The sequence below is a fragment of the Roseovarius sp. W115 genome (assembly GCF_032842945.2).
Lineage (GTDB): Bacteria > Pseudomonadota > Alphaproteobacteria > Rhodobacterales > Rhodobacteraceae > Roseovarius > Roseovarius rhodophyticola.
Genome location: NZ_CP146606.1, coordinates 1,920,148 through 1,976,541 on the forward strand (window position 1 = coordinate 1,920,148; position 56,394 = coordinate 1,976,541).

Annotated in this window: 57 protein-coding genes (2 of these 57 cut by a window edge); 28 read left to right on the plus strand and 29 right to left on the minus strand. The window is 56.2% G+C overall.

Annotated elements, in window-relative coordinates; translation table 11 throughout:
• Positions 1-595 carry the 3' portion of an aspartate-semialdehyde dehydrogenase gene (locus RZS32_RS09685; protein WP_317056778.1) on the plus strand. The gene continues 428 nt to the left of window position 1, outside the view, so 595 of the gene's 1,023 nt are visible here — the last part of the coding sequence; the start codon falls outside the window, past its left edge; its stop codon occupies positions 593-595.
• A 158-nt stretch (positions 596-753) separates the two neighbouring features.
• Positions 754-2,376: a DUF4139 domain-containing protein gene (locus tag RZS32_RS09690; protein WP_317056779.1), complete on the plus strand. Its 1,623-nt coding sequence runs from the start codon at positions 754-756 to the stop codon at positions 2,374-2,376.
• 19 nt (positions 2,377-2,395) lie between these two features.
• Here RZS32_RS09690 and RZS32_RS09695 read toward each other — a convergent pair whose 3' ends face one another.
• The 3 genes from RZS32_RS09695 to RZS32_RS09705 all read right to left on the minus strand — a co-directional run bounded on the left by RZS32_RS09695 (position 2,396) and on the right by RZS32_RS09705 (position 4,407).
• The gene (locus RZS32_RS09695) at positions 2,396-2,707 is read right to left on the minus strand and encodes a P-II family nitrogen regulator (RefSeq protein ID WP_317056780.1); all 312 of its coding nucleotides are present in this window, start codon (positions 2,705-2,707) and stop codon (positions 2,396-2,398) included.
• A 1-nt stretch (position 2,708) separates the two neighbouring features.
• Entirely contained in the window at positions 2,709-3,686 is a 978-nt protein-coding gene (locus RZS32_RS09700) for a sodium-dependent bicarbonate transport family permease (protein ID WP_317056781.1), read from the minus strand.
• A 70-nt stretch (positions 3,687-3,756) separates the two neighbouring features.
• Positions 3,757-4,407 carry a carbonic anhydrase gene (locus RZS32_RS09705; RefSeq protein WP_317056782.1) on the minus strand — a complete coding sequence of 217 codons (651 nt, stop codon included), beginning with the start codon at positions 4,405-4,407 and terminating at the stop codon, positions 3,757-3,759.
• A gap of 125 nt (positions 4,408-4,532) precedes the next feature.
• On the opposite strand from RZS32_RS09705, the gene RZS32_RS09710 reads away from it, so the two are divergent.
• The 6 genes from RZS32_RS09710 to RZS32_RS09735 all read left to right on the plus strand — a co-directional run bounded on the left by RZS32_RS09710 (position 4,533) and on the right by RZS32_RS09735 (position 9,064).
• Positions 4,533-4,940 carry a hypothetical protein gene (locus RZS32_RS09710; RefSeq protein ID WP_317056783.1) on the plus strand — a complete coding sequence of 136 codons (408 nt, stop codon included), beginning with the start codon at positions 4,533-4,535 and terminating at the stop codon, positions 4,938-4,940.
• Between the two features lie 66 nt (positions 4,941-5,006).
• Positions 5,007-6,386 (plus strand): leucyl aminopeptidase family protein, encoded by a 1,380-nt coding sequence (locus RZS32_RS09715; protein ID WP_317056784.1) that lies wholly within the window; start codon positions 5,007-5,009, stop codon positions 6,384-6,386.
• Complete coding sequence (locus RZS32_RS09720) at positions 6,383-7,081, plus strand: hypothetical protein (protein ID WP_317056785.1); 699 nt, start codon at positions 6,383-6,385, stop codon at positions 7,079-7,081. Before RZS32_RS09715 ends, RZS32_RS09720 begins: the two co-directional genes overlap by 4 nt.
• Positions 6,967-7,251 (plus strand): hypothetical protein, encoded by a 285-nt coding sequence (locus RZS32_RS09725; RefSeq protein ID WP_317057887.1) that lies wholly within the window; start codon positions 6,967-6,969, stop codon positions 7,249-7,251. The genes RZS32_RS09720 and RZS32_RS09725 overlap by 115 nt, the downstream gene beginning before the upstream one ends.
• Positions 7,248-8,210 (plus strand): agmatinase, encoded by a 963-nt coding sequence (speB, locus tag RZS32_RS09730; protein WP_317056786.1) that lies wholly within the window; start codon positions 7,248-7,250, stop codon positions 8,208-8,210. The genes RZS32_RS09725 and speB overlap by 4 nt, the downstream gene beginning before the upstream one ends.
• Entirely contained in the window at positions 8,207-9,064 is an 858-nt protein-coding gene (locus RZS32_RS09735; protein ID WP_317056787.1) for a class I SAM-dependent methyltransferase, read from the plus strand. The genes speB and RZS32_RS09735 overlap by 4 nt, the downstream gene beginning before the upstream one ends.
• Here the strand turns inward: RZS32_RS09735 and RZS32_RS09740 are convergent.
• The 5 genes from RZS32_RS09740 to dapE form a co-directional block, all read right to left on the minus strand.
• Positions 9,042-10,397, minus strand: coding sequence for a lytic murein transglycosylase (locus RZS32_RS09740; RefSeq protein ID WP_317056788.1), 1,356 nt, complete (start codon positions 10,395-10,397; stop codon positions 9,042-9,044). The two genes, RZS32_RS09735 and RZS32_RS09740, sit on opposite strands and share 23 nt — an antisense overlap.
• Before the next feature lie 86 nt (positions 10,398-10,483).
• Positions 10,484-11,188: a helix-turn-helix transcriptional regulator gene (locus RZS32_RS09745; protein WP_317056789.1), complete on the minus strand. Its 705-nt coding sequence runs from the start codon at positions 11,186-11,188 to the stop codon at positions 10,484-10,486.
• Between the two features lie 78 nt (positions 11,189-11,266).
• On the minus strand, positions 11,267-13,534 hold the full coding sequence (rnr, locus tag RZS32_RS09750; RefSeq protein WP_317056790.1) for a ribonuclease R: 2,268 nt from the start codon (positions 13,532-13,534) through the stop codon (positions 11,267-11,269).
• Between the two features lie 33 nt (positions 13,535-13,567).
• Entirely contained in the window at positions 13,568-14,167 is a 600-nt protein-coding gene (locus RZS32_RS09755; RefSeq protein ID WP_317057888.1) for a TIGR04282 family arsenosugar biosynthesis glycosyltransferase, read from the minus strand.
• Positions 14,168-14,174: 7 nt separating this feature from the next.
• A complete protein-coding gene (gene dapE / locus RZS32_RS09760) occupies positions 14,175-15,335 on the minus strand; it encodes a succinyl-diaminopimelate desuccinylase (RefSeq protein WP_317056791.1) in 1,161 nt (386 codons plus the stop codon).
• Between the two features lie 291 nt (positions 15,336-15,626).
• Between dapE and RZS32_RS09765 the strand changes: the two genes are divergently transcribed.
• A complete protein-coding gene (locus RZS32_RS09765; protein WP_317056792.1) occupies positions 15,627-17,201 on the plus strand; it encodes a Hint domain-containing protein in 1,575 nt (524 codons plus the stop codon).
• A gap of 1 nt (position 17,202) precedes the next feature.
• A complete protein-coding gene (locus tag RZS32_RS09770; protein WP_317056793.1) occupies positions 17,203-18,294 on the plus strand; it encodes a Hint domain-containing protein in 1,092 nt (363 codons plus the stop codon).
• 5 nt (positions 18,295-18,299) lie between these two features.
• Here the strand turns inward: RZS32_RS09770 and RZS32_RS09775 are convergent, their stop codons facing one another.
• The 5 genes from RZS32_RS09775 to RZS32_RS09795 form a co-directional block, all read right to left on the minus strand.
• Positions 18,300-18,626: a hypothetical protein gene (locus tag RZS32_RS09775; RefSeq protein ID WP_317056794.1), complete on the minus strand. Its 327-nt coding sequence runs from the start codon at positions 18,624-18,626 to the stop codon at positions 18,300-18,302.
• Entirely contained in the window at positions 18,619-19,134 is a 516-nt protein-coding gene (locus RZS32_RS09780) for a hypothetical protein (RefSeq protein ID WP_317056795.1), read from the minus strand. Before RZS32_RS09780 ends, RZS32_RS09775 begins: the two co-directional genes overlap by 8 nt.
• Positions 19,127-19,954, minus strand: a complete 828-nt coding sequence (gene dapD, locus RZS32_RS09785; RefSeq protein ID WP_317056796.1) for a 2,3,4,5-tetrahydropyridine-2,6-dicarboxylate N-succinyltransferase — start codon at positions 19,952-19,954, stop codon at positions 19,127-19,129. Before dapD ends, RZS32_RS09780 begins: the two co-directional genes overlap by 8 nt.
• Before the next feature lie 47 nt (positions 19,955-20,001).
• Complete coding sequence (locus RZS32_RS09790; RefSeq protein WP_317056797.1) at positions 20,002-20,247, minus strand: hypothetical protein; 246 nt, start codon at positions 20,245-20,247, stop codon at positions 20,002-20,004.
• 187 nt (positions 20,248-20,434) lie between these two features.
• Positions 20,435-21,361 (minus strand): threonine/serine dehydratase, encoded by a 927-nt coding sequence (locus tag RZS32_RS09795; protein ID WP_317056798.1) that lies wholly within the window; start codon positions 21,359-21,361, stop codon positions 20,435-20,437.
• A 92-nt stretch (positions 21,362-21,453) separates the two neighbouring features.
• Between RZS32_RS09795 and RZS32_RS09800 the strand changes: the two genes are divergently transcribed.
• Positions 21,454-22,275 (plus strand): LOG family protein, encoded by an 822-nt coding sequence (locus tag RZS32_RS09800; RefSeq protein ID WP_317056799.1) that lies wholly within the window; start codon positions 21,454-21,456, stop codon positions 22,273-22,275.
• 238 nt (positions 22,276-22,513) lie between these two features.
• Positions 22,514-23,374 carry an OsmC family protein gene (locus tag RZS32_RS09805; RefSeq protein WP_317057889.1) on the plus strand — a complete coding sequence of 287 codons (861 nt, stop codon included), beginning with the start codon at positions 22,514-22,516 and terminating at the stop codon, positions 23,372-23,374.
• 15 nt (positions 23,375-23,389) lie between these two features.
• Here the strand turns inward: RZS32_RS09805 and RZS32_RS09810 are convergent, their stop codons facing one another.
• Positions 23,390-23,929 carry an adenine phosphoribosyltransferase gene (locus RZS32_RS09810; RefSeq protein WP_317056800.1) on the minus strand — a complete coding sequence of 180 codons (540 nt, stop codon included), beginning with the start codon at positions 23,927-23,929 and terminating at the stop codon, positions 23,390-23,392.
• A 180-nt stretch (positions 23,930-24,109) separates the two neighbouring features.
• Between RZS32_RS09810 and RZS32_RS09815 the strand changes: the two genes are divergently transcribed.
• Positions 24,110-24,289, plus strand: coding sequence for a hypothetical protein (locus tag RZS32_RS09815; RefSeq protein WP_317056801.1), 180 nt, complete (start codon positions 24,110-24,112; stop codon positions 24,287-24,289).
• A 5-nt stretch (positions 24,290-24,294) separates the two neighbouring features.
• On the opposite strand, the gene RZS32_RS09820 is transcribed toward RZS32_RS09815, so the two are convergent.
• The 6 genes from RZS32_RS09820 to RZS32_RS09845 form a co-directional block, all read right to left on the minus strand.
• Entirely contained in the window at positions 24,295-24,768 is a 474-nt protein-coding gene (locus RZS32_RS09820; protein WP_317056802.1) for a DUF2269 family protein, read from the minus strand.
• A gap of 2 nt (positions 24,769-24,770) precedes the next feature.
• Positions 24,771-26,051 (minus strand): DoxX-like family protein, encoded by a 1,281-nt coding sequence (locus RZS32_RS09825; protein WP_317056803.1) that lies wholly within the window; start codon positions 26,049-26,051, stop codon positions 24,771-24,773.
• Complete coding sequence (locus tag RZS32_RS09830; RefSeq protein ID WP_317056804.1) at positions 26,048-26,674, minus strand: LysE family translocator; 627 nt, start codon at positions 26,672-26,674, stop codon at positions 26,048-26,050. The genes RZS32_RS09825 and RZS32_RS09830 overlap by 4 nt, the downstream gene beginning before the upstream one ends.
• The gene (locus tag RZS32_RS09835; RefSeq protein ID WP_317056805.1) at positions 26,675-27,565 is read right to left on the minus strand and encodes an S-methyl-5'-thioadenosine phosphorylase; all 891 of its coding nucleotides are present in this window, start codon (positions 27,563-27,565) and stop codon (positions 26,675-26,677) included. It abuts the gene before it with no gap.
• Between the two features lie 76 nt (positions 27,566-27,641).
• Positions 27,642-27,827: a hypothetical protein gene (locus RZS32_RS09840; RefSeq protein ID WP_317056806.1), complete on the minus strand. Its 186-nt coding sequence runs from the start codon at positions 27,825-27,827 to the stop codon at positions 27,642-27,644.
• Positions 27,828-28,310: 483 nt separating this feature from the next.
• Positions 28,311-29,243, minus strand: coding sequence for a LysR family transcriptional regulator (locus RZS32_RS09845; protein ID WP_317056807.1), 933 nt, complete (start codon positions 29,241-29,243; stop codon positions 28,311-28,313).
• Positions 29,244-29,607: 364 nt separating this feature from the next.
• Between RZS32_RS09845 and RZS32_RS09850 the strand changes: the two genes are divergently transcribed.
• Genes RZS32_RS09850 through RZS32_RS09860 form a run of 3 tightly spaced genes read left to right on the plus strand, consistent with a single transcriptional unit; the run spans position 29,608 to position 37,699 of the window.
• Positions 29,608-34,509 (plus strand): beta strand repeat-containing protein, encoded by a 4,902-nt coding sequence (locus RZS32_RS09850; RefSeq protein WP_317056808.1) that lies wholly within the window; start codon positions 29,608-29,610, stop codon positions 34,507-34,509.
• 56 nt (positions 34,510-34,565) lie between these two features.
• Positions 34,566-36,332: a type I secretion system permease/ATPase gene (locus tag RZS32_RS09855; RefSeq protein WP_317056809.1), complete on the plus strand. Its 1,767-nt coding sequence runs from the start codon at positions 34,566-34,568 to the stop codon at positions 36,330-36,332.
• Complete coding sequence (locus RZS32_RS09860) at positions 36,329-37,699, plus strand: HlyD family type I secretion periplasmic adaptor subunit (RefSeq protein WP_317056810.1); 1,371 nt, start codon at positions 36,329-36,331, stop codon at positions 37,697-37,699. Before RZS32_RS09855 ends, RZS32_RS09860 begins: the two co-directional genes overlap by 4 nt.
• Before the next feature lie 194 nt (positions 37,700-37,893).
• Here RZS32_RS09860 and rlmN read toward each other — a convergent pair whose 3' ends face one another.
• On the minus strand, positions 37,894-39,075 hold the full coding sequence (gene rlmN / locus RZS32_RS09865) for a 23S rRNA (adenine(2503)-C(2))-methyltransferase RlmN (RefSeq protein WP_339106605.1): 1,182 nt from the start codon (positions 39,073-39,075) through the stop codon (positions 37,894-37,896).
• Positions 39,076-39,342: 267 nt separating this feature from the next.
• Between rlmN and RZS32_RS09870 the strand changes: the two genes are divergently transcribed.
• Positions 39,343-40,113, plus strand: coding sequence for a lysophospholipid acyltransferase family protein (locus tag RZS32_RS09870; protein WP_317056811.1), 771 nt, complete (start codon positions 39,343-39,345; stop codon positions 40,111-40,113).
• Between the two features lie 86 nt (positions 40,114-40,199).
• Here the strand turns inward: RZS32_RS09870 and RZS32_RS09875 are convergent, their stop codons facing one another.
• The gene (locus RZS32_RS09875) at positions 40,200-40,778 is read right to left on the minus strand and encodes a DNA-3-methyladenine glycosylase I (protein WP_317056812.1); all 579 of its coding nucleotides are present in this window, start codon (positions 40,776-40,778) and stop codon (positions 40,200-40,202) included.
• A gap of 122 nt (positions 40,779-40,900) precedes the next feature.
• Here RZS32_RS09875 and RZS32_RS09880 point away from each other — a divergent pair, with 122 nt between their 5' ends.
• From RZS32_RS09880 to RZS32_RS09895, 4 genes are all read left to right on the plus strand, one after another.
• Entirely contained in the window at positions 40,901-41,737 is an 837-nt protein-coding gene (locus RZS32_RS09880; RefSeq protein WP_317056813.1) for an EAL domain-containing protein, read from the plus strand.
• Between the two features lie 137 nt (positions 41,738-41,874).
• Positions 41,875-43,050, plus strand: a complete 1,176-nt coding sequence (locus tag RZS32_RS09885; RefSeq protein ID WP_317056814.1) for an acetyl-CoA C-acetyltransferase — start codon at positions 41,875-41,877, stop codon at positions 43,048-43,050.
• Positions 43,051-43,120: 70 nt separating this feature from the next.
• The gene (gene phbB / locus RZS32_RS09890; protein ID WP_317056815.1) at positions 43,121-43,843 is read left to right on the plus strand and encodes an acetoacetyl-CoA reductase; all 723 of its coding nucleotides are present in this window, start codon (positions 43,121-43,123) and stop codon (positions 43,841-43,843) included.
• A 298-nt stretch (positions 43,844-44,141) separates the two neighbouring features.
• Positions 44,142-45,080, plus strand: a complete 939-nt coding sequence (locus RZS32_RS09895) for a transcriptional regulator GcvA (protein ID WP_317056816.1) — start codon at positions 44,142-44,144, stop codon at positions 45,078-45,080.
• 41 nt (positions 45,081-45,121) lie between these two features.
• Here the strand turns inward: RZS32_RS09895 and RZS32_RS09900 are convergent, their stop codons facing one another.
• From RZS32_RS09900 to RZS32_RS09910, 3 genes are all read right to left on the minus strand, one after another.
• A complete protein-coding gene (locus tag RZS32_RS09900) occupies positions 45,122-45,286 on the minus strand; it encodes a YdcH family protein (RefSeq protein ID WP_317056817.1) in 165 nt (54 codons plus the stop codon).
• Positions 45,287-45,402: 116 nt separating this feature from the next.
• Complete coding sequence (locus tag RZS32_RS09905) at positions 45,403-46,173, minus strand: tRNA1(Val) (adenine(37)-N6)-methyltransferase (protein WP_317056818.1); 771 nt, start codon at positions 46,171-46,173, stop codon at positions 45,403-45,405.
• The gene (locus RZS32_RS09910) at positions 46,160-46,381 is read right to left on the minus strand and encodes a DUF2007 domain-containing protein (RefSeq protein WP_317056819.1); all 222 of its coding nucleotides are present in this window, start codon (positions 46,379-46,381) and stop codon (positions 46,160-46,162) included. The genes RZS32_RS09905 and RZS32_RS09910 overlap by 14 nt, the downstream gene beginning before the upstream one ends.
• Before the next feature lie 56 nt (positions 46,382-46,437).
• On the opposite strand from RZS32_RS09910, the gene RZS32_RS09915 reads away from it, so the two are divergent.
• Complete coding sequence (locus RZS32_RS09915) at positions 46,438-47,439, plus strand: polyprenyl synthetase family protein (RefSeq protein ID WP_317056820.1); 1,002 nt, start codon at positions 46,438-46,440, stop codon at positions 47,437-47,439.
• Here RZS32_RS09915 and RZS32_RS09920 read toward each other — a convergent pair.
• The 3 genes from RZS32_RS09920 to RZS32_RS09930 form a co-directional block, all read right to left on the minus strand.
• Positions 47,432-48,268: a 4-(cytidine 5'-diphospho)-2-C-methyl-D-erythritol kinase gene (locus tag RZS32_RS09920; RefSeq protein WP_339106606.1), complete on the minus strand. Its 837-nt coding sequence runs from the start codon at positions 48,266-48,268 to the stop codon at positions 47,432-47,434. The genes RZS32_RS09915 and RZS32_RS09920 overlap by 8 nt on opposite strands.
• The gene (locus RZS32_RS09925; RefSeq protein WP_317056822.1) at positions 48,246-49,952 is read right to left on the minus strand and encodes a tetratricopeptide repeat protein; all 1,707 of its coding nucleotides are present in this window, start codon (positions 49,950-49,952) and stop codon (positions 48,246-48,248) included. The genes RZS32_RS09920 and RZS32_RS09925 overlap by 23 nt, the downstream gene beginning before the upstream one ends.
• Before the next feature lie 119 nt (positions 49,953-50,071).
• Positions 50,072-51,721, minus strand: a complete 1,650-nt coding sequence (locus RZS32_RS09930) for an electron transfer flavoprotein-ubiquinone oxidoreductase (protein ID WP_317056823.1) — start codon at positions 51,719-51,721, stop codon at positions 50,072-50,074.
• A gap of 290 nt (positions 51,722-52,011) precedes the next feature.
• Between RZS32_RS09930 and greA the strand changes: the two genes are divergently transcribed.
• From greA to RZS32_RS09960, 6 genes are all read left to right on the plus strand, one after another.
• Entirely contained in the window at positions 52,012-52,482 is a 471-nt protein-coding gene (gene greA / locus RZS32_RS09935; protein ID WP_317056825.1) for a transcription elongation factor GreA, read from the plus strand.
• A gap of 12 nt (positions 52,483-52,494) precedes the next feature.
• A complete protein-coding gene (locus tag RZS32_RS09940; RefSeq protein WP_317056826.1) occupies positions 52,495-53,508 on the plus strand; it encodes a hypothetical protein in 1,014 nt (337 codons plus the stop codon).
• A gap of 91 nt (positions 53,509-53,599) precedes the next feature.
• Positions 53,600-54,055, plus strand: coding sequence for a universal stress protein (locus RZS32_RS09945; RefSeq protein ID WP_317056827.1), 456 nt, complete (start codon positions 53,600-53,602; stop codon positions 54,053-54,055).
• 86 nt (positions 54,056-54,141) lie between these two features.
• Entirely contained in the window at positions 54,142-54,702 is a 561-nt protein-coding gene (locus tag RZS32_RS09950; protein ID WP_317056828.1) for a NifU family protein, read from the plus strand.
• A gap of 5 nt (positions 54,703-54,707) precedes the next feature.
• A complete protein-coding gene (gene tsaB / locus RZS32_RS09955; protein ID WP_317056829.1) occupies positions 54,708-55,373 on the plus strand; it encodes a tRNA (adenosine(37)-N6)-threonylcarbamoyltransferase complex dimerization subunit type 1 TsaB in 666 nt (221 codons plus the stop codon).
• Positions 55,363-55,776 carry a GNAT family N-acetyltransferase gene (locus RZS32_RS09960; protein WP_317056830.1) on the plus strand — a complete coding sequence of 138 codons (414 nt, stop codon included), beginning with the start codon at positions 55,363-55,365 and terminating at the stop codon, positions 55,774-55,776. The genes tsaB and RZS32_RS09960 overlap by 11 nt, the downstream gene beginning before the upstream one ends.
• A 5-nt stretch (positions 55,777-55,781) precedes the next feature.
• On the opposite strand, the gene hemN is transcribed toward RZS32_RS09960, so the two are convergent.
• Positions 55,782-56,394, minus strand: the 3' portion of a protein-coding gene (hemN, locus tag RZS32_RS09965) for an oxygen-independent coproporphyrinogen III oxidase (protein ID WP_317056831.1). It continues 743 nt past the right edge of the window; 613 of the gene's 1,356 nt are visible here — the last part of the coding sequence; the start codon falls outside the window, past its right edge; it ends in the stop codon at positions 55,782-55,784.

Genomic DNA, 56,394 nt, shown 5'->3' on the forward strand with positions numbered 1-56,394 from the left:
CGAGCGCGCGCGCATCAAACGGGTTGTGGTCAGCACCTATCAGTCTGTTTCGGGCTCTGGCAAAGACGCGATTGATGAGCTCTGGGACCAGACCAAGGCTCAGTACAATCCAACTGCCGATTATGAGCGCAAGGTCTACACCAAGGATATCGCCTTCAACGTCATTCCGCATATCGACAAATTCATGGAAGACGGCTCCACCAAGGAAGAATGGAAGATGGTTGTCGAGACCAAGAAGATCGTCGATCCCTCGATCAAGGTCACAGCCACCTGTGTGCGTGTGCCAGTGTTTGTGGGCCACTCTGAGGCGGTGAACATCGAATTCGAAGAGTTTCTCGATGAGGACGAGGCCCGCGATATTCTGCGCGAAGCGCCGGGTGTCATGGTGATCGATAAGCGCGAGGATGGCGGTTACGTCACGCCCCGCGAATGTGTGGGGGACTACGCCACCTTCATCAGCCGTATCCGGCAGGATAGCACAATCGACAATGGCCTGAACCTGTGGTGCGTGTCCGACAACCTGCGCAAGGGCGCGGCTCTCAATGCAGTGCAGATCGCCGAAACGCTCGGCAATCGGGTGTTGAAAAAGGGCTGAGCGGCCTTCTCAAATTCTAGATGAAATATGTGCCGTCCACATCTTGGGCGGCGCATTTTTTTATTTCTGAAAAATTTGCATAAACTCCCAAGAAACCGGGCGCGGCAGGCGTCATAAGGTCAGATGATCCTTGGATCGACGTTTCAGGAGAGTACCCCATGCGTGCAATTCCCCTCTTTTTGGCCGCGTTGCCAATTCCCGCCTTTGCTGACGATTTCGCCCTGTCCAGTGATGTGAGCGCAGTGACACTTTATCCTCAGGGTGCCACCATCACCCGCGAAGTGCCCTATACCATTCCAGGGGGTCAGCATCAGTTGATCCTATCGGATTTACCGCGCTCTACGCCTTTGGCTTCCGTGCGGGTCCAGGTCACCGGTGCGCAGATGGGCAGTGTGTCGGCACGCAACGATTTTGTTCCGCCGCGCAGCGAGAAAGAGACATCGGAACTTCAGGCCGCAAGAGCCGAAGTAGAGCGCCTCGAGGCTGCGTTGCGCGGAGCAGAGGGCGATATTGACGCCATCAGGCTTGAAGCAGACGCGGCGCAAGCGCGGGTCACGTTTCTGGAAAAACTGGGTGAAGGCGACGGTGTGGCAGAGCTGGATGTTACCTCCCTCAGGGATTTGTCTGCAATGATCGGAGACGAGACCCTAACCGCCCTGAAAACTGCGCATGAAGCTGAGCGCCGCGCCGAAGAGGCTACTTTGGCACTCAAAGACCTGACCAAAGACCTGGATGCGGCGCGTCAAGCTCTGGCGGCGCTGGTGCCTGAGCAGGAAGACAAAGCCATGCTTGCCGTCTCCGTGTCATCTGACGTGGAAACGCAAGGAACGCTGACCGTCACGTATAACACACACGAAGCAGGCTGGCAGCCGGTTTACGATGTGCGCCTGACGCGCGAGACTGGTGCGCTCAGCCTGGAACGCGGAGCCTATGTGGCGCAATACACCGGTGAGAATTGGGAGAACGCAGCGCTGACCCTTTCGACTGTGCGCCCAAGCGAGCAAACTGCGCCAAGCGATGTTTGGCCCTGGCTGCGTCGGATTTATGAAGCAGATGTGCAAGTGCGTGGCGCGGTTCAAAGCCTGGAAGCGTTCGCGGATCAGGCCGAAGGTCGTGTTGCCGCAGAGCCTGTTGCGGTGGAGCAAGCGGCGGCCAACTTCGATGGTCTTTCGGTCACGTATACCTATCCCGGACCTGTATCCGTGGCCTCAGGCGCGGATCGCGTGCGTCTGGCGTTGGGAGAGTTGGAAACCTCTGCCGAGCTTGTTGCTCAGGCTGTGCCGCTCAGTGATCAAACCGCCTTTCTTATGGCGAGTTTCACCAATGACATGGGCGAGCTGATCCTGCCCACGGCCGAGGCAAGCTTTTATCTGGATGATCGCTTTGTCGGCCAGCGTCCGATGCAAATGGTGGCATCCGGCGGTGAGGCTGAATTGTCCTTTGGTCCGATAGATGGCCTGCGCCTGACACGCACAGTACTTGATCGGAATGAAGGCGACAGGGGTGTCATCACAAAATCCAATCAGATCACCGAGGATGTGCGCATCGAGGTTGAGAACCTGACGGGACAAAGCTGGCCTGTGCGTCTGGTGGACCGCGTGCCCTATTCTGAGCAGGAGGATCTGGAGATCACCTGGAGCGCATCCCCCAAGCCGCAGGAAACAAGAGTAGACGACAAGCGCGGTGTTATGGCCTGGAACTTTGATCTTGCCGCAAGTGAGAGTCAGTCGGTGAAACTGTCACATACGATTGAATGGCCCGAAGGCATGTTCATTCAATAGCTGCGTGTTGCGGGCGGGGTTAAAACCGCTCCGCCCGCAGCACTTCACAATCGGTCACACAGACAACGCCTATGTGACGTTCCACCACTGAAAACGCCGCCTCCAACAGCGTATCAAGACGTTCGGGGCGAATGATGCACACGACCTGCACCATCCCATCGGCACGACCAACCTGACCGGACCGGCTCCATTCCCCTGATCGCCCGGATCCACCAAAAACAGGGAGAACGGTGTATCCCGTGACGTCGGCTTTCTGAAGGGCGTCGGTCAGGCGGCTCTGCATCACTTTTTCAATCGTGATTTCCACCCGCTTGGCTTTGTGGGTTTGCATATCAGCCTCCTGTCGCAGCACTGGCAATGGCCACATAGAGCGGAATGCCAAGCACAAGATTGAAAGGGAATGTCACGCCAAGTGAAAGCGTAAGGTAAATCGAAGGGTTGGCTTCGGGTAGGGCTACGCGCATTGCGGCGGGCACGGCAATGTAACTGGCCGAAGCCGAGAGCACCATGAGCAGCACAGTGCCACCAGTGGACAGGCCGAGCACCATGGCGGCAGCCAAGCCAGCAAGACTGCCGACGACTGGCATAATGAGACCGAAAGCCAAGCCTCCAAGACCAATCGCGCCTCGCCCTTTCTTCATACCCCGCCCTGCGACAAGCCCCATGTCGAGAAGGAAGAGGCACAGCACGCCTTTGAAGGGCGCTACTATGAAGCTGTCGATTTCTTTGAGCCCCTCGGGCCCTGTGACCCAGCCAATGAGGAATGCGCCGACCAATAGGACAATCGAACCATTGAGCAGGATCTCCCGCCATAGCCCTGCATCCATGCGCCCGCCTTTTTCGCCTCGCGAGACAAGCCAGAGCGCCGATAGGATCGCCGGTGCCTCCATCGCGGCAGCCACGGCGACCATGTAGCCCTCTGACGGGATCCCGCGGCTTTCAAGCACAGATGTGGCTGCCACAAAGGTCACAATCGAGATCGAGCCATAATGCCCGGCCACGGCAGCAGCGTTCAACCGATCCATGCGTGACACAACACGCAACAGCATGAAGGCAATGAATGGCAGGCTCGCAGACAGGACGATCCCTGCCAAGAGTGTGAGGCCGAGAGTGGCGTCGATGCCATGATCGGCGACGCTCACTCCGCCTTTGAACCCAATGGCAAAGAGCAGGTAGATTGATAAAGCCTTGGCAGCCGCTTCCGGCACCGAGAGATCGGATCTTGCCAGCGCTGCAGCGAGACCAAGAGCGAAGGACAAGACAATAGGCGAAATCAGATTGTCTGCGGCCAGCGAAAGAATTTCGGTCATAAAGTTCCTGTCCCTGTTTCTGGGGAACTAGTCGATTTGTAACGAAAAGAAAGTAGGACTTGATTTAGGCTTAAACCGGCACGAACTTGTCGTCCACCGCGCTGTAATGCTCAATCTCGCCTTCGCCAATGTCATGCCACAGGCCATGCACGGTCAGGGTGCCCTCGGCAATGCCATCACGCACGAAAGGGAAAGACATCAGGTTTTCCAGCGAGACGATGACGGCCTGCTTCTCTAACTCGGCGATACGTTTTTCCTTGTCCTCAATATCCTTGACCCGGTCATAGCCCGGGCGCAGAATATCCATCCACCGGCCCACAAAGCTTGTTTTGCCTTCCAGCTCGGGCGCTTCACCGGAACACATAGATTCACAGCCGCGCACGCCCCCGCAATTCGAATGGCCCAGCACGATTACATGCGCCACCTTCAAAGCAGTCACCGCGTATTCCACAGCTGCGGATGTACCATGCTGCGCGCCGTCCTCGGTAAAGGGGGGAACCAGGTTGGCGATGTTGCGGTGCAAGAAAAACTCACCTTGGTCAGCCCCAAACACGGCTGTGACATGCACCCGGCTGTCGCAGCAACAGATCACCATTGCGCGGGGATGCTGGCCCTCATGCGCCAGATGGCGATACCAAGCCTGATTATCTTTGTACTTTGTTGCCTTCCAGCCCTGGTAGCGCTGGACTAGATAACTTGGAAGCGGGCGGACTCTCTTCATCGCAAACGCCTCATTCTGTGTCCCATCGCTGCAGTTAATAATCCCAATTCGATAAGAATTCGAGAGAGAATTTGGCCCCCAGGCAAGGATTTGGGAACGTTGAAGGCGTAAAGGTCGCCTTGCCGATGGGGGCAAAACATGTGGGTGAAGATGTGGAACAGGTTACCCTTTTAGAACAAAAAGAGACGGTTCGGCTTGATTCCGATCGTCTGGAACAGCTGTATCATCAACTCGGCGAAGCTGGCGCGGAGAACATTGTGTGCCGCGCGCTTGAAGAGCTGGCGGCGCGGTTGTCACATACAGAGCGATGTTACCGTGCCGGTGAATTGCGAGACATGCGAAAAAACGCCCGCAGCTTGATCGCTATTTCCGAACAAATTGGTATGGAAATGCTGGCGCATGTGGCACGGGATGTCACCAAGTGCATTGACGAAGATGATCTTGTGGCACTCGCCGCGACTTTGGCTCGTTTGTTGCGTATTGGGGAAACATCGCTCTACGAAATCTGGGATCTTCAGGATTACTCGATCTGAATGCTTGCAGGCGGCGCAGTTGCGAGTAGGTTGAGGCGATACGTGCTTTGATCAGGATCGCTGCCTATGCCGCTCAAGTTTGCTGCCGAAAATGCTGATGCCATTCCTGTGCATGTGCTGGAACAAGAGGATGTTGAGGCATGGCTGGCAGATCAACAGAAGCGCACACAAACCTGGGTCAACGCCTCTGGGTTTACCGGCGCGTTGGGACAGATCACGCTCGTGCCCTCGTCGGATGGCGCGATCGAAATGGCACTGGCAGGATATGGCGCGTCTTCAAGCAGGGCGCGTGGACGCTTTCATCTGGCCTCCGTTGCGGGGCAGCTTCCGGAAGGCACCTATCGGCTTGAAGGTCTGGGATCAGACCGTGCCGAAGAAGAAGCGTTAGGCTGGCTTCTGGCCGGTTATGCGTTTGATCGCTACCGATCTCAAAAACCCGCAAATGCTCAACTTGTTGCCCCCTCAGGCGTGGATGCAAAACGACTGGAGGTGATTGCTGCTGGTGAAAGCCTCACCCGCGACCTCATCAACACGCCTGCTTGGGACATGGGTCCGGTTGAACTTGAAGCAGCCTGTGCAACGCTGGCCGATGAGTTTGGTGCGAACATCAACGTGACCCGTGGCGAGGCGCTTCTCGAACAGAATTTCCCGATGGTTCACACAGTTGGCCGTGCTGCAGAACAAGCGCCGCGTCTGATTGACATACGCTGGGGGGATGAAGGTCCAAAGCTTACGCTTGTGGGCAAGGGTGTGTGCTTTGACACAGGTGGGCTCAATCTTAAACCCGGGTCGAGCATGGGCCTCATGAAGAAAGACATGGGCGGCGCGGCAACTGGCCTGGGCTTGGCCCATATGATCATGGGGTTGAACCTGCCGCTTCAACTGCGTGTTCTGATCCCAGCGGTGGAAAACTCGGTCAGCAGCAATGCCTACAGACCGGGCGACATCCTGACGGCGCGCAATGGCATGACGGTTGAGATCAACAATACCGATGCCGAAGGGCGTCTTGTGCTGGCAGATGCGCTCAGCTTTGCCGCCGAAGATAGCCCGGATTTCATGATTTCCATGGCGACTCTGACTGGCGCGGCGCGCGTGGCCGTTGGTCCTGACCTTGCGCCGTACTTCACGGATGACCTTGCTTTTGCAAGCGCGCTGGAAACGTCGGCGGCAAAAGTTGCAGATCCGGTTTGGCGGCTGCCATTTCACACGCCCTACGAGGCGATGATCGAGCCTGGGATCGCTGACCTGGACAATGCGCCGAAGGGTGGATTTGCGGGATCGATCACAGCAGCGCTCTTTCTGAGACGTTTCGCGTGCGAAACATCTTATGCGCATTTCGACATTTACGGCTGGAACCCCACCGCCGCCCCGGCGCGTCCCAAGGGTGGCGTTGGTATGGGCGCGCGCGCCATCTTGCAAGCCCTGCCCGAGGTGCTGGGCCTATGAACGACCGGCGGCGCACACCATTTAACGGCAAGGTAGCAGCTGCGCATCTTAAGGGCCTTGTCGATGCAGATCGCTATGTTGAGGCGGAACCGAAACATGTCGCGGTTGTTACTGCCGACTTGTGCACCGAACCGGGTGGTGCCAGAGATCGCCAGCTTCTGCGTGGCGAGGCGTTCATGTGTCTAGATGTGCAAGAAGCATGGGTTTTTGGGTATGCCGAAAAAGATGGTTACGTCGGGTGGGTCGAGGCGGCCAGCCTCAATGGGCACCCTTCCGATGTTCCGACGCATCGCGTCGCGTCGGCTCGAAGCTATGGCAAGTCCACGCCAGGTCTGAAGGAGATGGGTCGCGTGACCCCCTTCCGTTTGATGCCCGCCTTGCTGTGGTCGACGAAATCGATGGATGGTCACGGATCGCATGGGGGCGCGGTACTCTGCCGCGTGACCTGTATGTTCCGTCCAAACATCTCGTGCGTCTGGATTTTGCAGCAGAAGATCCCATCGCAGTCGCCGAACTCTTTCTTGGAACGCCTTATCTTTGGGGTGGCAATTCCGCGTTTGGCATTGATTGTTCGGGTCTTATTCAAGCAGCGTGCGTTGCATGTGATGTCGCGTGTCCGGGAGACAGTGACATGCAGGCGGTCGAATTGGGTGTTGAACTGCCTGAAGACGCGCCACTCAAGCGCGGTGACTTGATATTCTGGAGCGGTCATGTGGCCTGGGTTGTCAATCCTGACAAGATTTTGCACGCCAATGCCCATCACATGGCCGTCGTACACGAGCCGCTCAAGTCCGCGATTGCGCGGATTGAGACGCAAGGCGGTGGGCCGGTGACCGCCCGCAAGCGACTGGAGATACCAACATGAGCGATCCCTTCTTTCAGCCTGTATCGGGAATGGAATTGCCGCGGTTCGCGGGTGTGCCCACCTTTATGCGCTTGCCGCATGTCTCCAAAGATCATGCCAAATATGGTGACGTTGATGTGGGGTTGATCGGCGTGCCCTGGGACAGTGGCACCACCAACCGTCCCGGCCCACGTCATGGGCCGCGACAGTTAAGGGATGCTTCGACCATGATCCGGGCGCAGCACGCGGTGAACGGCGTGCGTCCCTTTGAGGCGCTGAACTGTGCTGATTTGGGAGATGTCGGGCCGAACCCGGCGGATATCGAAGACAGCATGGCGCGGATCACCGCATTTTACGGCGATGTACTGTCCTCTGGAATAAAGCCACTGACGGCAGGGGGCGATCATCTAACGTCGCTGCCTATCCTCAGGGCCGTGGCCAAAGATGGCCCGGTTGGCATGATCCATTTCGACAGCCACACGGATCTCTTTCACAGCTACTTTGGCGGGCAGATGTACACCCACGGCACACCGTTCCGGCGCGCTGTGGAAGAGGGGCTTTTGGACCCCAAACGCGTCGTTCAAATCGGCTTGCGCGGCAGTATGTATGACGAGGAAGACCGTGATTTTGCCGCAGCTGAGGGCATTCGCCTGATCTTGATCGAAGAGTTTTTCGCACGCGGGGTCGAAGATGTGATGGCCGAGGCGCGCGAGATTGCCGGTGAGGGTGCGACTTACATCAGCTACGACATCGACTTTGTGGACCCGACATTTGCACCCGGGACTGGCACTCCCGAGGTGGGTGGCCCGAATAGTTTTCAGGCGCTTCAGGTGTGTCGTGAATTGGCCGGGGTGAACATCGTTGGGGCGGACATGGTTGAGGTCTCACCACCCTTCGACAGCTCTGGTAATACGGCTTTTCTGGGCGTGTCGATCATGTTCGAAATTCTGTGTGTCATGGCCATGCAGAGCGCCGCATGAGTGAGATTGCCAACACAGATCAGGCTGAATACTGGTCTGGGCCTTCCGGTCAGAAATGGGTTCAGAAGCAGGATATGTTTGATACCTTGATGACGCCGGTGCTCGAGGTGCTTCTGGCCAGAGCGGGCATAAAATCAGGTCAAAAGGTTCTGGATATCGGATGTGGGACGGGTGCCAGCCTGTTACAGCTTGCCGGCGTTGTGGGACCATCAGGGCATGTGACGGGTGTTGATGTTTCAACTCCAATGCTGGCAATGGCGCGCGGACGCATCGAGACTGCGGGGCTGGACAATGTGACATGTATTGAGGCCGACGCGCAGGTGTATAACCTTGGCTCAATGGCCGTGGACCAAATTGTTTCACGCTTTGGCGTCATGTTTTTCGAAGACCCCTATGCCGCCTTTGCCAACATTGCCACGGCCCTTGCACCGGGTGGAACCATAACCTTCATCACCTGGGCCGGACTGCCAGAAAACCCTTGGTTTCGCCTGCCCATCGAATTTGCCAAAGCGCGCGTCGGGTCACCGCCGTCCCCTGATCCCCGTGCACCTGGTCCGATGGCGTTCAGTGAACAGGACTATGTAAAGGACATCTTGACCCAGGCTGGGTTTCGGAACGTCACGGCAGAGACTGTGCGGCCCAATCTTACGCCTTTGGGTAGCTTACCTGACGTTGCTGACTTTGCGGGGCGCGAAGGGCCGGCCAGCAGGATTGTCAACGATATGGGCGGATCGGACGATGATGTGTTGGCCATTGTCTCTGACCTTGAAAACGCGATGCGTGATTTCGACACGAGGGACGGTGTGCGTATTCCTGCGAAACTTAATCTGTTCAGCGCGTCCGCAGCTGATTGAGCAATGTGCGTGATGGGTGCCCGTCGGCCTTGGTGCCGATGGATTGCTGGTAAGCAATAATGGATTTGCGGGTGTTCGGTCCGATCAATCCGTCAATTTTTTCAAGCGGATACCCTTTGCGTTTGAGAATACGCTGGATTTCCTTGCGCTCTTCAAAGCTGACTGGCTCATAGCCGCGGGGCCAACTGGCCTGAATTTCAGGCCGGCCTGCGATACGGTCAGCCAGATGGCCTACGCCAATCGCATAGGCATCGGCGTTGTTATAGCGCTTGATCACGTCGAAATTGGCAAAAACCATGAAGGACGCGCCTTGAGGACCTGCCGGTTGCAGGATGCGTGCCGCGCCATAGTCCCTCACCGCGCGTCCATCTATGCCCACAACGCCTCGGCTGGCCCAGTCCGATGGCATGCGTTTGGTTTTGCCGAATCGCGCCCCATTGGGTACGCGGACCTCAACACCCCAGGGCATGCCTTTGCGCCAGCCAAACCGCTTGAGATAGGCGGCGGTGGAGGCCAAAGCATCGGAAGGGTCTTTTGACCAGATGTCGCGCTTGCCATCGCCAGTGAAATCCACGGCATAGGCTTCATAGGAGGTGGGAATGAATTGGGTGTGTCCCATGGCTCCAGCCCACGAGCCCTTGAAGTTCTGGGGTGTGACATCCCCCGATTGCAGAATTTTCAACGCGGCGATGAGCTGTTTTTCGAAAAACGCCCCGCGCCGTCCATCAAAAGCCAGTGTTGAGAGCGCCTCAATGACCGGAATGTCACCGGTGCGAGAGCCGTATCGGCTTTCCAGACCCCACACGGCGGTGATCACTTCTTTCTCGACGCCATAGGCTTGTTCAATTCGTTTGAGTGCACGGTTGTGGCGGCGCAGGGCCTTGCGACCCAGATCAACACGCTCCGGCGAGGCCGCGCTGTCGAGGTAGTCCCAAATCTGGCGCTTGAACTCGGCTTGATTGCGATCTTTTGAGATCACGTCCGCATTGTAGGTCACGCCTCGGAACGCTCGGTCCAAAATGGCATTGCTGATCCCTGCGGACCGCGCCCGACTGCGAAAGCCGCGCACCCACTGGTCGAAAGCAGGGTTTGAGGCGACAACGGTGAGAGCTTCAGGTGTCTGCGCAACCGCCGATAGCCCATCAGGACGTGCCTTGGGCCGCAGGCTGCGTGCCAATGACGCTTTGATCACGGTCTCCGGCTCTGCTGTGGCAACGGCAGGTTCCGCCACGGGCCGGACCTGAGGTCGCAGCGAAGATTCCACCGGTGTAGCCGGTGCGATATTAGCAAGCGACGCGGCAAGTGCCGCGGTGACAAGGCGTTTGGTATACATGCTCGACCCCTTTTCGGGTTTTTCTTATTGTAGCTTGAAAGAGGAGTTCCTCAAAGACGTCAATTAAAGATGTCGCGAGGGTTCGCCTATGATGCCGGGCCAGCGTCGCAACTTTCGCCCATCTTCGCCAGATAGTCGCGCAGCATGGAGACACGTCTGGGACGAAATGAAGCTCCGGTTAACTCCAGACTTCGCATACGATCCAGACGGAATGCACGGAAGTCTTGGCGCAGGTGGCACCATGCCAGCAGACACAAAGAGGCCTGCATGAAAACTACGGACAAAGGATCAACCTCGCGTGAGGTTTCACGATCTTCGGCATCTGTATACTCAAAGCGGATGGTTTTTTCGTCCCAAGTGGCTTTGCGGAGCACTGCGGCGTCGATGCCAGGCTCGGGAAGAGGCCGGAAGCTGACCGCGTTGAGAACTGCATGTTCCAATCTGTGTGCTTGGCTGGCAGGCAAGCGCGCGCGCAGTTTTGCCAAGGCCGAATTGGCGGCTTGCGCCAACGTGCTGTCTCCAACCTCGCTCACTTCGCGAAGCCCAAAAACCAGCGCCTCAAGCTCATCATCATCAAAGCTAAGAGGTGGCAGAGCGGCGTCTTCGACCAGTGTGTAACCAAAACCGGACGCTCCATCGATCACCGCTCCCAGACCGCGCAGGGCGTCAATGTCCCGGTAAATCGTGCGTGGGGTGACATCCATGAGTTCGGCCAGCCGCGTCGCTGTTGCGGGCGGTGGCAAACTGCGCAAGGTTTGCATGAGTTGGAACAATCGGGTCGTGCGGCTCATGGGCGGACTATGCCTGAAGGTGCTGACAATTTGTGTCAGTACATCACCACGGGCTCGAATGGGAAAGGTTTTGCCGTCTTACCGCCGTTTGCGCGAGACCTTGCGCTTCACCTTTGCGGTTTTCTTTTTGTCCCGCGCAAGTTTGCGCTTGGGCCCAGACCCACGGCGTCCGCCCCGGGGTTTTGAAGTGTTCGGTGTGATGTTCTCACCGTCCAGCCGCACCAGATCCAGAGCGAGACCGCCGGTCACAGGGGCTGCTTCGGCCAGGCGCACAACAACCCGTTGTCCGAGACCTATGGTCAGTCCAGTGTCTTCTCCCATCAAGGTGCCCGCATCACGATCAAAACGGAAATACTCACGCCCCAAAGCGCGCATCGGGATCAGCCCGTCCGCCCCGGTCTCATCGAGTCGTACAAAGGCACCAAATTTCGCGATACCACTGATCCGCCCTGTAAATTCATCGCCAATCCGCTCTGACAGAAAGGCCGCGAGGTAGCGGTCGTTGGTATCCCGTTCAGCGGTCATCGAACGACGTTCGGTTTCCGAGATATGCTCCCCAGTGCCTTGCAGGCGCTCCTCGTCCTCACGGCTCAACCCGTCCTCTCCCCAGCCATGGGAGGAGATCAGCGCGCGATGCACGATCAGGTCGGCATAGCGGCGGATGGGCGAGGTGAAATGCGCGTATGACTGAAGTGCCAGACCAAAGTGACCAAAATTGGCAGGCGCATAATAGGCTTGGGTCATGGCGCGCAGCGTGGCGAGGTTCACGGTTTCGGCGTGATCTGTGCCAACAGCACCTTTGAGAAGCTGATTGATATGCGAGGTCTTGAGCACTTGCCCTTTGGCCAGTGTCAGACCCGCTGCATCGGCCACGTCTCGCAATGTATCAAGCTTTTCGGGCGGAGGTTCTTCATGGACCCGAAACAGCAGTGCGGATTTCTCGGCGATAAGCGTCTCAGCTGCCGCGACATTCGCCAACACCATCATATCTTCGATCAGGCGATGCGCATCGAGCCGTTCAGAAAAGTTCACTGAAACAACCTTACCTTCATCGCTCAGCACGACTTTGCGTTCGGGCAGGTCCAGATCGAGCGGTTGCCGTCGCTTGCGTGCCTCGGTGAGGGCTGCATGGGCGTCGTAAAGCGGAGTAATTACGCTATCCATCAAAGGGGTGCATTTATCGTTTGGTGCGCCGTCGCGGGCCTCCTGCACCTCTTTGTAGTTGAGCGAAGCCGCCGAGCGCATGAGGCCGCGCACAAAGTGATGGCCGATCTTGTCCCCATGTGCATTTATTTGCATCCGAACCGCGATGCAGGCACGCGGTACGCCTTCATGCAACGAACACAGATCCCCGGAGAGCCGGTCTGGCAACATCGGGACAACGCGGTCTGGGAAATAGCTGGAATTGCCGCGCTTGCGGGCCTCGGCATCAAGGGCCGAGCTGGAAGTGACGTAGTGAGCGACATCAGCAATGGCGACCCAGATGACATAGCCGCCTTCGTTTTTTGGATCATCATCCTCATGCGCCCAAACCGCATCGTCATGGTCGCGTGCATCGGCGGGATCAATTGTCACCAATGGCATATCGCGCATGTCTTCGCGACCTTTGAGGCCCGCCGGTTTCTTGGCATCTGCTTCCGCGATCACGTCGTCTGGAAAATCGTCGGGGATGCCATGTTGGTGAATGGCGATGAGGGAAACTGCCTTCGGTGCTGTCGGGTCACCGAGCCGGTCCAGGATGCGCGCGCGAGGCAGGCCCATGCGATCCTTCGGGCCGGCCTGTTCGGCCTCGACCAACTCACCGTCCTTTGCCCCGGCTGTGGCACCCGCAGCAACGACCCATTCCTTGCCGTCACCCTTGTCGATGGGCATGATCCGTCCGCCCTCAGCACGTTTGCGGAATATGCCCAGAATTTTGCGTGGGTTGGTCCCAATCCTCCGAATGAGCCTCGCTTCATATTGATGCGCTTCGCCCTTTACTTCTTGCAAGCGAGCTAAGATGCGTTCGCCCGGAGCCATCGCTGGATCGGAGGCGCGTGGGACAAGCATCACAACAGGCTCCTTACCCTCGCCGTGCCATTCCAAAGGCCGTGCTAGTAGCTCACCATCCGGGGTCTGGTCGTTGATCTGCAGGATACTCACCGGCGGCAATTTGTCGGGATCGCGATAGGTCTTCTTGCGCTTCTCCAGATGCCCTTCGGTTTCTAGCTCTTTCAGAATGCGCTTGAGGTCAATACGCGCAGCCCCCTTGATGCCAAATGCCTTGGCGATGTCGCGCTTGGATGTAAGCGTCGGGTTGTCGGCGATCCATTGCAGGATCTCGGGTTTGGTGGGCAGGGTACTCATACTGGTCGGCCTAACACGAAGCGGTGCGGGGTTCTATCGACGATTGATGGGTTGAAACTTGGCGAGGTCTTCGATGGTATCGATGTCGGGCAGCGTATCAACAAAGCCGATACGCTTGCCGGGCAGAGTGGCAAGACTGTCGTCCAGTGCGTGATTGGTTGACCAGCGTACGCCTTGGAACATTGTTGACGGTAAGGTGGCATTTGCGCCAGTGCCGACCAGCCAGAAACCGCCATCCTCTGCGGGGCCAAAAACGGCATCCTGCGCGCCGAGTGTGTTGAAGGCTTGGGAAACGTGGCGCTGTGAAATGCCCGGAATGTCGCCTCCGATGAGGCAAACAGGGTTTCGGTCAAACGTGCGCAAAAGCCGCGCCATACGCACACCTAAATCGCCCTGACCTTGCGGTATGCGCGGCAAATGGGCGGGCCATGCGCGGGAGGTAAGACCAGTGTAGTCTGGCGCGACAGCAAGGATAATGTTCCAGCGACGGGGTGCATACAGCCTGCGGAGCAGGGCACGGGATTGATGGCGGAACCACCAGGCCGCATTGGTCATTCCTATGTCGCGACCCAAACGGGTTTTCACCAGCCCCGCGCGTGGTTCTTTCAGCATGACGATCAGTATAGGTCGCAGCATGGCTCTAGCGGAAATAGTCGGTCAGGATGCGGCGATAGATCGCCTTTAGCTTATGCACGTCAGCGACATTCACGTGTTCATCAACCTGATGCATGGATTTGCCGACAAGACCAAATTCGACCACAGGGCAGTGATCTTTGACAAACCGCGCGTCTGATGTGCCGCCTGTTGTGGAAAGATCCGGCGCGATACCGGTTTCAGCTTTCACAGCGTTGGCAACCATGCTCGAAAGCGCTCCAGGAGGTGTGACAAAGCTTTCACCGGAGACTTTGATTCTAACATCACTTTGCACCCCGAACTCTGAGGAAACGTCTTCGATCTGCGACATAAGCCAAGCTGTCAGATTGTCGCTGGAATGCGCATCGTTGAACCGGATGTTCACGGTGGCGTGGCATTCGGCAGGGATAACATTGGTTGTCGGATTGCCTGTGTCGATGTTTACAACCGCGAGCGTAGACGGGTCAAAGTGATCCGTGCCGCTGTCCAAGGTGTGCGAGGCCAGTAGGTCTACCAACCGTGCCATGGCCGGAAGTGGATTGCGCGCGCGATGTGGATAGGCGGAATGGCCTTGCACGCCCGTTAGCGTGATCCAGGCCGACATAGACCCGCGGCGTCCGATCTTGATCATGTCCCCTAAGGTTTCTGGGCAGGTTGGTTCCCCCACAAGGCAGACATCCATTCTTTCGCCCTGGGCCTGCATCCAGTCCAAAAGCGCCACTGTGCCATCTGTCGCGTCGCCTTCCTCATCGCCAGTTATGGTCAGGACAATAGCGCCGTCCGGAGGGGTCTCTTTCACGTGATCTATGGCCGCTGCGGCAAAGGCTGCAACACCGGATTTCATATCGGTGGCCCCGCGCCCCCATAGAACACCATCCCTGATCTCAGCGCCAAAAGGTGGTTTTGTCCAGGCGGCTTCGTCCCCAACGGGAACCACATCTGTATGACCGTTAAACCCAAAACTGCGGGCTGCGCCTTTTTCTCCCCAGCGTGCAAAAAGATTGCATGTGCCCGCGCGGTCCACGCGCTTGCAATTAAAACCAGCCCTAGACAGTTCGGCTTCCAGCAGCTCAAGTGCGCCACCTTCCGCAGGCGTGATTGACGGGCAGCGTACAAGTCGAGCAGTGAGGTCTACTGGGTCTACAGAAGCGTGAGAAGAGTGCGACATGAACCGTCCTATTTGAGTTTCCAAAGCCCTAGCGTGGAACGGTCAAAACCGCAAATGCCAAGCCATTGATGCAAGCAAGACTCAGAGCAATCTCAAACTGTTCTGAATACTTAACAGCGCGAAATTTTCATGCTAAGGCATTCAAAAAATAAAGAACCGAGGCAGGACAGTGAGCAGTTGGGCGAAAGCCTTTGAAGTGGACGGAACGCAGAATTTCCGCCCTTCGCATTCCGAAAGCTTTCAGGAATAGAGACCGTTTACGTCTTGCCTCAGCGATGAGGCGGAAGACACATGGTTGCAGGGGTAGAGCTCCCGATCAATCGGTTTGCGACGGCAGACCAAATGGCGCAAACGATTTTCGGCGATGGTGTGAATATCATTTCCGCTAGTTACACCGGAGATCGGGATTCTTCCGGTATCTACACCAATGGTGATGCCATCGCGCCTGGTGTGACCCCAGGAGACACTGGTGTCTTGTTCTCGACAGGTGACTTGCGCGGATTTACCAACAACAATGCTTCGCAATCGAACCTCAATACCAACACGACAACAGGATCGAGTGGTCCAAATAACAATCCAGACTTTAATGCGGCAGCGGGTGCAAATACGTTCGATGCCTCGTTTCTAGACGTAGATTTTACGGCAACCGGCAACGTCATGACGATGCAGTTTGTCTTTGCATCAGAGGAATTTCCGGAATTTGCCAATGGGGCTTTTCAGGATTTTGTAGGCGTTTGGATCAACGGAACTCAGGTTCCGCTTGGTATTGGCGATGGAGATATCGACCCCAACAACCTGAACGCCGGGTCAAACGCGAACGTTTTCATCGACAACACCGCTGATCAGTTCAACACGGAAATGGACGGTTTCACGCTGACCATGACCTTAACCATTCCCTTGGTTGATGGCGTAAATTCGTTACGCATCGGGATCGCGGATGTTGCGGACAACAACTTTGACTCTACCCTTTTGATCGCTGCGGATAGTGCGCAAACAACCCTTGTTGCGCTGGATGACTCGGCCAATCTGTTTCCAACCGGGTCTCGCACCATTGATCTGTTGGGCAATGATATCAACGGCACGGGTGGCACACTCAGCATTTCCCTGATTAATGGCCAAACGATTCCACCAAGTGGTGACGTCATTCTTCCATCTGGACAAACAGTTCAGGTTAACGGCGACGGAACGATCACGGTTCTTGGCGATGGTGATGTCGAAGAAGTCAACTTCACCTACGAAGTAACAAGCACAACCGGTGACACCGATATCGGCTTTGTCACGCTGAACTCAGTACCTTGTTTCGTCGAAGGCACGCATATTTTGTGTGAACGGGGTGACGTGCCGGTTGAAGACCTGCAACCCGATGATCTGGTACTTACACGTGATGAAGGGTTTCAGCCATTGCGCTGGGTGGGAAGCCGCACGGTTGAAGGCACTGCAAATTTTGCTCCCATCCGCATTGCCGCTGGAACGTTTGGAGATCACAAAGAACTTTGGGTGTCTCCTCTGCATCGGGTGCTGATCCGCGACAGTTTGGCAGAGCTTTTGTTTGGCGACTCTGAGGTTCTTGTGGCGGCCAAGGATTTGGTGAACGACCACAGCGTGCGTCGTAGTGAGATGCCGTCGGTGACCTATTTCCATCTTCTCTTCGACCGGCATCAAGTCATCATTTCCGAAGGGCTCGCGACGGAAAGCTTCCTGCCCGGGCCGCAAATCCATGACAGTTTCGAAGACGAAATTGTACGTGAAATTTGCGACCTATTTCCTGAAATGAACCCAGAAACGACAGATGGTTACAGTGCCGCAGCACGCCGAATGTTGCGCAGTTATGAGGCGCATGTGCTCGCCCAGAAATGGGTCGCCTGACATGGCCTGGCTGGGGTTGCGCGACAAGAGAGGCGGATGGTTTCGCAGCCATGCGGACCGTGCTGAGAGCGAAGATGTGCTGACCTCCAGAGCACGCGCGACCTGGCTCAAGCGTGGGACGATTTTAATCGAGACGCGGTTGTCTGCTCAGGCTCAACCCCAAACCTTGTTCTCGTTCCAACGCACTTGGCCCAAGGTTGGGCGCTTCAGCCTGCAGGCCTTGGCCCATGGCGGGATCGTATTGGTGGATGCGATTGGGGATGACGTGCGCCATGCTACTTTGCCATTTGATGCGAATGGGCGAATTGATGTGATCCGCTTGAGCTATAGCTGGGATGTCGCAACAGGGTTTGCCACCCTTACGCTTGAGCAACCTGAAAGTGAAAACATTGCAAGAGCGCAGATCAAAGACCCGGTCGGTCTATTGGAAGAGGATCTGGACGCGGCCTTTGCCAGTGGACACGCTAGCAATCTGCAGGAAGATGTGCTTTTTGCGGCTGTTTCTAACCGGATTGAACCTGTGGGGCCGATGCCGACGCTGACCTCCCATGTGCCGATCCGGACAAACTGCGGCGAAGTACCGGCCTCGGATATCCGGCGCGGTGATATGGTGATTACTGAGGCGGGCGACACTGTGCCGGTTCTTCAAGTTGTGCGTCGGACTGTGCCGGCGCGAGGCACATTCCGACCTATTCGCCTTCGGGCGCCTTACTTCAATCTTCAGCGTGACATCGTTGTCGCCCCTCAACAGCGTTTGGTCATGAGAGGATCTCAGGTCGAGTATATGTTCGGGAGCGAGGCGGTACTTGTCCCTGCAAGGCATCTTGTGAATGACAGCTCAGCCTTCGTAGCGAACGGCCCGAGCACGGTGACCTATCACCACCTGCTATTGCCTGGTCATCAGGCGGTTCTGGCGAGCGGATGTCCTTTGGAAAGCCTCTATGTCGGACGTATGCGACGTAAGCCAGAGGCCCTTGCAACCAGCATCCTGGCGAGTTTTGATCGCGCGCGCTTGCCAGAGCATTCGAAACCCATTTGGCCAGTCCTCAAGCCGTTTGAAGCGGTAACCCTGGCCACGATGCGCGCAGCGTAAGTCGCTCAGTCAAAAAACGGCGTGACCTGCGCCACGATCACGGCATTTTCGTCCAGGGCCCGCTGCATCAGATCACGTTCTTCATCGTTGATGTCGTGACCTTCTGCTTCCCGTTCTTGCAATGTCCCATAGCCCGACACATCCAGCGGTGCCGTATCGGCCTGTTTAAGGATTGCCACAGTTTCTCGCACAGCCTCTGCCTCATCCACGCCGCTGGCATAGACCACAAGTGCCGCACCGGTCGCTTTTTTGGGCAACCCATCGCCCTCTTTGCGGCCGATCTCAACTAGCAGGGTATAGACCTGTTGGCGGGAGGGTTTCTTTTCAGCCATATTCCTTTCCCTCGGTTTCGATCCATTTGCCCTTTGCATCGGGGCTTTGCCAGAATTCCCGCTCCAACTCATTTCCTTCGGCATGGCGTAAGGTAAATCCCGCCAGCAATGCGGACCGCCAAGGCTCCTCCAATCCGCGAAACCAAGCTTCACCCGGAGACTGAAACCACCGATAGTTCATATAATCCTGCTCGGTTCCGTCCAGTTCAGACACAACCAGCAAAGCATTGCAAAAAATCTGCGCGTGCTGAGAATGATCATCCACGGCATACGCGATGAGCTCGATTGGTTCGCAAGGATACCACGAGTTGTCAGGCTGTTTTTGTAATCGCCAATCATAGCTGTCCCGCAAGTCATGCAAGGCAGCCAAATGTTTGACACCGTCCTTCGGCATGGCCTGGCTGTCGCCATCTGCGATTTCTTTAAGCAAAAGCTCGCCCGAATATTTTCTAATCAGCGCAAGCAGGTCATTGATCACCTGCTCACGCCGTGCATCGAGATCAGTCACGCAAAAGCTCGTTGATGCCGGTCTTTGAGCGGGTGCGTTCATCAACCCGTTTCACAATCACCGCGCAGTAGAGATTGATGTTGTTCTTGGTGGGCATAGAGCCTGCGACCACCACGGAATAGGGCGGGACTTCGCCATACATCACATCGCCGGTTTCCCGGTCGACGATCTTTGTGGATTGACCAATGAACACGCCCATGCCCAGCACAGACCCTTCGCGCACGATACAGCCTTCGACAACCTCCGAGCGGGCGCCGATAAAGCAGTTGTCTTCGATGATTGTAGGACCGGCCTGCATCGGTTCCAGCACGCCGCCGATGCCGACGCCGCCCGAGAGATGCACATTCTTACCGATCTGAGCGCAGCTGCCCACGGTCGCCCAGGTGTCCACCATTGTCCCTTCGTCCACAAAGGCGCCGAGGTTCACAAAAGAAGGCATGAGCACAACGCCGGGGGCGATGTAGGCGGATTTGCGAACGACGCAATTGGGTACCGCACGAAAGCCCGCGGCTTTCCACTGGTTGTCGCCCCAACCTTTGAATTTGCTGTCGACCTTGTCCCACCAGCCGCCGGCCTGTGGCCCGCCGTCTTGCTGTTCCATATCCTTGATACGAAAGCCCAGGAGTACAGCCTTCTTGGCCCACTGGTTCACATACCAGGAATTGTCCGCCTGTTTTTCGGCCACGCGTAAGGTGCCACCATCCAGCGCATTCAGGGTGTCCTCAATGGCCTCGCGGGTTTCGCCGGTGGTTGCGGATGTGATTGTATCACGCGCCTCCCATGCGGTTTCGATCGCGGCTTCGAGTTGGGCGTTGGACATGTGAGCCTCTCTTTCGGAATCATCTGTTCGCGAAGGGCTATAGCGGTCTAACGGGCGCGATGAAACAGATAAGCGTGGCTATGGCCGGGAAAGGGAGCGTGAAACCGGCGCATAAGGCGGGTGTAGCTGTAGCCCAGGTCAGAGGCCTTGGCGCGTCTTTCGCCAGACGTTGCGCAGACCAGGGCAAGGCCTGCGCCAGCCTCTCTTAGAGCATACCCCTTGTACTGCAGCCGCTTTTGCAAATCTTGCCAATCTCGCGCATAGGCAAAATCATCGGCGAGGAGCGCGCGCAAGGGCGCGATGAGCCGCTCATCAGGCCTGATGGCCTTCTTCGCGCGGGTGCGACGAAACAGATCACGCCTTTCACAATTTCTTCGATGTCACAGTTTTCTTCACGCGCAATCTGAGTCAATGCGCGAAAGGTGGTCTGGTCGATATCCAGAGATACAGTGGACATGCCCAGTTCATGGGCGTTTGAGATTAAAGATCTGTAAACGGATCTGGGGCGATGTTCCCTCCGCAGACCAATACGGCCACACGTTCGCCTTTGGCAGGACGATATGCGCCGGACATGAGCGCGGCGAGGGCGGCTGCGCCAGCGGGTTCCACAAGTTGCCGTACTTCTTTCCAAAGTGCGCGCTGAGCCAGAATGATTGCCTCATCCGAAACAAGAACGGCTTCAATGTTCTGTTGTTTGGCAAGATCAAAGCAAATGTCGCCAATGCGCCGAGCGCCCAACGCATTGGCGGCAACGCCAGAGACGTCAACATCCACCGGTTTGCCTGCGATGCGTGCTGCATGCAGAGCGTTGCAGGTTTCCGGCTCAACAGCCACTATCTTGCGCTGCCCATCAAGCCACGCCATCGCCCCGGAGATCAGGCCCCCTCCGCCAACGGCGATGAGAACTGTATCCGCCTCCAGACCTTGCGCCTCCCATTCGGCCATGCAGGTGCCTTGGCCTGCGACAGTGCCAAGCGCATCATAGGCATGGATTTGCATGGCGCCTGTTTCGGCTTCGTAGACCTTGGCGGCATTGAGTGCATTCGCATAAGCACCTTCAACCACATGCAAATCCGCCCCAAGGCTTTCGATCAAGTTGATCTTTGCAGGACCCGCCATTTCCGGCACATATATGCGCGCCTTGTGCCCCAGTTGCGATCCGGCATAAGCCACAGCGGCCCCGTGATTACCACCTGACGCGGCGACAAGCCCGGCTTGGGGCACCTTCTGTGACAGAAGCGTGTTGAATGCGCCGCGGGCTTTGAAACTGCCGGTGTGCTGTAGATGTTCCAGCTTGAGCTCAACTTTGTAGGGAAGGCCAAAGGCATGAACCGTCGCCACAGGCGTGCGTCGGATATGTGGCGCAACACGTGCCTGCGCGCTCGTGATTTCAGCCTGCCAGTTCATGTTCATCTCCCTGTGACGGCGCTTGCCGAGGCTGGCCAAGTCGCGCTCAAGGTTATACGCCTTGTGAAAACGAGCTGAAAGAGACCAATACTATGAAAGATGACCGCCGTAGCCAGTTTCGCGATGCCCATTCGGATCGCTTTACCGCGGAAAATGTTCCGGACACCCCACAAACACGAGCGCCTGCCTATCGTTTGGCATTCGCGGACGAGGATTTCCTGTGTCGTGATGAGTTGCGGCCTGTCCGACTTCAGCTGGAACTGCTCAAGCCGGAAATGATCCTTAATGAGCGTGGGATAGAAAGCACTGTGGTGTTGTTTGGTGGCGCGCGCATTCCAGAGCCGTCCCAAAAAGACAAGGCGCGCACCAAAACGCTCGCCGATTTGTCCAGATTCTACGATGAGGCCCGAGTGTTTGCGCGGCTTATGACGGAAAAGTCGATGCAGAGCTATGGTCGAGAGTATGTCGTGGCTACAGGCGGTGGGCCTGGCGTGATGGAGGCCGGGAACCGAGGCGCGGATGATGCAGGAGGCAATTCAATTGGGCTAAACATCGTGCTGCCGCATGAACAGGCCCCGAATGAGTATGTCACGCCGGGGCTGTGCTTTAACTTTCACTACTTCGCCATTCGCAAGATGCATTTCCTGATGCGCGCAAAGGCGATTTGTTGTTTCCCCGGTGGGTTTGGCACCTTGGACGAGCTCTTCGAGGCGCTGACGCTGATTCAAACGGACCGGATGAATCGCGTTCCATTCTTGATGTTCGGCGAGGAATTCTGGCGCGGCATTATCAATTGGGACGCGCTCTCTGAGGCGGGGACGATTTCGCCAGAAGATCTTGACCTATTCCAGTTTGTTGAAAGTGCCGATGAGGCGGTTTCCATCATTGATGAGTGGTATAAGCCTGTAGACTAAGTCTGCGCGTGCATTCTGAAAAGCGACTGGCTCAGGGCGCGTTATGCGCGATCTGGGAAGAAATCGATTGACTCACTGGTAGCTTGTCCTATTTTTCGAATAGTTCGGAAATGGAAATATTCGAAAAATGATTGGTGGACAAGATCTGCAAACCCTCATTGTTGAGCTTTCGCAACGTATGGCTCAAATCGAAACGCGTTACGCAGACGCGCAAGAACCACCGTTTGCGCCCGCTGAAATGACTATGCTGCGCAGCGTTGTCCGAGAAGGTGCGGTGCGCATGAGCGACTTGGCAGCGTCTGTTAAGCTGCCGCAATCCAGCGCGACCAATGTAGCCGACCGGCTATGTGCGCGTGACTTGGTAGAACGCAAGAGACCCGAAACCAACAGGCGCACAGTCCTGCTAAGCGCGACGCGCAAGGCGAGACGCCTGATAAAAAAATCGAGGCAGAGCAATTGGCGTTGTGCGACGAATTGGTCGCCGGACTGGCGTCGGAGCAGGCAGAGCTGTTGCAAAATTTACTTGGTCAGCTCACCGAAAGTCGCGCGACATCAGAACCGGAGAAACGCAATGACGACTGATAGTTTGTTAAGCTGTACAACCCTCGACATCGAAACGATGCAAAACACTAAAGCGCATCTGCAAGAAAATCCGAACGACGCGAAAGGAAGTTTTTCCAGCACAACGAAATGGTTGGGTGGCGCACAAGCCAAAACGACCGCGCGCAGCTTTACGATAAAAACAGATGAGCCAACACCGTTAGGAGGGAAAGACGAAAACATCGACCCGATGGAGCTTTTGCTTGCAGCGCTTGGGTCGTGTTTGACCATTGGTTGGGTGACGCATGCCAATTTGCGTGGTGTGGATTTTTCCGATCTTGAAATTACGGTGAATGCGCCGTTTGATCTTCGTGGGTATCTGGAAATCGATAAGGACGTACGTCCTGGATTTGGCGAGTTGTCCTATGACATCAAGGTTAAAACGGATGCATCGGACGAACAACTCAACGAGATTCAAATGGCGGCTGAGCTTGGGTCACCGATGTTTGACAACATCAAAAACATGACGCCGGTGTCAGGTTACGTCGCCAAAACCTGAGATGGAGGCGCGCGCTTAGACGCCTTCGAAGTCACACAGCGCGTGCACATCCATGCCCAAGGCTTCCAGTTTGGCGCGGCCGCCCAACTCTGGCAGGTCGATCACAAAGGCGCAGCCGATGATCTCGCCGCCCAAACGTTCAACCAGTTTGATCCCGGCTTCGGCTGTACCTCCTGTGGCCAGTAGGTCATCAACCACAAGGATTTTCTCTCCGGCCATGATGGCGTCGTCATGCACTTCGACTATGGCTTCGCCGTATTCCAGTTGATATTCTTCTGAGATCACAGCGCCTGGCAGTTTGCCTTTCTTGCGGATTGGTACGAAACCAACCGAAAGTTGATGCGCCACAGCACCTCCAAGGATAAAACCCCGCGCTTCCAGCCCAACAACCTTGTCGATTTGCATCCCGGCGTATGGATGCAACAGCTGATCAATGGCCATGCGAAAGCCACGCGGATCGGCAAAAAGCGTTGTCACATCGCGGAACATGATGCCCTCGTGCGGAAAATCCACGATGGTGCGGATGTAGTCCTTGATCGGTTTGGAGTTTGGCATCTCTTGGTTCCCGGTTTCACATTCCACCCTCCGGTTTGGCCGATGCCGGTGGATTTGGCAAGGATTACGAAGGGTTGTGAAATCACCGTTAAAGCAACGTGCTTAGATATGCGGCACTTGCATATGCGTTGTATATACGCTTTGAACGGTTGACAGTCGCGGCACAAAAGGCACGCCAGCATGGCCAAGAAAGATGCTAAATCCAAGGACAACAAAGCCGGTAAGAAGAACAGCCAGTTGATCTTGCGACTGAACAAGGATGAGCGGGATGCCTTCGTGGCTTTGTGCAAAGACAAAGACACGAGTGCCGCGCGGGAAATCCGAGGGTTCATTCGCAGCTACGTGAAAAAGCACGGCTGATTTGGTCACCACAGAGCTGGTTTGTTCACCATAAGCCAAAATACAATCGTCAAGCCGATGAAGGCCGGCCATCCCAAGACGAACCACTTTTTGTAAGCGCTGCTAGCCGCTTCGGGGAGCGGCGTGTCCGTGGAGAGGGCTTCGCGGGCCAGGTCGCGAATGCAGATTTGCAGTCGAACAACCTGAAACCAACAGGCAAAGGCCAGAGCATAGAGCGCATATGTTAGTATGAGCCATGGTTCGCTAAGGCTGTATCCTGTCAGGTAGATCAGCCACAGCCCCGTCAAAGGCTGCAAAATGCCTGCGGGTGTCGTGAAGATCCAATCGGCAACCACGACGCCCGAGGTGACGGAATGAATGGTTTCAACCTTCTTCGTTCGCATGGCCCAGACCATTTGAAAGGCTGTGCCAATGCCTGTTCCGAAAAGGACCGTAGAACTCAGGAAATGTAGCCATTTGGCGATCAGATAGGGATCCATCGCTATCGCTCGTCTTCCAGAATCGCCATGACCGCGATGAGGGCGAGGATGGGCAGGTTCTTGAGCAGGCCACCTAAAGGCAAGAGCCAAAGCACAGAGGCCAAGGCTGTGAAAGCTACCGTGTAAGACAGGACCATCGCGGCCTGGAGACCAGCTATGAGTTTTGGACGCCACCCTCGAAACAGCGCTGCTGCGATCGCCAGATCGACTAACCCTCCGAGGCGGGCCAGGGCAATTAACAGGCCATCTGGGAGAGTGGCGTTTTGGACCAGCGGCAGGAAACTTTCAGATGGCAAGACAAGTCCCAAGACACCGGATACCAGCCAAAGCACTCCCAGTACGACCCTGACCAGAGGGCGGAAGAGGTAGAGCCTTGCATGCCACAGGTCTTGGGTGCCTGCCGGACGTGCGAAGAGGAATTGTGAGAATCCTCGGGGTGCATTTGGGAGGTTCGCGATGGCTTCGCCGGTCTGTGCCACAACACCACTGCTCAGCTGGGCGACGGATGTTGCCGATATTGGTCCCCATCGCATAGCATCACCCAGCCGTCCCATCATGCGCGCCACAGCCATCGGCAAAGGCAGCACAAGTGTTGGGCGCAGACCTAACCACTGGCGCATGGCGGCGATCATATCGCGTTGTGTCACGGTCTCGGGTCCGCCGATCTCGTGTGGTCCTGGACCATGCGAACCGCGAAGCATGTGATCAACGACCAAAGACAGATCACTGGCATGGATCGGATTAAAGGTTTGCATACCGTTTCCGACGACAGGTGTGGCAACAGGCAAAGCCGCAAGGGATCGCGCCAGAGATGAGCCACCATAGGATGTGTCCGCCAATACCAGACCTGCGCGCAGGATCGTCATTCCATGTGCCTCGGCGGCTTGTTCCCCGTCGCGGCGGTAACGGGCAAAAGCGGTGTCTGCCTCGTCTATTCCCACGGCAGAGATGAGGATGCCGCGGACGGTTTTCATCGCAGCGTAAAGAGCATTAGGGGCATCAACATGCACGGCTTTGTAGGTGGTGTCAGAGGCATGCAGCACGCCAGCGGCATTGACCACGTGGGTTACATCCTCAAGCTTGTCGCGCCAATAGTCCTGTGTCTGGGCCTCGGCCGATGTGAGGTCTGCCTTTAGTGTGTTGAACCCCATTCGTTCCAACCGTTCAGGGCGCCGCGCGGAGGCCAGAACATCCCATCCGGCGTCGCGCAGGCCAAAGGCGAGGTGGCGGCCAATGAACCCATCTGCCCCGAGGACAAGGACCTTTCCGCACGCGTCTGTCACGGGGAGCGGCGCAACGTTGCCGTCATCACGCCCATGCCGATCAGAGCCACGCCGCCGCCACGTGTAAGCCAGGTGATCACGCTGCCGCGTCCAATAGTTTGGCGCAGCTTGTCCGCGAGCAAAGCATAGGCCAGCGCATTGATTGCTGCAAGGCCCACGAAGGTGGCAATCAGGATGGTGAACTGTGGCATAAGTGGCTGGTTTACAGACACAAACTGCGGCACGAAGGCGATGAAAAACGCAATGGATTTCGGGTTAAGCGCGGTTACGGCTGCGGCATGCCAAAACACACCGCGTGCTGGTTTCTCATTGGGTGTCAGGGTTTCAAGACCGTTGCTTGGCGCGCTGCGCAAAAGCTTGATCCCAATATATATAAGGTAAATCGCGCCAACCCATTTGAGAATGGTGAACAGCGTGGCGGAGGCCAGCACCAGGGCCCCTAATCCTGCCAGTGATGCGGACATGGCCACAAGGTCCCCCAAGGCCACACCTGTTGCACTGGCCACGGCAACGCGGCGGCCCTGGCTCAGCGCGTAAGAGAGGACCAGAAGGACGGTTGGTCCTGGAACGAGCAGTAGCGCAGTTGAGGCGGCCACGAAGGTCAGCCAGAGATCGAGTGGCATCTATGCGTCCTCCCTTGGACAAAGTACGCGGCCCGCCACGGCATCCAGCTTGGCTGTGAGCGCAGGATCACGCGCCTCAGGTGTCGTCAGGATGGCGTATTCCAGCGCCCGGTCACAGCCGTGTGGGCAAGGCGCGCGCTCCGGTCCAAGTAGGTCGGGCAGACGCGAGACCATAGTGCGGGCTTTGTCGGCATTGCCCATGAGCGTGGCGATGATTTGCGTGACGTCTACTTCACCGTGGTCAGGATGCCAGCTGTCGTAGTCGGTGATCATGGCAACGGAGGCGTAACAGAGCTCGGCCTCGCGGGCGAGTTTGGCTTCGGGCATGTTGGTCATGCCAATGACATCACAGCCCCAGCTTTCACGGTACATTTTTGACTCCGCCAACGTCGAGAATTGCGGACCTTCCATGGCCAGGTAAGTGCCGCCGCGATGAACCGTGATCCCGGTCTCGCGCGCGGCGGTTTCACAGGCCTCTCCAAGGCGTGGACAGGTTGGATGCGCGACGCTGACATGCGCGACGAGGCCTGTGCCGAAAAATGATTTTTCTCGTGCAAACGTTCGGTCAATAAATTGATCTACAACAACAAAATCGCCGGGCGCCATTTCTTCGCAAAATGAGCCACAGGCCGAAACGCTGATCACATCTGTCACGCCCAGCCGTTTGAGCGCATCTATGTTGGCACGATAAGGAACGGTGCTGGGAGAGTGCACATGCCCGCGACCATGGCGGGGCAAGAAGACCATTTTGACGCCGTTCAACATGCCGGTCAGGAATTGATCAGATGGAACGCCCCATGGGCTGTCGACACTAACCCAATCAGCGCCTTCAAGCCCGTCAATGTCATAAACGCCTGAGCCGCCGATCACGGCGATACAGGTTTGTGGCATGTGCTGTCCTCCGCTGCTTGCCGTCACACAAACGCGGCAAGTTGCGGAGATCAAGTCTTAAATCGGCAAGGTGGCCTTAGGCAGCGGCACCCAGCGTGCAGATTTCACGTCCGCCGATGAGTGAGGTCACGACTGTGCCTTCATCGGTGTTGCGGATGTCGTAGCCATAGCCTTGCAGCCGGAATTTCCATTCGCGCTCGGACAAGGCAAGCTCGCGCTCGCGCATGACGAAGTCGCGGATCTCTGTCGGATTGGTCGGCATTGTTTTGTTACCCCTAACATTCAATGATGATTCCATGGATAAGCATGGGATGTGGCAACAATCGTGCTGAAATGGGGCGGGGTTGGACTGTTTTCGCGGCATGTGACGGTGCGGGATAAAGCACTTCGCGTGCGAAATGGTTAAAGCCTTTGTTTCATGGGGATTTCGACATCGGTAATACGTCGGTATCACGTCGGTATTGCATAGGTGCAACGTCGATAAGTGGTGTTGGTTAACAAGCCGGGCGCGTCGCAACACCCAAGATGTCGAATGTGTTAGCAGGTGCTTTACACACCTCGTCCGACTTACATCTCAATACATTGCTCGCGGCAGGGTACAGGATTGGTACTCAGGATTTTGCCAGTGGCGGGCCACATCGATCTGGGCAGCCATTTTCAGGTCACAAGGACTAAGACCAAATTCAACGAGTCAGGTTTTGCGCAAAAAGCTTTTACAGCGATGTAGAACCGGGTTGAACAATCATCAGCTTGCTTCCTCTGAGCCAAATGTCGGTGTCACACCCTTGGGAGGAGTATTTTGGATATAGCGGCCGATTTTTTCGAGTAATGGTTTGCGTGGGCAGTTTGGGCGCGAGGCGGCGCCAAGGTTGCGTAGGTTACCTGGGCCTTCAAACGGCACAAAACTCATTGGCCATAGGTCTTTCTTGAACTGTTCAGCCGCCAATGCCGAGACAATGGTGCAATCGTCTGAATGGCATACATGCCGGCATACGGTTTCAAATCTTAGGGCAGAGAGATCAAAACGTTTGCCAATTCGGCTGCTGCTGTCCGGTGAGGGAAGTCTTGCCTCCAACTCATAGCCGAAGGAATAAGGCAGCCGAATGAAATCGTGTGTCGGCACGTCTTCGGGCGTGATCGATGACAAAGTGCTTAGTGGGTGCTCTTCGCGCATTGCCAGGTAAAGCGGCTCAGACCAAATTGATGTAAAATCCAGATCGCCTTTGTGATTAGACTTTGCCACCAAAGCGGTGTCCAGTTTGTGATCTTCCACCATCTGCAACATGTTGTGCGGCAGATCTTCGATCATGATAACTTTCATGCTCGGGAAAAGAGCCTTGAACAAATCTGCGAAGTACTGCGTGAGATATGGCGCCAATGTCGGGGTCATCCCAATTTTGAATGGAATGGCCTCGGGGTCTCTAAACTGCGTTGCTGTGTCCTTAATCCTCTGCGCGTCATCCAGCACGCGCTCTGCGATTTCCGCGACACGCTGTCCGCAATCAGTAAGCCGTACTTCGCCACTGAGCCGCAAAAACAGGTCTGCACCGAGCTCTTGCTCCAGTTTTTTGATCTGATTGGACAGAGCGGGTTGCGAAACGTTGCACACTGCCGCTGCCTGGCTGAAGTTGCCGTGTTTTGCAACAGCAACGACATATTCCAAGTCTCTTAGATTCATAAGATCAGTTCGCGATTCAATGTTCGATAATTTCGAGGCAGCGGTTCGTTCTAGCCGGATTGTCGCACGCGGTGTCACACAAAATACACGCTATACACGCCGAAAACGCAATCACGTTTGCTGACGGTTTTGTCAAAACATGGCATTGAATAAACCGCGAAGTGTGATCGATGAAATCTAAGAATTTGTTTTAATTCATTTTTTTGAACGCCTTTTCACGAACGCCGTGAGTATTCGCGTTGGTTATAGGACCAATTCGGAACATGAATTTCTGCTGACCAGGCCGGCTGCATAGACCTTTGCTCGTACGAACCCCCGTTGCGAGGGGCGACTGCATGTCAAAGCAAGAATGATGGAGTAACCCATGCTTTTCCAACTTCTATCCAGCCTGCGCGCACGTCTTTTGACGTCGTCGTCGTTGGCGCAAGAGACGACCCGCGACGGTCAGACCTTGTTTAACAACTTCTTCCAAAGCACGGTTGTGGATGACACGCCCGCGTTTGTTTTGGCGAACGACTTTTCGCGTTTGCTGAACTTTGGTGAGATCACAACCAACAACGCTGTGGCGGCCGTTCTGGCTGAAGGTGAGGATGCTGATATCTTCAACTTCCGCTCCGGCAGCATCGAAGCGAACAACGGCGCAGATGTCTTGACGGCCACAGGCGTCCAAGTGACCGGAAGCGCGGACATCCGCAACTTTGGTGAAATCGCTGGTGAGTTTAACGGTGTTCAGTTCGCTGGTGCACAAAGCTCCGGCAGCCTCGATAACTTCCGTGGCGGCGTCATTTCTTCCGACAGCCGCGCCGTTGACATCCAAGGCGAAGGCATTGACGTCCGTAACTTCGGCGACATCGTCGGAACTGGCGATCAGCGCAACGGTACGATCTACACCAACAGCACTGCCGAAGACATCACCATTTCGAACTTCTCGGGCGGCACAATCGACGCCGGTGAAGACAACCAGGGCGCGGGTATCTCGCTCCAGGTTGGTGATGAAGTTGGTGACGTGGTCGAAACGGATATTTTCAACGGTGTGGGTGGCGTCATTCAGGGCCGCGGTCAGGCCGCGTCCAACACAACGCTCGCCGGTGACGGCATCCGGATTGACGATGGCGCAGAAGGCGCGATCCTCGACACCGAGATTGTCAACGCTGGTCTGATCTCTTCCGAGAGCGAACAAGGCACAGCCGGTGGTATCCGCATCGCGGATGGGGCCAATGCGGAAGGCGAGATCCTCAACACGTCCACAGGTGTGATCGAGGGTGCTGCTAACGGTCTTTACATCGGTCAGGGCGAACATGACATCGACGTGCTGAACTTCGGCACAATCCAATCCGACAGCCGCGCGGTTAACATCGACGGCACAGGCGTAAACCTGGTCAACGGTGGTGACATCCTTGGCACAGACGATCAGCGCAACGGCACAGTATACGCCGATGGCACAGCTGACGATTTCGAAGTCAACAACCTGGCCACTGGCACAATCGACGCCGGCGAAGGAAACCAGGGCTCAGGCTTTGGTGTTGAAATCGGTGGTGCGGAAGATGGGGCGAATTCGTTCACCCTAGATAACGCAGGCACCATTCAAGGCCGTGGCAATGCCGCAGCTGGCACCAATGCCGCTGGCGACGGTGTGCGTATCGGTAACGTTGGCAATGTTGGAACAACCGACGCTGTGATCAACAACACAGGCACCATCGACTCCGAAGGGGCCAACGGCACGGTTGCCGGTGTTCGCTTTGTAAACGGTGTGTCCTTCCAAGGTGAGTTCAACAACTCCGGCGATATCTCCGGTGTTCAGAACGGTGTTTATTTTGGTAACCCAGTGGCTGGCGAAGGCGCAGATCACACTGGTGGTGTGTTCAACAACCTCGAAGGCGGAACCATTTCGTCTGACAGCCGTGCGTTCAACATTGATGGCATTGGCCTTGAAGTGAACAACGCAGGTGACATCATCGGCACAGCCAGCCAGCGCAACGGCACTGTCTATGCGGATGGCACAGCCCAGGACTTCACCTTCAACAACCAAGAAACCGGTGTCATCGACGCAGGTGAAGGCAATGAAGGGTCTGGCTTTGGTGCCGAGATTGACGGTGAGAACACCTTCGAGCTTAACAACGAAGGTACAATCCAGGGTCGCGGCAACGCTGCTGCTGGTGTCAACGCTGCAGGCGACGGCATCCGGATTGGGAACGTCGGCAACTCCGGCACGTTTGACGGAACGATCGTCAACTCTGGTCTGGTGGCCTCTGAAGGTGCCAATGGCACAGTCGGTGCGTTCCGGTCCGTCAACAACATCAACTTCCAAGGTGAGCTGATCAACGAAGAAGGTGGTGTGTTTGAGGGTGGCCAGAATGGCGTCTACTTCGGCACTGGTGATCACACAGGCGGTTCGTTTGTAAACCGTGGCACTGTGACCTCCGACAGCCGCGCGCTCAACATCGACGGCGAAGGTCTCGAAGTTGTCAACGAAGGCGACATCCTCGGCACCGGCAACCAGCGCAACGGCACTGTCTATGCTGATGGTACTGCTGACAACTACTCCTTCACCAACTCCGGCACGGTTGATGCTGGCCTTGGCAACAACGGATCTGCTGTTTCGCTGCAAACAGGTGATGAAGCGGGTGACGTTGTCTCGGCTGTGATCGTCAACGAAGAAGGCGGTGTCTTCCAAGGTCGCGGCGACGCGGTTGAAGGAAATCAGATTGGTGACGGCCTGCGTCTCTTCACAAGCCAGGAAGATGCGTCTTTCGCAGGTGTTGTGATCAACGAAGGCGTGATCTCCGGCTCTGAAGATTCTGATGCCGCTGCTGGTATCCGGGTGGACGGTGGTCTGAACCTTGTTGGTGCCATCCTCAATGAGGGTGAAATCAACGGCGCAGTCAACGCAATCGATGCATCAGACGCTGGTTCAGTGACAATCGTCAACGACGATGAGGGTGTAATCAACGGCAACGTTCTGCTGAGCGACGGCGAAGACATCTTTGTCGATCTGGGCACAACAAACGGCGACATCGTCGGCGGCGCAGGTGATGACGTTGTCATCGCAGGTGATGCAGACAATGTGATCACCGGCGGTCTGGGCAATGACTTCATCGACGGTGGTGATGGCTTTGACACAGCAGACTTCTCTGATCTGGACGTTGCTGTCACAGTTGAACTGGACGAAAACGGCAATGGTACAGCCACACGTGACGTAGGCTTCAATGTCTCTGTCGTGAATGCGGTTGTCGCCAACCCGGCTCAGTTCGGCTCAGCGATTGCTGATGGCGCAGCCTTTGTGGACCAAGCGGTACTGGGCAACCTGTACTACAACATCCACACGGCTGACTTCCCGGGCGGTGAAATCCGCGGTCAGTTGCTTGTTGATAGCGATGAGACGGTTGGCAATATCCGCACCATCGAACTCAGCGGCGGTCTGGATGCAAGCCAGGAACCTGGTCCAACATCCGACAGCGAAGCCACGGGCGACGCGACAGTGGTGATCACTCAGAACCTGGAAACAGGGGAAGTGACCTACTCAAGCGAGCTGAGCGTTGTTGGCCTCAACGAAGCTGACCTTCTGACCCCGATCCCGGGTGTTGTTTCAGCCATCCACCTGCACAATGCACCTGCCGGTCAAAACGGCCCGGTTGTACAGGACACATTGTTGGATGCCGGTGCAACTCTGGACGTCAATGCCACAGGTGGCACCGGCGTGATCGGCGAAGACGTGATCGACAACCAGATCGAAGTTGATGTTCTGTCCTCAATCGAGGCGGTCATTGGCACCGACGATGGTGACGTGATCATCGGAGTGGAAGACGCCCCAGTTGTGGCTGACTTCTCGGACCTGGACGTTGCAGTGACCGTCAGTGTTGACGAGAACGGCAATGGCACCGCAACCCGCGACACCGGCTTCACCGTTGTTGTTGAGGATGCTGTGATCGACAGCCCCGGTCAGTTTGGTTCGGCGATCGCCAATGGAGCGCAGTTTGTGGAACAAGCGGTTGCTGGCAACCTCTACTACAACATCCACACAGCTGACTTCCCGGGTGGTGAAATCCGTGGCCAACTGTCTGTGGTTAGCGATACAGGCCGAGGACATGACCGTGTCATCGAACTTGCTGGGTCGTTGGATGCAAGCCAGGAACCTGGTCCAACATCCGATAGCGAAGCCACAGGTGAAGCAACGGTGACGATCTCGTTCGACGAGGAAGGCAATGTTCTCTACTCAAGCGAGCTGAGTGTTGTTGGCCTCAACGAAGCTGACCTTCTGACCCCGATCCCGGGTGTTGTTTCAGCCATCCACTTGCACAATGCACCTGCCGGTCAAAACGGCCCGGTTGTGCAGGACACATTGGTGGATGCTGGCGCAACTCTGGACGTCAATGCCACAGGTGGCACTGGCGTGATAGGCGAAGACGTGATCGACAACCAGATCGAAGTCATCGAGCTTATCGGTGTTGATCAGGTGATCGGATCGGGCGATGCAGACACAATCGTACTGGACCAGTTCGATGGTGTAACTGTTGACCTTGACCTGAGCGGTCCTGCGCCAAACCCGGCTGCTGTTGGCGGTGAAGGCCCACAAGATGGTGCCATCATCCAAGACGGTGAAATCCTGATCGAGTTCGATGATTTCGAAAACGTGACGGGTTCGGATGGCAATGACCTGATCCTGGGCAACAACGAGATCAACGTTCTCGAAGGCGGCGATGGCAATGATGCGATCCATTCCTTCGGAGGCGCGGATATCATCGACGGCGGCGAGGGCACAGATACAGCGCTCTTCACAGCTGGTGGCGGTGTTGTTCTTGATCTCGATGAAGAGGGCAACGGTGTTGCTACTCTGAACGCTCCTGAAGGTGCGACGCTCGACAGCGTGTTCAACTTTGAGAACATCAATGGCTCGAACAACGCAGGCAGCGCCAACGGTGGTGCGGACATTCTGTCCGGCAACTCCGGTGCGAACACTCTGAACGGCCAAGCTGGTGACGATGTTCTCAACGGTGAAGGCGGCGACGATGTTCTGATCGGTGGCGCAGGTGCAGACACCTTCATCTTCGAAGGAGCCTTTGGCAACGACATCATCCAGGACTTCGAAGCCGGTGTCGACTCGCTTCAGTTTGGCGACTTTGGTTCGGCCTTTGGCCTCAGTGCAGGCCCAAGCGTCAGCGTCAGCCAAGACGGGGACGATGCCCTCATCAGCTTCGGCGACCAAGGTTCGGTGCGTCTGGCGGGTGTCAGCAGCTCCGATCTGAACGACGACGACTTCGTAGCTTAACGCAAAACAGGAGGGCGGCTTTGCGTCGCCCTCCTCAACTCATGAAAGGCATTCCCATGTTTAAGAAACCTAGCCCCGTCAAACGTGCTTGGTCCTCGCTTCGCAAAGGGTTCCTCGCCGTTGCCTTCTTCAGCCTCTTTCTCAACCTTCTTATGCTCGCCGGCCCCCTTTACATGCTTCAGGTCTATGATCGGGTTCTCACCAGCCAGAATATGGAAACACTGGTGGCTCTGACATTGCTTCTGGGTGGCGTTTTTGTTGTTACCGCATGCCTCGACCTCATGCGGATGCGTATCCTCAACCGCCTCGCCGCGAAATTTGAGCTCAATGTTGGCGCCCCCGTGCTGAGTGCCGCGATGCGCCGCCGGGTAGAAGGGCGTAGCGCCCCCGGTGAAAATCTCGTGGATGACATCAATGGCTTCCGCGAGTTTATTTCAGGCACAACCCTGACCGCATTCTTCGATGCGCCCTGGATCCCGATCTATCTGCTGGTGCTTTATGTTCTGCACCCTTTCCTGAGTCTGCTCGGGTTGGCCGGTGCTGTTGTTCTGACCATCATGGCTTTGATCAACAACTCACGTGCACGTGCACCGATGCAATTGGCTTCGGAAGCTCGCAGCCGTTCTGATGCGCTCTTCCAAACCAGTGATCGTAACGCCGAAGTGGTCCATGCCCTTGGAATGAAAGGTGACCTCTCTCGCCGTTGGTCCGACCTTCAGCGCGAGGCGCATGTCCACAAGACCCAAACGTCTGATCGGATAGCAGGTTTCTCTGTGCTCTCCAAAACCATCCGGATGGGCCTTCAGTCCGCCATTCTCGGCTTCGGTGCCGCTCTGGCAATCACTGGTGAAACCACCGCAGGCGTAATGATTGCCGCCACCATCGTTCTGGCGCGTGCGCTGGCCCCGATTGACCAGTTGATCGGTCAATGGCGCACATTTCTTGCCGCGCGCGGGTCTTACAAAAAAATCAAAGATCTGACCGTGGAGTTCCAGGAAGAAGAACAGCGTCTGCGCCTGCCACGCGCGTATCAGTCCATGGCCGTAAAAATTGGTCAGGCCGGTCCACCGTTCGCTGTCAATGCGTCTTTGCGTGGAATCGACTTTGAACTTCACGCAGGAGACGTTCTGGCGATTATTGGTCAAAGCGGATCAGGCAAAACCACTTTGGGCAAGATGCTCTCGGGAATTTGGGCACCTCAACGTGGTGAGGTCCTTCTTGACGGCAGTCCGATGTCTAAATGGAACGAGCAGGACCTCGGCCAGATGATCGGCTACCTGCCGCAGGATGTTGAATTGTTCGACGGCACCATCCGCGAGAACATTGGACGGTTTTCGACCGAGATCGACGATACCGAAGTTCTGCGCGCGGCGCGTGAGGCCGGGGTGCACGAGTTGATCTCATCTTTGCCTGATGGCTACGAGACATTGATCGGTGAGGGGTTTTTCCTCTCTGGCGGTCAACGTCAAAGACTGGCTCTGGCGCGTGCGCTTTATGGCGATCCCTTCTTGCTGGTGCTCGATGAGCCCAACTCGGATCTCGATGCCGAAGGCGAAGCTGCTCTGAGACAGGCGCTCCAAGCTGCACAGTCTCGTGGTGCCATATCAATCGTGATGACCCACCGCCCGGCCACGCTTCAGGCGGTCAACAAGGTGCTGGTCATGCGTCAGGGCACACAAACTCAGTTCGGCGACAAGGACGACGTGCTCCAGATGAACCGTCAGAATGTCCTTGCGACACCGCCGAAGAAAGCAATCACACAGGCTCCTGCTGAACAGGCGGCCTCTGAAACCGAAACTTCTGTGAAGGAAGCAATCCAATGACACAGCTTGTCCCGCATTCACAGGCGCGGTCTCTCGCGCATCTTGATCACACGCATTCCTTACCGAACACTCAATATGAGCCAAGGATTGGCCGCTATGTCACATTTGGCATGTTCGTCTTGTTGGCTTTTGTCGGCGGTGCCCTTTACTGGTCTTTTGCCTCAAAGCTCGATGGTGCAGTTGTCGCTCCGGCCTCTTTTGTGGTCGAAGGCAATCGCAAAACGGTCGAACATATCGATGGCGGCACCATTCGGGCCATTCTGATCTCTGACGGTGAGTTTGTAGAACAGGGTCAGCCTCTGATCCGCCTCGACAGCACCGATATTGACGTCGATATGAATGTGCTCGGCAGCCAACTTGGAGAATTGAGCGTCCGCCGCGCGCGCCTTCTGGCACAGATCAATGGACGAGACGCTTTTGTCGAGGCGGATGCCATGGCGCAATTGCAGCCCGAGGTGAATCGTTTGCACTGGTATTCGGCATTTTTGACGCAAAAGCAGCTGTTTGACACCGAAGCTCGTGCGCGTCGAACCGAGATGGAGATCGCGTCGCAACGTATTCTGAGTCTTAAAGACCAGGTCAGTGGGCTCGAAGAACAGCGCGACTCCACCCGCAGGCAACTTGAGATCACCAAAGAAGAGCTTGCTGGCCTGCAGCAGCTTTATGATCAGGGTCTTGTCACCGTTCCCCGTATCAGTGCACGTCGCGTTGAGGTGGAGCGGCTAGCCGGGGTTGATGCGTCGCTGCGCACTCAGATCGCACAGGCAGAAAACCAGGCGCGGGAGTTGGAGCTGACCCGCGTCAGCGCGCAGAAACTGCGCGACGAAGCGATTGCCAATGAACTGGCCGCGGTTGAAGCACAGCTTGCACTGGTCACGCCGCAATTTGCCGGTGCTGCAGAACGCCGTAAACGCATCGAGATCCTCGCGCCATCCAGTGGCCGGGTGGTGAATCTTGAAGTCTCTACAACCGGCGGCGTGATCCGCCCGGGTGAACCTATTCTTGACATTGTGCCTGCAGATCAAGAGCTTATCGTCGAGGCGCGCGTCAAAACCGCGGATATCGACAAACTTCAAATCGGTCAGCAAACACGAATTCGTCTGTCTGCGTTTGCGCAGGCGGATGTGCCCGAAGCTACTGGCCAGATTTTCGACATCTCGGCGGATGCGCTGGAGGATGACCGCACAGGCGAGGAGTTTTACATGGCACGTGTGAAACTTGATGCGGATCAGCCCACGCAAGTTGCCGAGTTGGACCTGCTACCGGGCATGCCGGCGGATCTGTTTGTCCGTACCGGCGAGAGAACGGCCTTTTCATACCTGGCGCAACCCATCAGTGACCGCCTTGCAAGGACGTTTATCGAGTAGGCGGGCTGGGCGAGAGCCCTGCCTATGCGTAGTAGGTGCGTTCGTGGGCCGAGGGTAACCTCGGCCCACGGGCTTTTTTGCGTTGTTTGCATTGGGTGAGACTAGGCATACTGAGAGTTGAGGCATTTCGCGCAACGCCTGAGCTTTCGCTTGGCCGGACCCAAGGCGGGCGCAAGCCTGGCGTATCTCAACGTTCAGAGGCCTGTCTCGGCTTCGATGTCTTTTCGTGATTTACGTTCGCGTTCCGTTGCGGATTTGAGCTGGCCGCAGGCAGCCATGATATCTTCTCCGCGTGGTGTACGAATTGGACTGGCATATCCGGCTTTGTAAATGATGTCGGCAAAGCGTTCGATGCGGGTCCAGTCGCTGCGTTCATGTGGCGCACCGGGCCATTCGTTGAAGGGGATGAGATTGATCTTGGCAGGAATGCCTTTGATCAGTTGCACCAGGCGGCGGGCATCTTCGTCGCTGTCGTTGACGTCCTTGAGCATGACATACTCAAATGTGATGCGTTCGGAATTGCTGGCCTTTGGATAGGCGCGCAGGGCATCAAGAAGCGCTTCAATGTTCCACTTCTTGTTGATCGGCACCAGCTTGTTGCGCACTTCATCTGTTGTGGCGTGGAAGGACACGGCGAGCATGCAGCCGATTTCTTCGGCGGTCTTTGCGATCTCCGGGACAATTCCAGAAGTTGACAGCGTGATCCGGCGGTGGGAAAGAGCTATGCCTTCGCCATCCATGGCGATCTTCATCGCGTCGCGCACATTGTCGAAATTGTAGAGCGGCTCACCCATGCCCATAAGAACAATGTTGGACAAAAGGCGTGGGCCGTCCGTGCCGGAGCCGACACCGGGTTGCGGCCATTCGCCAAGATCATCGCGCGCGAGCATAACCTGCCCAATGATTTCTCCAGCAGTCAGGTTTCGGACGAGCTTTTGCGTGCCGGTATGGCAGAAAGAACAGGTGAGTGTGCAGCCGACCTGGGAAGAGATGCAAAGCGTGCCGCGGTCTTCCTCCGGGATGTAGACAGTTTCAACCTCATGCCCGCCGGCGATGCGCACAAGATACTTGCGGGTGCCATCTGCGCTGACCTGTTTGTCGACAATCTCAGGAATGGCGATGGTGAAGGTATCGGCCAGTTCAGCGCGGTACGCCTTGGAGAGGTTTGTCATGGCGTGAAAATCGCGCACACCCCATTGGTATATCCACTGCCAGATCTGGTTCACGCGCATCTTGGCCTGCCTTTCCGGCGTGCCGTGGGCGATGAGTGTATCGCGGAGCCTGTCGCGGGTGAGACCGACAAGGTTCACAGGCCCCTCGGGCAGCTTGCGGGGGATGGTCAGGACATCCTGAGTGATTGGGGCTGTGTCAGTCATGGGTTTGCGCGTTCCGGGTCAGATGCACCCGTATATAGGAGCGTCGAAGGGAATCCAAAGGGTTCATTAAAGGTCTTCTGGCGGTGTGGCCTGCCGGATCCCATTAAGCGAACATTTGTCATTGATCTGATGCGGTCTTCGGCAGATAGAGAGATGTGCGCTGACTTTGCGCTCGTGCGTCGGTTGCTTAGGTCATGATGCTTCCGTCCACTACGTGGCTTTCATTCATGGCTCACGTGCCTGTTGCGGGCCTTGTCTGAGGATGTCATGCTTCCTTCTTCCAGCGGTCATCATAGCGCAACCCGCGCTATTGATCCTTTGCCATTGCGTCTGATCAAACGCGCTGTCCTGATCCTGTTTGGCCCGCTCTATTTCCTTTTTGTCGCCTTCGTTCCTTTGATCTGCGCGCAGCGCAAAGGGTTTCGGGGCTGGTATTGGCGGTTGGTGAAACGATCCTGTTCCCGGCTGTTGTGGCTTTTGAGCATTCGGGCCGAGATGCGTCCTGAAGAGAAGGCTGCACTTGCTGCTGATACTGACAGCATCATTGTCGTCAATCACCGCAGTCATCTTGATGGGTTCACGTTGATGCATGTTGTACCCGATGCCAAATGGTTCACGTTCGCCGCAAAGTCAGAGTTTTGGAACAGCAGGTTGCTGCGCACTGGTTTCGATGGAGCGGGTCTTGTTCCCATAAACCGAGAGTCCGGTTCATTGGCTATGCAAACACTGACGAATGCCGTCAAAGGCATGGCCGCCCGCCGTTCCGTTGTCCTCTTTCCCGAAGGCACACGCGCCAAAACGCGGTCGTTGGGGGAATTCAAAGCGGGTGCTATTCTTGTCGCTCGAGAAACCGGTCGAACGATCACCCCGATCATCATCCATGATAGTGATCAGTTGCTTCCCCGTGGCAAATACCTGCCGCGGAGTGGGAAAATCCGCGTGCAGGCTTTGCCAACTTTTGTGTGTGATCTGACCGTCAGCGTAGACCAGGACTTGGCACGACTGCGCGCATTGATGATGGCCGCTTTTGAGCAGTGACACCTCTCTCAATCTGAAGGGCAAAGAACGATTTCAGCTGACGGCGGAGGTCATCTGAGAGACCCGTGCGTGCTCTCAACTTCAACTCATCGCCGATCACCCAATTTCGCCACCTTTTCATGGCAAGGGCATGTCACCAAGTGGTCGTTGACCATGCCAACGGCCTGCATAAAGGCATATACGATTGTGGGGCCGCAAAACTTGAAGCCACGTTTCTTCAAATCTTTCGAAATTGCGCGGGAGATTTCTGTTTCGGTGGGCACCTCTTCAAGTGTGCGCCACTGGTTCTGCAAAGGTGTACCACCCATGTAGGTCCACAGATATGTATCAAAGCCCGTCTCCGCCTCAATCTCTTGCCAGACACGGGCGTTTGAAAGGGTCGCCTCGATCTTGCCGCGGTGGCGGATGATGCCTGCATCTTGCAACAGATGCGTGACCTCGGCTTCACCCCAAGTGGCCAGGATATTTGGGTCAAACCCTTGAAATGCAGCACGAAAGTTGTCGCGTTTCTTGAGGATCGTGATCCAGCTCAGCCCGGCCTGAAACCCGTCGAGGATAAGCTTTTCCCAAAGCGCGCGGCTGTCATATTCGGGCACGCCCCATTCAGTGTCATGATAGGCCTCATAGATGGGGTCCATGCCCACCCAACCGCAGCGATCTGACATGGTGTCTCCAAACATTCCTTGAAGTGCACACTATGACTCAAATTATGCATTTAACAATTCCTTAGCCGCCAATGCGCAAGGTGTGCCGGAGTGGAATTGGGGTCGTCGTTGCGGAGACTGGTATGGGTAAGAAAATTTGGGCAAATATTCCGGCGGGGCACGATAGCCCTATGGCCTATGCGATTTCATCGCGTGACCAGTCGGTTATTCGCATGGTGGATGAGGCTGTGCGGCACAAGCAAGTGACGCTGGCGTACCAGTCAATCGTCCCGGCCGGGGATCAGGCGCGGCCGGCCTTTTACGAAGGTCTGATCCGGGTGCTTGACCCCACCGGGCGGATCATTCCCGCGCGGGACTTCATAGGGTCCATCGAGGCGACGGAAACCGGGCGGATCATTGATTGTCTGGCTTTGGAAAAAGGGCTGGCCTGCCTCAGGCGGTTTCCCAGTCTTCGACTGGCGATTAACATGTCGGCGCGCTCCATCGGCTATCCCCGTTGGATGCGGTCGCTCAAACGCGGGATTGCCAAAGATCCGACAGTTGCAGAGCGTCTCATTTTGGAAATCACCGAAAGCTCGGCAATGCTCATTCCGGAGCTTGTGGTCAGTTTCATGTCCGACCTGCAACGCAAAGGCATCAGTTTTGCGCTCGATGATTTCGGAGGGGGCTATACGTCTTTCCGATATCTGAGGGATTTCTATTTCGATATTCTGAAAGTAGATGGCCAATTCATTCGCGGTATTGCGGATGATCCGGACAATCAGGTTCTTACACGCGCGCTTTTGTCCATTGCCGAGCAGTTTGACCTGGTGACCGTGGCGGAAAGTGTCGAGAACCCGCGCGATGCGGTGTATCTTAGCCATATGGGATTTGACTGTCTTCAGGGCTACTACTTTGGGGCGCCCACAATTCATGCGCCGTGGGAAGAAGTTCGGCAAGAGCGCGCCGCTTCGGCCTGACCTGTGACACTACGTACATTGCCGCGCTGCGGCGCCTGCGGTAAACCCCGTCGCGAGAGGCGGGGAATCCGGTACGCTACCGTTTGTTGCTGCAAGGTCTTCCTCGAAATGTGAAACCTAAATTCGTGGAGGACAACATGACAAATGTCGTCATCGCATCCGCGGCTCGGACCGCCGTGGGTTCTTTTTCCGGCTCATTCGCCAATACTCCTGCTCATGATCTGGGGGCTGCCGTTCTGGAAGCTGTCGTCGAGCGGGCTGGCGTGGAAAAGTCGGATGTATCTGAAACTATCCTTGGTCAGGTTCTGACCGCCGCTCAGGGTCAAAACCCTGCGCGTCAGGCGCATGTGAACGCAGGCTTACCCGTGGAATCATCCGCTTGGGGCCTCAACCAGGTTTGTGGCTCGGGTCTTCGGGCCGTGGCACTGGGTGCACAGCATATCCAGTTGGGTGACGCGGATGTCGTCGCAGCCGGTGGTCAAGAGAACATGACCCTCAGCCCTCATGCCGCCGCGCTGCGTGCTGGACACAAAATGGGCGATATGAAATACATCGACACGATGATCCGGGACGGTCTTTGGGATGCGTTCAATGGCTACCATATGGGCCAGACCGCAGAAAACGTGGCCGACCAGTGGCAGATCACCCGCGACATGCAGGATGAGTTTGCCGTGGCGTCGCAGAACAAAGCAGAAGCGGCTCAAAAGGCCGGCAAGTTTGCGGATGAAATCGTGCCGTTCACGGTGAAGACCCGCAAAGGTGATATTGTGGTAGACAGCGATGAATACATCCGCCACGGCGCAAACATTGAGGCGATGGCCAAGATGCGCCCGGCCTTTACAAAGGATGGTTCGGTGACAGCGGCCAATGCGTCGGGCCTGAATGACGGTGCAGCTGCTGTGCTATTGATGAGCGCTGACAATGCCGAGAAGCGCGGCATCGAGCCTTTGGCACGGATCGCATCTTATGCGACAGCGGGTCTTGATCCATCGATCATGGGTGTTGGGCCAATTCATGCCAGCCGCAAAGCCTTGGACAAAGCGGGCTGGAGCGTGGCTGACCTTGATCTGGTTGAAGCGAATGAGGCCTTCGCCGCCCAAGCCTGTGCCGTAAACAAGGACATGGGTTGGGATCCGTCGATTGTGAACGTGAACGGTGGCGCGATTGCCATTGGCCACCCAATTGGCGCCTCAGGCTGTCGTGTTCTGAACACGCTTCTCTTTGAGATGAAGCGCCGCGATGCCAAAAAAGGTCTGGCCACGCTCTGCATCGGCGGTGGCATGGGCGTTGCGCTCTGCGTTGAGCGCCCCTGATCCAAATCAATGACATCCCATCCGGGTCGAGATAGCTCGGCCCGGATCACATATTTTCGGAGGAAGAAACATGTCCCGAACTGCACTCGTCACAGGCGGAAGCCGTGGTATCGGTGAAGCCATTTCAAAACAACTGAAGTCGGAAGGCTACAACGTCGCCGCCACTTACGCCGGCAATGATGAAAAGGCCGCTGCCTTTACGGCTGAAACCGGTATCAAGACGTACAAATGGAACGTCGCCGACTATGACGCCAGCCAGGCCGGAATTGCTCAAATCGAAGCTGATCTTGGCCCGATCGACACCGTTGTGGCCAATGCGGGCATCACCCGCGACGCCCCATTCCACCGCATGAGCCCTGAGCAGTGGAAAGAGGTGATCGACACCAATCTCACAGGCGTGTTCAACACGGTTCACCCTGTTTGGCCAGGTATGCGAGAGCGCAAGTTTGGCCGCGTGATCGTGATCAGCTCGATCAACGGCCAAAAAGGTCAGTTCGGTCAGGTCAACTATGCGGCCACGAAAGCGGGCGATCTGGGTATCGTGAAATCGCTGGCGCAGGAAGGTGCGCGTGCGGGCATCACTGCCAACGCGATTTGCCCGGGCTACATCGCGACCGAAATGGTTATGGCGATTGATGAGAGCATTCGCGAGAAGATCATTGCAGGCATTCCAGCTGGCCGTCTTGGCACACCCGAAGAAATCGCGCGCTGCGTGAGCTTCCTCGCGTCGGAAGACTCGGGCTTTATCAACGGCTCGACTATTTCGGCCAATGGTGCGCAGTTCTTCGTTTAAGACAGCGACATTCAAAAATTGAAGGGCCGGTCACTGCGACCGGCCCTTTGCTTTTCCGCTGACTTGCAACGATCACGCGGAAGGCGTTTTGTGCATCAGGCGAGCAAAGAAGTTGCCGATAACCTGGCTGCGTTCATGATGGGCGGCGCGGTAGGCGTCACGGAGGCGGGCGTTTGATGTGATCTCGATCATGGCGGGTGATCCTTCTGTTTAACTTGTCTGATGTGAATATGCGCCTTCGAAATGAAGCTTACAAACGAGACTTTTCATTGCTTCAGTTAAGTATTATTTAACTGACATGAGTGATCGATTGCCTCCTTTGACCGCGTTGCGCGCCTTTGATGCTGCCGCGCGACATATGTCTTTTCAAAAAGCCGCGGATGAATTGAGTGTGACGCCTGCAGCGCTGTCGTTCCAAATCAAGTCGCTGGAACAGCATCTGGGGGCGCCGTTGTTCCGCCGGCTCAATCGGGCGGTCGCGCTGACGGAAGCAGGAGAAACACTGGCACCTGGGTGTCGGGACGGGTTCACATCACTCGTGGCAGCCTGGACGGCGACGCGACGGTTGCAGGACGTGTCCAGCCTGACGGTGACGGCGGGGCCGGGGTTTACTTCTAAGTGGTTGGCACCACGTCTTTTCGAGTTTGCACAGGCGCATCCCGAAATCGAGTTACGGTTTGCTGCGTCGCTCAAGGCCATGGATTTTGACCGAGACCAGGTCGACGTGGCTATTCGGTTTGGCTATGGGCCGGATACGGATGTGTGGTCCTTGCCCTTGGCCGAAGAATGGGTGACGCCGGTTATGACGCCGACGCTCGCGACACAATTCCCCACACCTGAGAGTTTGAGAGATGCGGTTCTGATTGTGGATCAGAGCATTGATTTTCTTGATCCGTCACCCACATGGGCCAACTGGTTTCGCAGTGTTGGCGTGGATCCGATAGAGGCGCATGGCCCACGGTTTTCACAGACCGACCATGCGGTGGATGCGGCGCTGGCTGGGGTTGGCGTGACCCTTGGGCGGCGGGCACTGGTGATCAAGGACCTGATGGATGGCCGTTTGGTGGCCCCTTACAAAGTGGCCCTCAGTACCGGCGCGCGCTTTCGGTTTCTGTGCCGCAAAGGGTCAGAAGACAAACCTCAGATAAAAGCGTTTCGGGATTGGATGCTTGCCGAGATAGACAAAGGGCGACCCAGTTCGGATCAGATGAAAATTCTACCACTACCCTCGGAGTAAACCCCAGGGCTATGTTCAGTTTCTGAAGGTGAGTTCGAGGTCTAGGACGAAAGCCTCTCAATTTCCTCTTTAAGTCGAAGCTTTTGTTTCTTCATATCCGCGATTTCAAAGTCGTTGGAACCTGGGGCACGCTGTGCGGCTTCTACCTGTTCCGAGAGATTCTGATGTTTTCTTTTCAGCTCGTCGACATGCGAATTCAAAGACATAAATGCCTCTCCTCTCATTTTCTGTAAGCGCGAATCTGAGTGCATCACAAAAGATGATTCCTGTCACGCTGCGCGCGCATAGTGATTTGCTGGAACATCTTAACAAAGCGTGAATTTTAAGCTGGAAAGTTTAGCGCACCGGCATCGCGCAAAATACAAACTGTTGCTTGAGTGTAGTTTTCCGCGTCAGCCAAATGTTTGTCACCTTCGTGCAATATCCACGGTTGATGAAGTCGAAACTCAGCGTTTCCATTTTTGCGACCGCGCAAAAGGATCAGCTTGGCTGCCCGCCCCGAACGCGGGGCCAGAGGTAGAGCTTCCAGACTGCCCAAGTGCGTTCGAAAGGCGCTTAGCAGGTCTGGCAGGCGTTCGGTTCGGTTAATAAAGGTAACAGTGCCCTTGGGGCAGGTACGTTTGGCTGCAGTGGCGACCCAATCGGATAAGGGCGCGGAGCCTGCCAGAGCGACCTCACGGCCTATATCGTCAGCAGCGGTGCGCCTTGCCTGATCAAAGTAGGGCGGGTTGGCAATGACATGGCTGAACTGTTTGTCCTTGATTTCGGTCGGTGGAGCGGCGATGTCACCCAAGATCACGGTCATGTCGATGCCATTTTCCGCCGCGTTCTGCGTTGCGAGTTCAGCATATTGCGCCTGCAATTCAAGGCCGGTCAGAGCGATCCCAGGTACGCGGCGCGCCAGGCACAACCCTGCGACACCTGCCCCACATCCAAGGTCAAGAATGCTGTCACCGGGTTGTGCCGGGACACTGGCGGCCAGAAGCACGGGATCTATCCCGGCGCGGTACCCTTGGTGAGGTTGCAGAATTTGAAGCCCACCGCCCAGAAATGCATCTCGGCTGAGGTCTGCGTCGGACTCACTTTGGGTCATCAAGCTCTATGCCGTTGTCGAGTAGCGTGCGGCGCGCGAGGGTGTAGTCGCCATCGGCAACCATCAAGCGCCGCGGGAAAATTCCGATACCACCTTCCAGGACGCTCATGTTTACGTCCATTTCAAAGCAGTTTATATCCTCGCCTTGAAGCAGAGCTTTGGCAAAGGCAATGATCGTCGGATCGGTGGTGCTGAGCAGGTGTTTCATGTTCTGGGGATGTAAGGGCTGCTCGCTGTGATGTCGAGCCGGGCGATGGGAGTAACATGGGATTGGATCATATTGCGACCAAGCCGCATGAAGCGCTGGCTGATCATCTGTCAGGAAAACTAGGTGATGTGAATACTCTGATCCGTGAGCGCATGGCGTCACGTCATGCACCGCGTATTCCCGAGGTCACGGCACACTTGGTTGAAGCAGGCGGCAAGCGGCTACGCCCGATGCTGACGTTGGCGACTGCGGATCTGTGTGGGTATGGCGGCGCATATGATGTGCATCTGGCGGCCACGGTTGAATTCATTCACACCGCGACCTTGCTGCATGACGATGTGGTCGATGAAAGTGCGCAGCGGCGCGGACGACCCACGGCAAATTTACTGTGGGACAACAAATCCAGCGTTTTGGTCGGGGACTATCTTTTTGCGCGGTCTTTCCAGTTAATGGTCGAGACTGGATCGCTCCGAGTGCTGGATATTCTGTCCAACGCGGCAGCGACGATTGCCGAAGGCGAGGTTCTACAGCTGAGCGCGGCGCGGGATTTGCGCACCGATGAGGCAATTTACCTGCAGGTCGTGCGCGGCAAGACGGCGGCACTCTTTTCTGCGGCAACTGAAGTGGGCGGTGTGATTGCCGAGGTTGACGAGGCGCATATCAAGGCGCTTTTTGATTATGGTGATGCGCTGGGCATAGCCTTTCAGATTGTGGATGATCTTTTGGATTATCAGGGCGATGCCAAGGCGACGGGGAAAAATGTGGGTGATGATTTCCGCGAACGGAAACTGACTCTTCCGGTGATCAAGGCTGTGGCGGCGGCGTCTGAGACGGAGCGTGCATTCTGGGAACGGACGATTGAGAAGGGCGATCAGCGAGACGGTGATCTGGAAGAGGCGCTGCGTTTGTTGCACCATCACGGAACCTTGGAGGCAACGCGTCAAGATGCGCTTGGATGGTCCGGGAAGGCGCGCGATGCGATCCTGACGCTACCAGAACACCCTGTGCGTGATATGCTAAGTGATCTGGCGGATTACGTGGTTGCGCGGATCAACTGAGCCGGGTCGAGCGGATCCACCAATTCGGATAGTTTGACTGAAGCCGCGCAGCGGCGTTTTTGGCCGTCGTGGCATCAGGATAAAGCCCGAAACATGTGGCGCCTGAGCCCGACATCCGAGAAAGCAAACAATCTTGGGTCGCGTTCAGTGCGTTCAGTGTGGCCGTCACGGCGGGCTCCACAGTAATGGCCGGAACCTCGAGATCGTTGCGCATCTGTCCAAGCCAATCGGCAAATGCGGGTGCATCAAGGTCGGCTGGAATGGTATCCGGCATAGGTGGATTGTTCGGCGTTTCGAGAATTCTAAATACCGGGCCGGTGGGCACGGCGACCATGGGGTTCACCAGCAGTGCTTCGAGCGTCGGCAAGTGATCCAACGGGATTATGTGTTCCCCGATCCCCCGCATTCGTGCTGCCTTGGCATGCATACAGACGGGAACATCGGCTCCGAGTGACAGGCCGTTGTCTTGCACCGGTGTGCCGGTTATGTTCCTTAGAACACGCAGGATCGTGCCAGCATCGGACGACCCACCCCCGATGCCAGCGGCGTTGGGCAGGTGTTTTTCAAGCTCGATCTCTGCGGTGGCCCCGATCAGATTGGCGGCTCGGATCACGAGGTTGCTGTCATCGGTGGGCACACCCTGTGAGAGCGGGCCGCTGACGCGTAGTATCGTCTTGGGGGCCGGTGTGATGCGCAGACGATCCCCCACATCGGCGAACATGACAAGCGAGTCGAGCAGGTGATAGCCATCGTCACGGCGGCCTGTGACGTGCAGTGTCAGGTTGATCTTGGCAGGCGCGAAGGCCTCAACCGTCATCGGCGACTTCAAGTGGGGGTGCGCCTTCTTCTTCGAGCACGACGTCGAGACCAACCTCAAGCTTGCGACGGATGCGATCAGGGTCGATGTCGGGCGACGGGTTTTCTTCATCCACAAATGAGAGCGCACGCTTCCATTGGAACTCGGCCTCGGTATGACGGCCCACTGCCCAGAGCACGTCACCCAAGTGGTCGTTGACCACCGGATCAACCGGCATCAGCTCGGCGGCGCGCTCCATGTGTATGATGGCTTCGTCATAGTTTCCCAGGCGGTAGAGAACCCAGCCGAGGCTATCGACAATGAAACCGCTGTCAGGCTGACGTTCAACAGCGCGCTCAATCATGCTGAGTGCCTCGTCCAACTTGATCTGCTTTTCGACCAGCGAGTAGCCGAGATAGTTGAGGACCTGCGGATGATCAGGGTTTAGTTCGAGGGCTTTGCGGAAATCGGCCTCGGCTTTCTCCCAAACTCCCAAACGTTCGTGGCTTATGGCGCGCGCGTAGTAGACGAACCACTGTTCAGTGCCACGGCCGTCATAAAGCGAGATCGCTTCGTCATAGGCGGCAACGGCGTCGTCGTAACGCTCGTTCTGACGGTAGAGATCACCTGAGGACACATGCACAAGGGGCAGCTCAGGATGCGAAACGCGAAGCTGTTCCAGAACTTCGATTGCGGCATCTGATTTCTCAGCCCGACGCAGGGACTCCGCACGTCCCATTTCGGCGGCAGTGAATGAGGGGTGATCCCGAGGCACGCTCTTGTACACTTCGGTTGCCAATTGATAGCGTTCCAGATCTTCCAAGAGTTCGGCAGCCATAAGGACGGAGTCGACGTGATCGTTATTCAGGAACTGCGCCGTGCGGGCATAAAGCAAGGTGTAGTCCCGACCCGCCTCGCTTAAAAGAATTTGTCCAAGCGAATAGAAAACCTCAGCCACCCCGTCTTGAGCCCCGGAGACAAGGCTAAAGGGAACCGGAAGGCCGGTTTCAAGCTCAGCACGCAGAGCTGCGATTTGTGGGTCAAGATTGCCGCCAAACGCTTCATCTAGGAGGGCGATCGCCTCATCGTTTCGCTCTAGCTGGCTGAGGACTTCGGCCCAGGCAATGGTGCCACGTCGCGTACGCTGTAGCGGCTCGTCTTCACCGCCGGAGAAGATTTGCTCAGCGCTTTCGAAATCGCCGACAGCAGCGAGCGCCAATGCTTTGTGGTAGTTCGCAAAGCTGCGCAGGCCGCGTTGACCCGCCACGTCATCGAACCTTGCTAAAGCTGACGCCATGTCACCACGGCCCATTTCAACCCAGGCAGCGATCAGGCCATCAGCCAGAGCGCTGACACCGCGTTGTGTCTCGATGCGTTCAAGCACCTCATCATAGCGTTCGTTTTTGACAGCATCAGCGATGAGCGCGATGAAAGCGACCTGGCTGCGCAGACCTTCCTCATCGATACGTTTGGCAACCGGAACGGCGCTTTCGATGTTGCCCAGAGCCATGAATGAAAAGACGGTGCTTTCCATGATGGCAGGATTAGAGGTGTCTTTGGTCAAGGCTTGGGTGAAATACTGCGCTGCCGTGTCGAAGTCGTGGTTAACGATCGCCTGGCGTGCGGCCAAATAGGCGCCGACATCCTCAGATGCCTGCACGGGGACGGCAAAAGCTTGAATAAACGCGGCCAGCGCGCCTGCGGTCAGCACTCTCACGGTGTGGGCTCCCTGCCTGTGATGCTCTTTGTTGGCGTGAAAGGTAGTGTTTGCTGTGCGCCAAGGCAATGAGGGCGGCCATTTCGCCGCCCCTGAAACGATAATTTTTCTGCGAACTGTCACATATTCGGGTAATTCGGCCCGTCTCCGCCCTGTGGGGTGACCCAGTTGATATTTTGGCTGGGGTCTTTGATGTCACAGGTTTTGCAATGGACGCAGTTTTGGAAGTTTATGACAAAGCGCGGGTCTTTGCCCTCTTCCTCAACAACTTCGTAAACCCCTGCGGGGCAGTAGCGTTGCGCCGGTTCCGCATATTTGGGCAGATTTACGGAAATTGGTACTGCGCCGTCTTTGAGCTGCAGATGCGCAGGCTGGCTTTCCTCGTGGTTCGTCATTGAAAAGCTGACATTGGTCAGGCGATCAAAGCTGAGCGTGCCATCGGGTTTGGGATAGTCGATGGGTTTGTGATTGGCGGCTGGCTCGGTGGCGTCCGCATCAGATTTGCCGTGACCGATGGTGCCGAAGACGGAAAAGCCCAGCGTGTTGGTCCACATGTCCAAGCCGCCCAAGGTGAGTGATGCGGTAAGACCGTATTTGGACCAGAGGGGTTTGACGTTCCGGACCTTCTTGAGATCCTTGCCGATGGCCCCTTCGCGCACTTCGGTTTCATAGGCTGACAACTCATCGCTGGCGCGGCCTGCCTCCAAAGCGGTGTGTGCGGCCTCTGCCGCGGCTTTGCCAGAGAGCATGGCGTTGTGGTTGCCCTTGATGCGCGGCACGTTGACCATGCCCACCGAACAGCCCAGGAGCGCCACGCCGGGCGCAACCATCTTGGGCATCGACTGATACCCGCCTTCGCTGATTGCGCGCGCGCCGTAAGCCACGCGTTTGCCGCCTTTGAGCAGGTCAGCCACCATTGGGTGATGCTTGAAGCGCTGGAATTCCATGTAGGGGAAAAGATGTGGGTTTTTGTAGTTTAGGTGAACCACGAAACCTACGTAAACCTGATTATTTTCAAGATGGTAGATGAAAGACCCGCCGCCGGCATTCTTTCCCAGAGGCCACCCCATTGTATGGGTGACAGAGCCTTCTTTGTGCTTGTCCGGGTCGATTTCCCAGATCTCTTTCATGCCGAGGCCAAATTTCTGCGGCTCTTTGCCCTTGGCCAGGTCGTATTTGGCAATGACCTCTTTCGAAAGCGAGCCACGCACGCCCTCGGACAGGAAAACGTATTTGCCGTGCAGCTCCATTCCCGGCTCATAGCTTGGACCCGGAGTGCCATCGGCCTCTTTGCCAAATTCACCCGCGACGACGCCTTTGACCTCGCCATTTTCGCCATAGACGATTTCTGAGCAAGCCATGCCGGGGAAAATCTCGATGCCCATCGCTTCGGCCTGTTCAGCCATCCAGCGGCAGACATTGCCCATGGACACGATGTAGTTGCCGTGATTGTTCATCAGAGGCGGCATAGGGAAGTTGGGAATGCGCATCTTGCCTGCTTCACCCAGCATGAAGAAGTTGTCTTCTTTGACCGGCGTATTGAGGGGCGCGCCTTTTTCTCTCCAATCAGGGATGAGCGCATCAAGGCCGCATGGATCAAGTACCGCACCCGACAGGATATGCGCGCCCACTTCCGAGCCTTTTTCCAAAACCACGACCTCGCGGTTCGGGTCGAGTTGTTTGAGGCGGATCGCAGCGCTTAGGCCTGCTGGTCCCGCGCCGACGATCACAACGTCGTATTCCATGGCTTCCCGTTCGACTTGCGCCATTTTTCCCACTCCATGTCAGAGCAGCCCCCAATAGGGCCGCTAAAAAGGTCGCATCTGGTTAGCGTGCCGCGTTGTCAGAGGTCAATTGGAACACGACGTTAAAACCGTCGAAATGCGCCAGTTTTCGACCATGGCACGCGGATTTCTTCCAAGCGGCCAATGAAATGTAGGTCTGCTTGCTATGTCCTATTGCATTCGGAATGAAGGTCGGGTCATTCTGTCGCGCATTGTTCACGATGCTGATTGGGGTGGCCAGGGCCGCCCACGTTGCCACGAGGGGCACAAGATAAATGGAAAAGATCCCGATGACTCAGGCCGGATTCGCGGCTTTGGAGGCAGAGTTGAAACATCTCAAGTCCGAGGAACGCCCTGCGATCATTCAGGCGATTTCAGAGGCACGTGAGCATGGCGATTTATCGGAGAATGCTGAGTACCATTCTGCAAAGGAAAAGCAGTCCTTTATTGAGGGTCGCATCAAGGAATTGGAAGGCGCGATAAGCCTGGCAGACGTAATTGACCCAACCAAGCTTTCGGGAACGATAAAGTTTGGGGCCACCGTGACTTTGGTCGATGAAGATACTGATGAGGAAAAAACCTATCAGATTGTTGGCGAATACGAGGCCAATATCGAAAAGGGTCTTTTGAACATAAAATCGCCGATTGCACGGGCTTTGATTGGCAAGGAAGAAGGTGACAGCGTAGAAGTGCGCACACCGGGCGGCGAAAAATCATATGAAGTGCTGAAGATTTCGTATCTTTAGAAAAGTTTGACCATGTCTGAACAGCAGGACACATCGACGACCCCATTGGGTATTTACAATCGTCCACAGACCGAGCGCATCACATCTATCGAGGTGATTGCGCTAGCTTTGACGATTGTGTGGCTGCTGGGCACGGCGGTGTTCTTTTTCCTGCTCGAACCGCTGAGTACCCCGCCGCAAGGCGGCGGTGGCATGCACCTGTTGTTCTTGCTCTTGGGGATATTTTTGCCCGTCGCGATGATATGGGTTGCGGCGACTGCGGCCCGGTCGAACAAACTGATGCGCGAGGAAAGTCAGCGGCTACAGACTGCGATTGATGCAATCCGTCAGGCTTATGTGGCGCAAAATCAATCCAGTAGTGTGGTCACGCAACCTTCTGTGGCGCGCAAGCTTGATGAGATTGCAGCGTCTCAGCGAAAGGCTGAGACTGTGTTGGCGACGTTTACTTCAACGCGCCAGCCCTCGCCGGCACCCAAACCAAAACCCGAGCCCGAAGCAACCACAGAAGGCCAGGTGGCATTGCCATTAGGCACTTCTGCCGAAGATATCGAGCCGCCGCTAGCCACTGATGATTTCATCAAAGCGATGAACTTTCCTGAAGATGCAGAGGATAAAGCAGGTTTCGCTGCCTTGCGACGGGCGTTGAAGAATCGCAAGACCTCCAAGCTTGTGCAGGCGTCGCAGGACGTTCTGACGCTGTTGTCACAAGATGGTATTTACATGGATGATCTGCGACCGGATATGGCACGCACCGAGATCTGGCGCCGCTTTGGAGCTGGGGAACGGGGACGTGCGATTGCGCCCTTGGGTGGCATTCGGGATCGGTCGTCGCTTGCTCTGGCAGCAGCTCGGATGAAGCAGGACACTATTTTCCGGGATTCAGCGCATCATTTCTTGCGCCTGTTCGATCGCACAATCTGTGAGTTTACAGAAACCGCAACGGATGCCGAAATTGCCGAGCTATCGGATACACGAACGGCGCGGGCCTTTATGCTTTTGGGCCGTGTGGCTGGTACTTTTGACTGATACAACAGTTATTTAGAGATCTCATTCATCATTCGGTTGCCCGATCATGTGGATCAGTTCAATATGACCCCTGGACAGGGAGACGACAGTAATGCGGAAATTCTTGGTAGTGCTGGATGACAGCCGCGAGTGCCTCAACGCCATGCGCTTTGCCGCATTGCGGGCCGCGCATACTGGAGCAGGGGTCGAAATTTTGGCTGTGATTCCACCAGAAGAGTTCAATCACTGGATTGGTGTGGGTGACATCATGCGCGAAGAGGCGCGGGAAAGGATCCATGCGCATTTCGAAGTTTTTGCGAAATGGATGCGCGACAAACAAGGGATTGACCCGGAACTGGTGATCCGAGAGGGCGACCCGATGACTGAAATCTTGTCGCAAGTGCAGGCTGATCCGGAAATTGGTGTTTTGGTTCTTGGGGCAGGGACAGACAAGAAAGGCCCTGGGCCGCTGGTTTCTTATCTGACGAAGAACTCGGGCAACTTGCCGATCCCGGTGACGATTGTTCCGGGTGACCTGAGCAAGGAACGGTTGGAAACGATCACCTGAGATTTCCAATTTAGAATCGTTCCAAACCTTGACTCTGCGGGTGTAGCTGCTCATATCCTGAATAACCCCAGCGAAAGGCCGGACCTATGTTTATTCAGACTGAATCAACCCCCAATCCCGCAACGTTGAAATTCCTGCCAGGCCAAGCTGTGCTTGAGGCTGGAACCGCTGATTTTCCGAACCAAGAGGCTGCCGAGAAATCACCTCTGGCGGCGCGCGTGTTTGGAGTTGAGGGCGTCACAGGCGTCTTTCTGGGTAATGATTTTGTGACCGTGACCAAAGCCGAAGATGTCGAGTGGGACCATGTGAAACCTGCCATTCTCGGTGCGATTATGGAGCATTTCCAGTCGGGCCAACCTGTGATCATCGGTGAGGCGGCTGCCTCGGGTCACGCGGATCATGATGGCGAAGATGCCGAGATCGTGGGTCAGATCAAGGAGCTTCTGGATACGCGCGTGCGCCCGGCAGTGGCACAAGATGGTGGTGACATCACGTTTCACGGGTTTGAGCGTGGCGTTGTGTATTTGCATATGCAAGGGGCATGTGCAGGGTGCCCATCGTCAACAATCACCCTGAAAATGGGGATTGAGAACCTGCTGCGGCACTACATTCCTGAAGTGACCGAGGTGCGCCCCGTCGGTCTTTGATATCCATGAATGAACAGCCGGTGATTCTGGGCTTTGACACATCAGGGCCTTGGTGCGGAGCTTTGCTTTTGCAGGGCGACGAAGTTCTGGCTGATTTCTACGAGGACATGCCGAAAGGTCAGGCTGAAGCGCTTCTTCCTGTTTTGGAGGGGTGTCTTGAACGCGGTGGCGCGACTTGGAGCGATCTTTCTGCGATTGGTGTGGGTGTTGGGCCAGGGAATTTTACGGGTATACGTATCTCTGTTGCTGCCGCGCGTGGGCTCGCATTGTCGCTTGGCGTGCCTGCGGTGGGCGTCGATTTGCTGGACGCGCTGGCTTTGGGGGCAGAGGGCCCAATGATCAGCAGCCTTACCGCGCCGCGCGAGCATGTTTATGTTGCCGGGTTTGGCACCCATGCCAATATTGCAAAGCAAATGATTGCGCTCGTGGATGTTCCTGCGGACTGGGCTGAACCGGGTCTTAAGTGCGTTGGAACTGGCGCCGTGGCTTTAGCTGCGACTCTGCGCGTCGATGCCGCGCTAGCCAAATATGCACCAGGGTCTGCCGTGGCGCGGATTGCGGCACAGCGTTGGCAATCTGAGACAGCGCGAGCCACTCCTCTTTACCTCAAACCTCCCGATGCTGCGCCATCGCGAGATACAGCGCCTGTGATGCTGGATCATGGCACCTGAGGACCTGGCGGCCTTGCACCAACGCGCATTTGAAGGGCAGGGCCGGGCGTGGAGTGTCGGCGAGTTTTTTGATCTTTTGCAAAATGACAAAATATTGCTTGTCGGGGACAATGACGCCTTTGCGCTGGGACGCGTAGTGGCAGATGAGGCTGAGCTTTTGACGCTTGTCTGCGATCCACGATGCCGCCGCCAAGGTCTGGCACATGACCGGCTCCAGCGGCTTGAGCTAGATGCCAAAGAGAGCGGCGCGCTGCGGATTTTCCTGGAGGTAGCGTCCGACAATATTGCGGCGATACAGCTCTACCAAAAGGCGCACTACGCCGAGATTGGTCGTCGCAAAGCGTATTATGGCACGCCAAACGGTCGCGTGGACGCGATTGTCATGGAAAAGTGTTTGTGCTGATAACCCTAGATGGCGGTGCTGTGTCCTGCACGGCTTAGATCATAGGCATCAAAGCTGCGCGCGATCATGCGCGTCAGAGACCGTGCCTCAGGAGGCACAAAGAGCCCGTCACCTCGCACATCCAATATGCCTTCAAACTCATCTGAGGTTTTTTTGAACATATCTTGGACGCGCTTGCGTGAGACATCAAAGTTGGCGCAGATTTCGTCGGTCGAAATGTGGAAATCACACATGACAGCCTCGATCAGACGCGCACGCATAAGATCTTCGCCCTTAAAGCAATGTCCACGGCTTGTTGCGAAATTGCCTGCCCGGATCGCTTTGGTGTAGGCGCCGGTCGCAGAGGCGTTTTGTGCGTAACCTTGGGGGAACCTAGAAATTGCCGAAGCTCCAAGCCCAACCAACGCTTCAGCCGTGTCGTCCGTGTAGCCCTGGAAGTTGCGGCGCAGGCGACCGTCGGCTTTGGCCGTGCTTAGGCCGTCTTCGGGTGCTGCGAAATGGTCTATGCCTATTTCCTGGTATCCGTCCCAGGCAAAGAGCCTGCGGGCAGTTTCGAAAAGCTCAAGCCGCTCTTCGGGTGTCGGCATGGCATCAGATGGGATCAATTGCTGCCGCTTG

Bases quoted from the DNA above. Each gene is read 5' to 3' on its own strand.
- RZS32_RS09690 (WP_317056779.1), top strand. From the start codon at position 754: ATGCGTGCAATTCCCCTCTTTTTGGCCGCGTTGCCAATTCCCGCCTTT.
- RZS32_RS09930 (WP_317056823.1), bottom strand. From the start codon at position 51,721: ATGGCGCAAGTCGAACGGGAAGCCATGGAATACGACGTTGTGATCGTC.
- RZS32_RS09960 (WP_317056830.1), top strand. From the start codon at position 55,363: ATGGCACCTGAGGACCTGGCGGCCTTGCACCAACGCGCATTTGAAGGG.
- RZS32_RS09740 (WP_317056788.1), bottom strand. From the start codon at position 10,397: ATGTATACCAAACGCCTTGTCACCGCGGCACTTGCCGCGTCGCTTGCT.
- RZS32_RS09895 (WP_317056816.1), top strand. From the start codon at position 44,142: ATGAGTGATCGATTGCCTCCTTTGACCGCGTTGCGCGCCTTTGATGCT.
- rlmN (WP_339106605.1), bottom strand. From the start codon at position 39,075: ATGACTGACACAGCCCCAATCACTCAGGATGTCCTGACCATCCCCCGC.
- RZS32_RS09940 (WP_317056826.1), top strand. From the start codon at position 52,495: ATGTCTGAACAGCAGGACACATCGACGACCCCATTGGGTATTTACAAT.
- RZS32_RS09880 (WP_317056813.1), top strand. From the start codon at position 40,901: ATGGGTAAGAAAATTTGGGCAAATATTCCGGCGGGGCACGATAGCCCT.
- RZS32_RS09710 (WP_317056783.1), top strand. From the start codon at position 4,533: ATGGGGGCAAAACATGTGGGTGAAGATGTGGAACAGGTTACCCTTTTA.
- RZS32_RS09910 (WP_317056819.1), bottom strand. From the start codon at position 46,381: ATGAAACACCTGCTCAGCACCACCGATCCGACGATCATTGCCTTTGCC.
- RZS32_RS09770 (WP_317056793.1), top strand. From the start codon at position 17,203: ATGGCCTGGCTGGGGTTGCGCGACAAGAGAGGCGGATGGTTTCGCAGC.
- RZS32_RS09695 (WP_317056780.1), bottom strand. From the start codon at position 2,707: ATGCAAACCCACAAAGCCAAGCGGGTGGAAATCACGATTGAAAAAGTG.
- RZS32_RS09870 (WP_317056811.1), top strand. From the start codon at position 39,343: ATGCTTCCTTCTTCCAGCGGTCATCATAGCGCAACCCGCGCTATTGAT.
- RZS32_RS09735 (WP_317056787.1), top strand. From the start codon at position 8,207: ATGAGTGAGATTGCCAACACAGATCAGGCTGAATACTGGTCTGGGCCT.
- RZS32_RS09820 (WP_317056802.1), bottom strand. From the start codon at position 24,768: ATGGATCCCTATCTGATCGCCAAATGGCTACATTTCCTGAGTTCTACG.
- rnr (WP_317056790.1), bottom strand. From the start codon at position 13,534: ATGAGTACCCTGCCCACCAAACCCGAGATCCTGCAATGGATCGCCGAC.
- RZS32_RS09715 (WP_317056784.1), top strand. From the start codon at position 5,007: ATGCCGCTCAAGTTTGCTGCCGAAAATGCTGATGCCATTCCTGTGCAT.
- tsaB (WP_317056829.1), top strand. From the start codon at position 54,708: ATGAATGAACAGCCGGTGATTCTGGGCTTTGACACATCAGGGCCTTGG.
- RZS32_RS09850 (WP_317056808.1), top strand. From the start codon at position 29,608: ATGCTTTTCCAACTTCTATCCAGCCTGCGCGCACGTCTTTTGACGTCG.
- RZS32_RS09700 (WP_317056781.1), bottom strand. From the start codon at position 3,686: ATGACCGAAATTCTTTCGCTGGCCGCAGACAATCTGATTTCGCCTATT.
- dapE (WP_317056791.1), bottom strand. From the start codon at position 15,335: ATGTCGCACTCTTCTCACGCTTCTGTAGACCCAGTAGACCTCACTGCT.
- dapD (WP_317056796.1), bottom strand. From the start codon at position 19,954: ATGTCCAACGCCCAACTCGAAGCCGCGATCGAAACCGCATGGGAGGCG.
- RZS32_RS09795 (WP_317056798.1), bottom strand. From the start codon at position 21,361: ATGAACTGGCAGGCTGAAATCACGAGCGCGCAGGCACGTGTTGCGCCA.
- RZS32_RS09875 (WP_317056812.1), bottom strand. From the start codon at position 40,778: ATGTCAGATCGCTGCGGTTGGGTGGGCATGGACCCCATCTATGAGGCC.
- RZS32_RS09765 (WP_317056792.1), top strand. From the start codon at position 15,627: ATGGTTGCAGGGGTAGAGCTCCCGATCAATCGGTTTGCGACGGCAGAC.
- RZS32_RS09950 (WP_317056828.1), top strand. From the start codon at position 54,142: ATGTTTATTCAGACTGAATCAACCCCCAATCCCGCAACGTTGAAATTC.
- RZS32_RS09915 (WP_317056820.1), top strand. From the start codon at position 46,438: ATGGGATTGGATCATATTGCGACCAAGCCGCATGAAGCGCTGGCTGAT.
- RZS32_RS09885 (WP_317056814.1), top strand. From the start codon at position 41,875: ATGACAAATGTCGTCATCGCATCCGCGGCTCGGACCGCCGTGGGTTCT.
- RZS32_RS09945 (WP_317056827.1), top strand. From the start codon at position 53,600: ATGCGGAAATTCTTGGTAGTGCTGGATGACAGCCGCGAGTGCCTCAAC.
- RZS32_RS09855 (WP_317056809.1), top strand. From the start codon at position 34,566: ATGTTTAAGAAACCTAGCCCCGTCAAACGTGCTTGGTCCTCGCTTCGC.
- RZS32_RS09900 (WP_317056817.1), bottom strand. From the start codon at position 45,286: ATGTCTTTGAATTCGCATGTCGACGAGCTGAAAAGAAAACATCAGAAT.
- RZS32_RS09745 (WP_317056789.1), bottom strand. From the start codon at position 11,188: ATGAGCCGCACGACCCGATTGTTCCAACTCATGCAAACCTTGCGCAGT.
- RZS32_RS09905 (WP_317056818.1), bottom strand. From the start codon at position 46,173: ATGACCCAAAGTGAGTCCGACGCAGACCTCAGCCGAGATGCATTTCTG.
- RZS32_RS09845 (WP_317056807.1), bottom strand. From the start codon at position 29,243: ATGAATCTAAGAGACTTGGAATATGTCGTTGCTGTTGCAAAACACGGC.
- RZS32_RS09815 (WP_317056801.1), top strand. From the start codon at position 24,110: ATGGCCAAGAAAGATGCTAAATCCAAGGACAACAAAGCCGGTAAGAAG.
- speB (WP_317056786.1), top strand. From the start codon at position 7,248: ATGAGCGATCCCTTCTTTCAGCCTGTATCGGGAATGGAATTGCCGCGG.
- RZS32_RS09800 (WP_317056799.1), top strand. From the start codon at position 21,454: ATGAAAGATGACCGCCGTAGCCAGTTTCGCGATGCCCATTCGGATCGC.
- RZS32_RS09705 (WP_317056782.1), bottom strand. From the start codon at position 4,407: ATGAAGAGAGTCCGCCCGCTTCCAAGTTATCTAGTCCAGCGCTACCAG.
- RZS32_RS09830 (WP_317056804.1), bottom strand. From the start codon at position 26,674: ATGCCACTCGATCTCTGGCTGACCTTCGTGGCCGCCTCAACTGCGCTA.
- RZS32_RS09810 (WP_317056800.1), bottom strand. From the start codon at position 23,929: ATGCCAAACTCCAAACCGATCAAGGACTACATCCGCACCATCGTGGAT.
- phbB (WP_317056815.1), top strand. From the start codon at position 43,121: ATGTCCCGAACTGCACTCGTCACAGGCGGAAGCCGTGGTATCGGTGAA.
- RZS32_RS09805 (WP_317057889.1), top strand. From the start codon at position 22,514: ATGACTATGCTGCGCAGCGTTGTCCGAGAAGGTGCGGTGCGCATGAGC.
- RZS32_RS09775 (WP_317056794.1), bottom strand. From the start codon at position 18,626: ATGGCTGAAAAGAAACCCTCCCGCCAACAGGTCTATACCCTGCTAGTT.
- RZS32_RS09840 (WP_317056806.1), bottom strand. From the start codon at position 27,827: ATGCCGACCAATCCGACAGAGATCCGCGACTTCGTCATGCGCGAGCGC.
- greA (WP_317056825.1), top strand. From the start codon at position 52,012: ATGGAAAAGATCCCGATGACTCAGGCCGGATTCGCGGCTTTGGAGGCA.
- RZS32_RS09860 (WP_317056810.1), top strand. From the start codon at position 36,329: ATGACACAGCTTGTCCCGCATTCACAGGCGCGGTCTCTCGCGCATCTT.
- RZS32_RS09720 (WP_317056785.1), top strand. From the start codon at position 6,383: ATGAACGACCGGCGGCGCACACCATTTAACGGCAAGGTAGCAGCTGCG.
- RZS32_RS09835 (WP_317056805.1), bottom strand. From the start codon at position 27,565: ATGCCACAAACCTGTATCGCCGTGATCGGCGGCTCAGGCGTTTATGAC.